This is a genomic window from Aeromonas sp. 1HA1, from assembly GCF_029237385.1.
GTDB classification, from domain to species: Bacteria; Pseudomonadota; Gammaproteobacteria; order Enterobacterales; family Aeromonadaceae; genus Aeromonas; species Aeromonas popoffii.
Genome location: NZ_JAACGC010000015.1, coordinates 1 through 57,671, shown reverse-complemented (window position 1 = coordinate 57,671; position 57,671 = coordinate 1). Strand labels below are relative to the sequence as shown.

Genomic DNA, 57,671 nt, shown 5'->3' with positions numbered 1-57,671 from the left:
GCTCAAGCGAGAAGGGGTCGAGGTGCCGGTGGAGCTGGCCATGACCTATGGCTCGCCCTCCATCAACGATGGCTGGCAGGCGCTCAAGGCCAAGGGAGTCAACCGGGTTATTCTGCTGCCGCTCTATCCGCAATATTCGGTCAGCACCACGGCCCCGGTGTTCGATGCCTGGGCCAACGCGATGAAGAAAGAGCGCAACCTGCCGGTGGTACGACTCATTCGTGATTACCATGCCCACCCCGAATACATTCAGGCGCTGGCCATGAGCGTGCGCCGCCATTGGGAGCTGCACGGGCAGGGCGATCACCTGCTGATGTCGTTCCACGGTATTCCGGAGCGTTACGAGAACGAAGGCGACCCCTATGGTCACCAGTGTCGCCACACTGCTTCTCTGCTGGCTGAGGCGCTCGGGCTCGAGGCTGGCCAGTGGACCGCCACTTTCCAGTCCCGCTTTGGCAAGGAGGAGTGGCTCAAGCCCTACACGGACCTGACCATCGCTGGCTTGCCAGCGACTGGTATCAAGCGGCTCGATGTGGTTTGCCCGGCCTTTTCCGCCGACTGCCTTGAAACCCTGGAAGAGATCGAGGTGCAGAACCGGGAGATCTTCATGGCCGCCGGTGGCGAGCAGTTTGAATATATCCCTGCGCTCAACAGCGATCAGGCCCACATTCGCATGATGGTGTCCCTCATCTGCCGCGAGCTGGCATGATGAGCATCTTGCCCGCAGCGCGAGCCGGCCTGGTTTTTTCCGCGTTCAAGATCCAAGGATAAGGAGTGCCATGATGATGCATATCACGCTGATTTACGCGGGCTTGCTGGGGCTGTTGTTCCTGCTGCTCTCCTTCTGGGTGGTCAAGCGCCGTGCCCAGTTCAAGGTGATGATAGGGGAAGGGGAGGCGCCCGAGATGCGCTCTGCGATCCGCGCCCACGGCAATTTCGCCGAGTACGTGCCGCTGACTCTGCTGCTGATGGCCCTGTGTGAACTGGCGGGGGTCGGTGCGCTCTGGTTGCATCTTGGCGGTCTCTGCCTGCTGGTAGGGCGCATACTGCACGCCATCGGTATCCAGATCCCGAGGGCCCCCAACATGCCACGGCTGTTTGGTACCCTGCTGTTCTGGCTGGCGCTGGGACTCTTCTCCGTGCTGGCTCTGGTGCAGGGGCTCTCGTTCGGCTGATCTCCTGGTCTTTGCTGACTGAAAAACCACTTCACGGTGAAGTGGTTTTTTGATGGGAATGGGATAAACGTTTTCCTCTGCAGCCCTTGTCTATACTGACGCCCTATTTTAATCAGGCGACTTTTCGGCGCGGCGGATTGTGTTAAAATCCCGCCCCTCTTTCCCCCAGAGCACAGAACATTGCCATGAAATTTCCCGGTCAGCGCAAGTCCAAACACTACTTCCCGGTCGACAGGCGTGATCCCCTGATCCCGCAAAATCCCCTGCTTACCGAACTTGGCAAAGCCTATGTGGTGGGAATCGATCAGACCCTGGTGGACATCGAAGCCCATGTGGATGAGGACTTCCTGAACCGTTATGGTCTGAGCAAGGGCCACTCTGTGGTGATCAGTGACGATGTGGCCGAACGGGTCTACGAAGAGCTCAAGACCAACAACATGGTGGTGAGCGAGTTTGCCGGTGGCACCATAGGCAACACCATGCACAACTACTCTGTGCTGGCGGATTCCCACTCCATCCTGCTTGGCGTCATGAGCCAGGATATCCGCATCGGCAGCTACGCATACCGCTATCTGTGCAACACCTCTTCCCGCGTCAACCTCGATTACCTGCAGCCGGTGGATGGCCCGGTCGGTCGCTGCTTCACCTTCATCACCGAGTGCGGTGAGCGCAGCTTTGGCATCAACGCTGGTAAGATGGATCACCTCGATGTGGCGCACATTCCCGAAGCCGTCATCAAGGAGTCCTCCGCCCTGGTGATCACCGCCTATCTGGTGCGCGGTGAAAATGGCACTCCCATGAAGGAGGCCGCCATGGCTGCCGTGCGCTACGCCCGCGAGGCTGGCGTGCCCGTGGTGCTGACGCTGGGCACCCGCTTCGTCATTGCCGAGAATCCCCAGTGGTGGCGCGATTTCATCGCCGAGAACGTGACTGTGCTGGCGATGAATGAAGATGAGGCCGAGGCCCTGACCGGCATCGCCGATCCCCTCGGCGCCGCTGACAAGGCGCTGGACTGGGCCGACATGGTGCTCTGCACTGCCGGTCCCATCGGCCTCTACATGGCGAGCTACACGGAGGAAGACTACAAGCGCGAGACCACTCATACCCTGCTGCCCGGTGTCATCCCCGAGTTCAACATGTATGAATTCAGTCGTCCCATGGCCCGTGCCAAGTGCCGCAAGCCTGCCCGCATCTACTCCCACATCTCCCCTTACATGGGGGGCCCGGAGAAGATCAAGAACACCAACGGGGCAGGGGATGGCGCGCTTTCTGCCGTGCTGCACGACATGGTGGCCAACGCCTATCACCGCATGAATGTGCCGAACTCCGCCAAGCACATGTCCGAGTTTCTGACCTACTCCTCCCTGGCCCAGGTGTGCAAGTACGCCAACCGGGTCAGCTATGAGGTGCTGGCCCAGAGCAGCCCGCGCCTCTCTCGTGGTCTGCCCGAGAAGGAAGACAGCCTGGAAGAGGTTTACTGGGAGCGTTGATCCCGGCCATGGCAAACGCCTCCTTCGGGAGGCGTTTTATCAGGTAAAACACGGCATCGGGCAGTTTTTTGTGCGAATAATCCCAAGATGCTTGAGTCCATGTCACTTTTGCGACACCATTTGGCCACCGCATTGCCACTCGGCACTGCCGTGGCCGCAGCACCCGATAAAGAGAGAGCCCCATGAGTAAGTTAACTGACAATCTTGACGCCAATTTCCAACTGTTCATCGAAGAAGTCCGCGAGTCGGGTCAGGTGTGGGGCTTGCGTTACGGTGAAGACTGGGTCGTCTGCCGCTCTGCCGAATTTGAAGATGCCGATGTGATGCCGCTCTGGTCGGCCGAGGTCGATGCCCGCCTGCATTGTGTGGACGAGTGGGCCGACTACGAGCCGGAAGTGATCGAACTGGAAGAGTTCCTCGACATCTGGATCAACGATCTGGACGAGGACGATGTGCTGATCGGCCCGAACTGGAATGCCGATCTGGAAGGCCAGGAGCTCGAACCCATAGAATTGGCCAAGGCACTGGTCGAACTGGACGCCTGAACCGTTCTGCATTGATGGCCACGGCCATCGGATGCCTGAAGAACCGATATCCGCGAGGATGTCGGTTTTTTTATGGCCCGCGTACAGAATGCTGAATGAAAAGGCGATTTGGCTTTGCACCTGTAGGGGGTATGGTCCATCATCAACCTTTTGCCGAGCGGGAGGAGCCATGTTTGTATTCGACGTAACCGGCATCGCAGGGGAGCGCGCCGAGATCCGGGTTCAGGCGCTGGACTGGGGGCAGAGCGGCCCCGTCACCTTCAGCTGTGATGACGATCAACTGGCCGTGCTGCTGTTAACCGGGTGCCGCTGCGATGCAGTGGGTTTCTTCAATCTGCTGGCGGGCTGCAAGCCGCTTTATCTCGAACAGTGGCTCTCCTATTTGCAAGAGACTGGCCGCATCGCCAAACAGGGCAGCCAGCTGGAGAGCCCTGCCCAGAGCGATTACCTCGCCAGAGCCGGCTTCGAGCACGAAGAGCTCAATGGCCTGCTGGGCCAGATCTATCAGGTGGCGGGGTTCAACCGCCTGCAGATCAACCGTTACCTCAAGAATCGCCACAATCCCACCACCCTGGCGACCCGTTACGATCAGAAGGAGCTGGAACGTTATCGCCAGCTCAATGACATCATTCTGACTCTGCTGAAGTTGAAGCGTCCTCAGTAAACAGGCCAAGCTGGCTGATATCCGGCCGCAATGGCTGGGGCTTGGCGATGAGATAACCTTGCAACCCGTCCACATACATGCTCTGTAGCAGTTGTTTCTGGCCAAGCTGCTCCACCCCTTCCGCTATCACCTGGCAGCCCATACGGTGTGATACGTCAACGATCATCCGCACGAACTGCTGATTGGTCAGGTCCTGCTCCAGCCCTGTGAGCAGGGCTGGATCCAGCTTGATGTAGTCGGGTTTAAGCTCGCGAAACAGAGTAAACGACCCAATCCCCTTGCCGAAGTTGCAGATGGCGGAACGACTGCCGTTGCGTCTGAGCAGCTCGAACACCCGCTTGGCCCCCGTCATGTTGCGCTCCAGATGCTCCTCATCCAGCTCGAATACCAGATTGGCGCTGGTGTTGGGATCCTTGAGCAATTGCCGGTCGAGCCAGATCAGGAAGGCGCTGTTTTGCAACAGGTTGCTGGAGAGGCTGATGCCCCAGCGGCTCTGGTTGGCACCGAATGCCCGGTACTGGCGCATGACGTGGATGATCAGCATCTGCTCCAGTCGCATCACCATGTCCAGCCGTTGAGCCATGGCAAACAGGGTGTCGGTCGGCAACACAGTGCCGTCGGCGCCGCTGAAGCGGGCATAGATCTCGTTGTAGGCCAGCATGCTGGGGTGCATGGGCTGGATGGGCTGATAGGTAAAACTGATGTGCTCCTGCTCCAGCAGATCATTGAGCACCAGCTTCCAGTGGTGCTGGCCCTGCAGTTCCACCACGTCATCGTCCTGTTGAATGGCCCAGCCGTTGACCGTTTCTGTTTGGGCGTGGGCCAGAGCCAGATCCGCCCGTGCCAGAATCGCCTCTATCTTCTGCCCGCTGCTCAGGCGTGTTAGCCCCGAGTAGGCGGCGCTCTCCAGTTCATGCTGCTGCTGATAGTGGTCGAAGGCGATTTTCAGATCCCGGCCGAGCAGGGGCGGCGGTATGTTGGCCACCGGCTGCACCAGCACGGCGAAGTCGGCTCCAGAGATGCGATAGACCTGATGACCCGGGAATCGGCCGACCACCCGGGTGATGAGATTGGCAATATCCTTGATATAGGCATCCCCCGACTGAAAGCCGCGCTGGGCATTGAGCTTGCCAAGTTCGGTGGCGCGGATCAGCACCAGGGTGGCGGTCTGGGTATCCTGATCCCGCTGCAGCAACGCCGTCATATCGCGCCGGAACGCGTGGCGGTTTTGCAATTGGGTCAGCTCATCCTGGGTCGCCTGATGGTGTAGCTCGCTGATCTGACGGTGGGCGTCGAGCTCGGCTTCACTGAACCGGGTCAGCAGTTGTTGCAAGGCCTCCCGGGCCGCCGGGCTCTCCAGACAGGCGGGATCGCGCAGTCGCAGTGCCGTGAGCCAGACTTGTTCCTGCTGATCACGCTCGGCGTTGCGGGCGCGATAGGCCAGCATGAATAGCAGGCCAAAGCCGAGCAGGGTCGTGCCGACGATGAGGATCAGGGTGAAGGGGGTTGCCTGTACGGCGAGCCAGATACCTTGTAACAACAGCAGAGCAACACAGGTGATGGCCGCGATCAGTAACAGGTTACTCCCGAGCTTGTTCAACATCTTGTCATCCTTGATGATTCGTGTGATGTTGAAATTCTAACCAAGCTCAGGGTGTAAAGCATGGGATCCCGCTCACCTCCTGGAAAAGGGCCAATTGAAATCGGTTAATTGTGAGTGAAACCACTTTCACAGGTGCCGAAACAGGCGAAGATGGGTTGAAAATAGATCAAACAAGGCAGAGGTAAATCATGTTGTTAGAGCCCGAAAATAGTGCCAAAGCACGACAATTATTGAACCAGAGTATGGCACTGGTGCTGGCGGGTGGACGTGGCAGTCGCCTGAAGCAGTTGACCGACAACCGCGCCAAGCCTGCCGTCCATTTCGGTGGCAAATTCCGGATCATTGATTTTGTGCTCTCCAACTGTATCAACTCGGGGATCCGCCGCGTTGGTGTGGTCACCCAATACAAGTCTCACAGCCTGCTGCGCCACCTGCAATCGGGCTGGTCCTTCCTGCGTTACCAGATGAACGAATTCATCGACCTGCTGCCTGCCCAGCAACGGGTAGATGAGGTGCACTGGTATCGCGGCACCGCCGATGCCATCTATCAGAACGTCGACATCATCCGTGACTACGGCCCCAAATACCTGGTGGTGCTGGCGGGGGATCACATCTACAAGATGGATTACGCCGCCATGCTGCTTGATCACGTGCGTCTCGGTGCCAAGGTGACAGTGGCTTGTATCGAGGTGCCACGGGCGGAGGCGTCTGCCTTCGGGGTCATGGATATTGACGAGCAGCGCAAAATCCGTGCCTTCGTCGAAAAACCGGCCAATCCACCGGCCATGCCGGGTTGCGAGGATCGCTCGCTGGCCTCTATGGGGATCTATATCTTCGAGGCGGAATACCTCTACCAACTGCTGGAGGAGGACATTCTCAATCAGGACTCCAAACACGACTTCGGGATGGATGTGATCCCCCGTATCGTGGAGGAGGGGATGGCGTTTGCTCACCCCTTCAACATGTCCTGTGTCGGGGCGCGTGAGGGTCAAAAACCCTACTGGCGTGACGTGGGTACTCTGGACTCGTTCTGGGAAGCGAACATGGATCTCGCCTCCGTTCTGCCCGAGCTCGATATCTACGATCAGAACTGGCCCATCTGGACCAGCCAGACCCTGACGCCACCGGCCAAGTTTGTGCAGGATCGTAATGGTCAGCACGGCATGACCATCAACTCCATGTTCTCGGGCGGCACCATCGTTAGCGGGTCGTTCGTGCTCAATTCGGTGCTCTTTACCAATGTGCGGGTGCACTCCTTCTGCACCCTGGATCAGGCCATCATCTTCCCCGGGGTCGAGATCGGCGCCGGTTGCCGTCTGCGCCGGGTGGTGGTGGATAAAGGGTGTGTCCTGCCCGATGGGCTGGTGGTGGGCGAGAATGCCGATGAAGATAGCCGCCGCTTCTACCGCTCCGAGCAGGGGATCGTGCTGGTGACCAAGGAGATGCTGGACAAGCTGGTTTAGCCGGGTTGTGAAAAAAGTACCTTGAAACTGTGTCAGACGCTGTCATGCAAAGGGAGCCATATTGGCTCCCTTTTTCATGCTGGTGAATGGCGATGATTACTCGCTTACCACCGCTTTGGCGGCCATCACCATGGCGGTGCCATGCTGGCCACCGGCGGCGGTCACTTGCGGAACACCATCTTCGTCGGTGTCACTGCCGGCACCTTCGATGATGTTCTCGCCGGAGTCACCGATCCACTCGGCCATCTGCATGCCGCCGTTGACGGTGCCACGGAACCAGCTGACGTACTGACCGGTCAGCTTGGCCAGCTCCAGCTCGGGCGCCTTCTCGGCCCCTTCGTTACGCAGGTTCAGCATGGCAGAGCGCAGGGCGCCGGAGATGGCAGCCTGGGTCCAGGGGGTGTATTCACCCTGTTTGCCCGCCAGCCAGGTGCCGGCCTTCTGATTGAAGTAGGCCTTGTCGGTCGCGATGAACAGCTCGCGGGCGGCCGTGCGGTACTTGGCATCGGAGGTGGCGAGGAAGGCGGCGGTCAGACCACGGATGGCCGCGAACTGCGCATCGATGGAGTGGCCAGCGTCGAGCTTGCCGCCCAGGGTGATGCCGTCATGCACCAGACCGTTTTTGCCCTTGAGATTGGCAAGGATGAAATCGGCCTGCTTGCGGATCAAATCGAGTGCCTGCTGACCCTGCTTGGTCTTGAGGTTCAGCTCGCCATTGTCACCGGCGGCGTAACCGACCGGCAGCGCATCCTGAGCGCGCTGGAAGATCTGCAGGGCGACCAGGGCGTAAGCGGCGTCAAAGGTGGTGACGTGCTTGCCCTGTTTGCCCGCCTGCCAGCTGTCGACCAGGGTGCCGGCCTTGGCATCAAAGTGCAGGGCCGCCAGGTTCTTGAAGGTGAGGTTGGAGAGATTGATCGCCAGCGAGAAGGCATCGCTGCCAGCGACTGCCTTGCCCAGATCATTGGCCTGGTTGGCAGCCGGGGCGGCGGCAAACGGCGCGCCATCAAACACGGCGTGGAAGGCCGGGTTCTGGTTGGTGTTGGCGCTGCGCTGATCGCTGAAGGCATAGAACTCGGAGAGCGGCCACAGCATCATCCAGGCATCGCGTAGCTGGGCGGAGTCATCCACCACTTCCAGCTTGCCGATGGCGCCCACGTCATGCTTGCTGGTTTCGGTCACTTTCACCTGATGGGGGAAGTAGACGACGCCCTTGGCCGGATCGTATTGCGGGGTGATCCTGGCGCCCAGTTGCTTGCCGTCGAAGCCGAGCTGGTTCTGCATGATGGTCAGCTTGTCGATGGATTGCTCGGTCAGCATCATGCCGTTGAAACCGTCAGCGGCGGAGACGCCCAGCTTGTGCTTGCCATCCTGATCCATGGTGGCGGAAGCCGCTTCCACCTCTTCATCGGTTTCCGCCACGTGCATACCGCCGAGGAAATCCTGAGACCACATCACCTCTTTGAGCAATATGCCGCCCACGGCTGCGGGCACCAGCAGGTTGTCACTGCCGCTCCAGCGCAGGGTGGTGTAGTCGCGGAAGTAGGCCGGTATCAGTGTCCTGACGCTCTTCTCGTTGCCCTTGGCGGTCTTGATGGTGATCTGATCGCCGTTGACCGGGGTGGTGTTCACCGCTTGCGCAAACTCCGGATTGGCGGAGGCATAGGGCAGGGAGAGGGGATACATGCCCTGTGGTACTTCATCGGCCGGGAAGCCAACGGCATCGGCCATGGCCAGTACCCGCTGCCCCAGAGAGGCCATGGTGCCGCCACGGGCCAGGTTTTGCGGCCCGTTCACCAGATGAGGGCCCATGCCGGATTGGTAGTTGAGGGCGTACATGGCCTCTTCGGAGTACTCGTAGGATTCGATGCCAGCGGCGAAGTCGAACGGAGTTGGCTCATTGGCGCGGTTGGCGTCCAGCACATCCAGATCCAGACCGAGGGCCTCGGCCAGCGGCTCGCCGGAGAGTTCGAATTCGGTGTAGGCCAGCATGTTGGCGGCGGTATTGAATGTTTTGTCTTCTACTTTGACGGCGGCGTGTGCGGCACCGCTCAGGAGGGCGCAGGCGATCGCCTGGACCAGTACGGTTTTTCTCATGTCCCTTCTCACCATATGTTTGATTTTATTATGACGCTTCTCATGAATCTAAATGAGAATGGTGCGCATTATGTACCAAGGTGGGGGGCTTGAGAAGAAAAAGCCGCGCCCGGGGGTTGAAGAGCAGAGGGGCGCGGCTTGGGGGTCACAGCAGTTTGAAGGGGATGACCAGTCGGCCGGGCTCCACCTTGAGTGCCCCGACTTTCTCCTTGATCCTGGCTTCGTTCTTGCGACTGTCATCCAGCCGGTAGACGGGCGTCTGGGAGAGGAACAGCGAGAGCGACTGGTTGAAGGTGGGCAGCAGTGGTGTGAGGGCGGCACCCACGTTGGCTGGCTCTGTCTGGATTGAGATGAGTTCGAGGTCACGCAGGTAGATGGCACCCTGCTCGGCCACATAGTCGGGGCGAGCGCTGAGGGAGATGCGGATCTTCACTTGCTGGCTGCCAAGGGGGCTGCTGACCTGCAGATCACCGGCAGCATCAAGTTCCACCCGATCGGCGCTGGCGCGGCCAATGCGGCTGTGCATCTCATCCAGGCGGATCTTGCTCGACATGATGCCGGGGATCCCCAGCAGTTTCTCGAAGGCGACCTTCTCTTTGAGGTATTGGTTGATTTCGCCTTCGCTGACGTTGTACTGGGTGAGCGAACAGGCTGCCAGCAGCAGGCTGAGAGGGAGCAGAAGCAGGTACTTTAACATCGACAGTTCCGTGAGTTGAGGGACGTGACCAAACAGAGGGCGCCATCTTAGGGGGAAATACCCCTGGCTGCCAGTCTGAGCACGCGGCTCCCGTGTTTGTTGCCGCCTCATATGGGGTATGGGATCTGTATTCATACGAGTAACCGCTTCGATGTCTGGCATGGCAGGCCGCCAGTGGCGCGGTTTGTCCAATATCCACAGATAAGTTCCAGTTTTATCGATATAAAAATCCCATTGACCGGGTGATTTCAAAGCGAGTATTTTACCGCCCCACAAATGCAAACTGATAATCATTATCATTTTGAATCATATTTGAGGGTGTAACGTGGATACTCTTGTGATGGAAAATAGCGCGCCTGCCCAGGCTGCGTCCCTGCCCGATTTCTTGTTTACCTCAGGTCAGGGCACGATCAGCGCCTACGACCTGGGTCAGCCTATCACCACGCCCGCCTGCGAATGGCCCTTGCTGGAGCGACAGATAGCGAGGGCGCTGGCGGCGGCCGAGGCCGCAGGGCAAGCTAATCCGCTGCTGATCGGCGCCTTCGCGTTCGACCCGGCCGACGCCTCCTGCCTCTATGTGCCCGGCCGTTATGAGCGGGGAGTGCGAACGCCCGCAGCGGAGCGTGCCGCCGAGACCAACCAGGTCATCTCAGTGCAGAGCACGCCGGCGGCGGCCGAATTCAAGGCCTCGGTCAGCTCGGCGCTAAATGCGTTTGCACAGGGTCACCTTGCCAAGGTTGTGTTGTCGCGCAAGCTGATCCTCACGCTGCACAAGCCCGCCGATCCCGAGCGGGTGCTGGCCCGCCTGATGAGCCAGAACCCCCATGCCTTTCACTTCTCCCTGCCGCTCGGGCAAGATCGCCGCTTGCTCGGCGCCAGCCCGGAGCTGCTGCTGCGGGTCAGCGGGGGCGAGGTCTTCACCCATCCACTGGCGGGCTCTGCCAAGCGCTACGGCGAGCCGGAGCAGGACCGGCAGGTGGCCCGCGATCTGCTGGCCTCCCGCAAGGATCAGCATGAACACAAGTTGGTGATCGACGAGATCCGCCGGGTGTTGACCCCGCACTGCCGCGAGCTGGCCATTCCCGCCAATCCCACCCTGATGAGCACGGATACCCTCTGGCATCTGGGCACGCCCATCGCCGGTCAGCTGCATCCGGGTCAGGCTTCTGTGCTCTCCCTGGCCTGCCAGCTGCATCCGACCCCGGCCTTGTGCGGTTATCCGACCGAGCTGGCGCGTCAGTTTATCCGCGAGCAGGAACCCTTCAGACGGGCCCTGTTCAGCGGTATCGTCGGTTGGTGTGACAGCCAGGGCAATGGGGAGTGGGCTGTGGTGATCCGCTGCGGTGTGCTCGATGGCCATCAGGTGGAGCTGTTTGCCGGCGCCGGCATAGTGGCAGGATCGGATCCCGCCATGGAGTGGGCCGAGACCGGCACCAAGCTGGGCACCATGTTAAACGCCCTGGGCCTTGGCAGTGAGGTGGCGCTATGACTCAGGCAAACCGCTTCCTGCCTTACACCCGCTGGCCCCGGGAACTGGCCGAGCAGTATCGTGCCAAGGGCTATTGGCGCGGTGAGCCCCTGACCACCATGCTGGATCGCCAGTGTGAAGTGGCGCCGGATGCCACTGCCATCCTCTGCGGCGAGCGCAGTGTCAGTTATCGCGAGCTGGATGAAGGCGCCAGTCGGCTGGCCGGGCGGCTCGTTCGTCATGGCTTCAAGGTGGGCGACACCGCTCTGGTGCAGCTGCCCAATGTGGCCGAGTTCTATCTGGTGTTTTTCGCCCTGCTCAAAGCCGGGATTGCGCCGGTCAACGCCCTCTTTAGCCACAACCGGCTGGAGCTGGCCTCTTACGCCGAGCAGATCCGACCCCGGCTCTTTATTGGCTCGCTCGCCCATTCGCTGTTTGCCAATGGGGATCGCAACAGTGACTTGCTGCGAGGCATAGGCGCCGAGCTGGCGCTGCTTGATGGCGAGAGCGGGGAACTGGGGCTGACTCATTGGCTGAGTGATCAGGCCAAGAGCGAGGGATTGGCCGTCCCCGCCTATGGCCCGAGTCCGGCGGACGAGGTGGCCTTCTTCCAGCTCTCCGGCGGCAGCACAGGCACCCCCAAGCTCATCCCCCGCACCCATGACGACTATTACTACAGCGTGCGCCGCAGCGTTGATCTCTGCGGGCTGGGCCCCCATACCCGCTATCTGTGCGCCCTGCCGGCTCCCCACAACTTCCCCTTGAGCTCCCCAGGTGCCCTCGGTGTGTTCGAGGCGGGCGGCACAGTGGTGCTGGCACCAGACCCCGGTCCCATGAGCTGTTTTCCGCTGGTAGCCCGCCACCGCATCAACCTCACCTCCCTGGTGCCGCCAGCCGTCGCCCTCTGGCTGCAAGCGGCCGAATCTGACCCGGCCGTGCGCAGCCAGCTTGCGAGCCTCGACGTGCTGCAGGTGGGGGGCGCCAAGCTGGCCGAAGCAGTGGCCAGAAAAATCACCCCGCTGCTCGGCTGCCGGTTGCAACAGGTGTTCGGTATGGCGGAGGGGCTGGTCAACTACACCCGGCTCTCTGACCCCGACGAGAAGATCATTCACACCCAGGGCCGCCCCATGAGCCCGGACGACGAGGTGCGCATTCTGGACGAGGCGGGCAACCCGGTCGCCCCCGGCCAGCCCGGCGCCCTGCACACCCGTGGTCCCTACACCTTCCGCGGTTACTACCAGAGCCCGGCCCACAACGCCCGGGTGTTTGATAGCGAGGGCTTCTACTGCTCCGGCGATCTGGTGGTGCAAGACCAGGACGGCTACCTGACGGTGGTGGGGCGGCAAAAGGATCAGATCAACCGGGGCGGCGAGAAGATAGCGGCGGAAGAGGTGGAAAACCAGCTGCTGCACCACCCGGCCATCACCCAGGCGGCCCTGGTCTCCATGCCCGATAGCGCCATGGGGGAGAAGAGCTGCGCCTTTATCGTCAGTGCGGATCCCGGGTTAAAGCCGCTGGCCTTGCGCAAGTTTCTGCGCGCGCGCGGGGTGGCGGACTTCAAGCTGCCCGACCGTTTTGAAACCCTGGATGCCCTGCCCATGACGGCGGTGGGCAAGATTGACAAACAGGGGCTGCGTGCACGTATCGCCGAGATCATCGCCGCAAGCCAGCCCCTGACAACAGCTTAAAACTAAAAAGGAATCATGACGTTATGGCTATCCCAACCCTGAACAACTACGCCATGCCCAACCAGTGGAAGGCCAACAAGGTCAACTGGACGCTGGAGCCCAAACGCGCTGCTTTGCTCATTCACGATATGCAGGAGTACTTCACCGCGTTTTATGGCGAGAACAGCCCGCTGATCGCCACGCTCACCGAGCGGCTGGCCGCGGTGCGCAAACAGTGCAAGGCCCTCGGCATCCCGGTCTACTACACGGCCCAGCCCAAGGATCAATCCCCCGACGATCGCGCCCTGCTCAACGACATGTGGGGCCCGGGTCTGAACACGCGCCCCGAGCTGCAGCAGGTGGTGGCAGGGCTGCGCCCGGAGCGTGACGACACAGTGCTGGTCAAGTGGCGCTACAGCGCTTTCCAGCGCTCCGAACTCGAACAGATGCTCAAAGACCTGGGGCGGGATCAGCTCATCATAGGCGGCATCTACGGCCATATCGGCTGCATGATGACCGCCTGCGACGCCTTCATGCGCGACATCCAGCCCTTCTTCCTGGCGGACGGGGTGGCGGACTTCTCCCAGGCCGATCACCAGATGGCGCTCGACTACGTGGCGACCCGCTGCGGCAAGGTGATCCCCTGCGAGGAGGTGCTGGTGCTCGCTCCGGTTTCCGCTTTCGCCGCCCAGACCAATCCATTACTGACCTACGAGGGACTCAAGACGCGGCTGCTGAGCCATATCGATGAGGACGAAGGGGAGTTTGACCCGGACGAGAACCTCATCGACTACGGCCTGGATTCGGTGCGCATCATGTCCCTGCTCACCGAGTGGCGCGCCGCCGGGGTGGAGCTGGGTTTCGTGGATCTCGCCAAGCTGCCGACCCTTAACGGCTGGTGGCGTGTGATCGAAACAAAGCTTGCCGAACAAAAGACCCTGGAGGTGACCCCATGAGTCGCTTCCCGCTGACCATACCCCAACAGGGGCTCTGGTCCGGTCATCTACTCAACGACGACAAGGCGATGTTCAACACCGCCGAGTGTATCGCCTTCGATGGCAAGGTCGACGCAGCCGTGCTGGTGGCGGCACTCACCCGGGCTGTGGGTGAGTGCGAGGCGCTCAAGGGCCATTTTGCAGACGATGGGGAGGCGGTCTGTTTCGTCTCCTCCAATGTGCCACTCGCCTATGACGAGGTGAACCTTGAAAGCGATGACGAGGCTGCCGCCCGCGACTGGGCCCGGGCCGATCTGCGCCGACCGTTCGCATTGACCGAGGCGGCTCCCTGCCGCTTCGCCCTGCTGCGCGGCCCCGGCCGGGATTACCTCTGCAGCTGCGTGCACCACATCGCGCTGGACGGCTTTGGCACCACCTTGCTGTTCCAGCGTATCGCCGAACTCTATGGCGAAGGGCTGGCCGGGGCTGCGCCGTCGCCATCGCCGTTTGGCCTACTGGATGAGGTACTGGCCGAAGAGCGGGCCCGCGAGGAGGGTGGCAAGAACGCCGCCGCTCGCGCTTTCTGGCAGGCGCAATTGCAGGCTTGGCCAGAGGTGACATCCTTTAGCGACACTCGCGCCCCCATCGCCGCCGAATTTATCCGCGAGAGCCGCCCGCTGCCGACGGCACTGTGGCAGGCGTTGACAGGCTTTGCCGACGAACACAAGCTGGGCTGGCCTGATCTGTTGCTGGCCGGGCTCTCGGCCCAGCTGTCGCTTGCCAGCGGCCAGCAACAGACCCTGCTCGGCCTGATGATGATGAACCGCATCGGGTCGGCGTCGCTGACCGTGCCCTGCATGCAGATGAACATCACCCCGTTGGCGCTGGCCCTCGACGAGGGGCTGGATCTGGCGGGGGCCGCTGGGGCCGTGGCCAAGGCCAAGCGCGGTGTACGCAAGCACCAGCACTACCGCTACGAGCTGCTGCGCCGAGACCTGGGCCTGGTGGGGGGAGACAAGCGATTGTTTGGCCCCCTGGTCAACATCATGCCGTTCGATCACGCCCGTCGCTTCGGGCCGCTCAGTGCCCATATCCTTAACATCAGCGCCGGGCCGGTGGAGGATCTCACCATAGAGGTGCAGGTGGGGGCCGATGGTCAACCCAGGCTGGATCTGGATGCCAATCCCGGTTGCTACCAGCAGGCCGATCTGGCGACTATCGCCGATACCCTGTTCGCTCTGCTGGGCCGCTGGCTCACCGAGCCCGCCCAGACCCTGGGGTCCCTCAAGGCCGATTGGCTGGCCGAGCAGTGTCAATCTCGGCTGATCACCGGCCCCGCCCACGAGGCTCTCCAGGTGCGCCCTGTGCTGGACGCGCTCAGCCACTTCGCTGCCCAGACGCCGAACAAGATTGCCCTGATACAGGGGGAGGCGAGCGTCAGCTATGAGGCGCTGTTGGCTCGTTGCGAGCAGATGGCGGCGGCCCTGCAGGCCGCCGGCGTTGCCCCCGGCGACAAGGTGGGCGTCATGCTGGCCCGCAGCCCCCAGGCCATCTTCGCCCAGCTGGCGGTGCTGCTGGCGGGCGCCGTCTATGTGCCCCTCGACCCCGAGCAGCCGCTGGAGCGCCAGGGCCATATCCTGCGCCTTGGCGAGGTCAAGACCCTGATCACCCAGGCGGAGTATCGTCACAAGCTGGCCAGCCTGTTCGAAGGACGGACCCTCTTGGCGGGGGATCTGCTGAGCGACAACCGCTTGAATCAGCCCGCCGCTGGTCGCGCCGTCGCTTACCTGATGTTCACCTCGGGCTCGACCGGTCTGCCTAAGGGGGTGGCGGTCAGTCACGGGGCGCTCGATCACTTCGCCGCCGCCGCCCGCTGCCGCTATCACCTGGATGAGGGGGCTCGGATGCTGCAATTTGCCCCCTTCAACTTTGATGCCAGCATAGAGGAGGTGTTCGCCACCTTAAGCGCTGGCGCTACCCTGGTGCTGCGCACCGACACCCTGCTCGAATCCATGCCCACCTTTGCAGCCGGGGTGGAGCAGATGGGGATCACCCACCTCGATCTGCCCACGGCGTTCTGGAACGAGTGGGTGGTGGCGCTGACGGCGGGCCAGGCCCACATTCCCTCGGGATTGGCCACCGTCATCATAGGCGGCGAGGCGGTCTACCCCGAGCAGTTGGCCCAGTGGCAGCGGCAGGGTCGCGCCGACGTGCGCCTGTTCAACACCTACGGCCCAACCGAGACCACTGTGGTAGTCACCACCCAGGAGCTGCAGCAGGAAGACCCGAACCAGATCCAGTTACCCATCGGCCTGCCGCTGCCCGGCATGCAGGCGCTCATTCTGGGGGCAGGGGATCAGCCTGCCAGCGAGGGGGAGCTGGTGCTGCTCGGCCCGCAGCTTGCCAACGGCTATGTGGGTGGCGAGCAGGGGAGCTTTGAGACCCTTCGGGTCGGTGAGCAGACCCTGCCCGTTTATCGCACTGGCGACAGGGTGCGGCTGGTGGCTGGCCGCCTGGTCTATCTGGGTCGGCGCGACAACGAGTTCAAGATCAGCGGCTATCGCATCCAGCCCGGCGAGGTGGAGGCCCAGTTGCTGGCCCTGCCCGGGGTGGACGAGGCCTGCGTGCAGGGCATTAGCCTTGGCAGCGTGCGCCGGCTGGTGGCTTTCGTGGCAGGGCCGGAGCGTGACAGCCGGGCCATCAAGGCGCAGCTCGCCAAGGTGCTGCCCGCCGCCATGATCCCCACCGATTATCGCCACTATGACCAGCTGCCTCGCACCGGCTCCAACAAGCTGGATCGCAAGGCCCTGCTGGCTCAGTACCAGGGGGGGGGCGAGGCGCTACTCCTTGGCAAAGAGTCCCTCGGCAGCGAGACCGAGAACCGGGTCGGCGCCATCTGGCAGCAGATCCTGGGGCTCGCCACCATGGCGCCAGCGGACAACTTCTTCGAGCTGGGGGGCCAGTCCCTGCAGACCATACAGATAGTGAATCGGCTCGGTGCCGAGTTCGGGGTGCAGGTCAAGGTCTCCGATGTGTTCGATCATCCCCGTCTCGATGACTTCTGCCGCTTCCTTGATGGCAAGCTGACCGAGGATGAAGAGAGCGTGGAGATGGTCTGGTGATGGGGTGCGTGAAGATGGAACAGCAAAAAATGGCCTTTGATTTCAGTGGCAAGCGGGTCTGGGTGACCGGGGCCGGTCGTGGCATAGGGCGCGAGGTGGCGGAGCAGTTCGTGGCCGCTGGCGCCGCCGTGGTGGGGCTGGATCTGGCGTTTCCCGAGGCTGGCTACCCCTATGCCACCCGGCTGCTCGACATCGGTGATGCCGCAGCGGTCAACACCTGCTGCACGCAGCTGCTGGCGGACGGCGTGCTGGATGTGCTGGTCAACGGAGCCGGGGTCTTGCGCCTCGGTCCCACCGAAGCCTTGAGTGATGACGACTGGCACGATTGCATGACAGTCAACGCCAGCGGCGTCTTCTATCTGCTGCGGGCCCTGGTGCCTCACTTCAAGGCGCAGCGGTGCGGCGCCATCGTCACCATCGGCTCCAACGCCGCCCATGTGCCGCGCATGCAGATGGCGGCTTACTGTGCCTCCAAGGCGGCGGTCACTAGTCTGACCCAGACGGTGGGGCTGGAGCTGGCCCCCTTTGGCGTGCGGGTCAACCTGGTGTCGCCGGGCTCGACGGATACCCCCATGTTGCGGGGTATGCTGCCGGACGAGGGAGCCATGGCCCGCACCATTGCCGGGCTGCCGGATCAGTTCAAGCTCGGCATTCCCCTGCGCAAAATCGCCACCCCGGCGGAGATCGCCAATACCGTGCTCTTCCTGGCATCCAGCCTGGCCAGCCATATCACGCTGCAGGATCTGGTCGTCGACGGCGGCGCCACCCTGAGCGCCTGAGGTAAGTAATGAACAATATGATAACGCTGCTAAAACAGCTGGAACGCCAGGGGGTCAGGTTAGCCCTCAACGACAAGGGGCAGCTGGTCTCCCAGTCGAGCAAGGAGGCGCTGACCCCCGCCATTGGCGCCACCATCAAGGCGCACAAGGATGAGTTGGTGCGCTGTCTGGCCGCCCGCGCCGCCTTCGAGGCGCCCATTCTTGCGCAAAGTGAAGCGCAAGGGGCTCTGCGCGGGCCGCTCTCCTCCTCCCAGAGCGGACTCTGGTTTATCGAGCAGTACGAGGAGGCCTCCCACCTCTACAATATGCCGGTCTATTTTCGCGTACACGGCGAGCTGGATACGGCGGCGTTGGCGTTCGCCTTCGATCACCTCTTTGCCCGCCACCCCAGCATGCGCACCCGTTTCGTCAAGGACGAGGCGGGCAGGGGGGCGCAGGAGATACTGCCGCATGTTCCCTTCACCTTGCCCGTTGAAGACGTCAGCCAGCAGCCGCAAGCCGAGCGTGAGGCCTATGTGGCCAGGCGAGTGCGCGAAGAGATAGGGCGTCCCTTCTCCCTGACCAAAGGGGACCTCAGCCGGGTGCACCTGATTCGCCTCGGCGAGCGCGAGCACGTGCTGCTTATCACCCAGCACCACATCATCTCGGACGGCTGGTCGGTCAAGAACATGTTTGCCGACTTGAAGCGCGCCTTCCTGGCCCATCAGAACCGGGAGCCCTTGAGCGTGCCCGAGTTGCCGCTCACCTATCTTGACTATGCCCACTGGTTCAATTCGCCGCGCTTTCTCGACTATCACGCCGAGTTCAAGCCGTTCTGGGTTGACCGCCTCGGTGGCAGCCCCGAGGTGCACGGCCTGCCGCTCGACAAGCCGAGGCCAGCCCATCAGGCCAGCGGCGGCGAGCTGGTCTTCTCCACCATCGACAACGCCCTGTGGGAGAGCTTCAAGCGGCTGTGCCAGCGCCACAACACCTCCAACTTCATCGGCCTGCACGCCCTGTTTGCCCTGTTGATGGTGCGCCAGAGCGGCGAGAAGGAAGTGGTCATCGGCACGCCGCTCGCCTATCGTGAGCGCCACGAAATCGAGTCACTGGTGGGCTTCTTCGTCAATACCCTGGTGCTGCGCACTCAACTCACCGGCAAGCCCAGCTTTGTCGACTACCTGCAGCAGTGCCGGGAAGAGGATCTGGCGGCCTTCGATCACCAGCTCTACCGCTTCGAGGCGCTGGCCGAGGCCATCGGCGCCGATCGTACCACCGCCATCAACCCCATCTTCCAGATCATGCTGGTCTATCAGGCCAAGGTAGATTTCAACGATCTCATCCCCGGCTGCCAGCTGGTGGAGGAGACCTCCCCCGTGCTGCCCGCCAAGACTGACATCTCGGTCAAGGTGACCGAGCTGATGGACTCGGTACGGGTGGACTGGTTGTTCGCCACCGCATTGTTCGAGCGTGACACTATTGAACGTTATGCGGACCGGCTGCTGCACCTGATGCGCGCCGTGGTGGCGGCCCCCGAGACCGATATCTGGCAATTGCCGCTGGAGGCAGGTAAAGACCAGGCGGCGCTGGCCGCTGAGCTCGCCAGCCTGCCGCTGGATTATCCCAGCCGCGACACCCTGCTCTGCCATATCGAGCGCCGCGCGGCGGAGTTTCCCGACGCGCTGGCGGTGAGTGACGGCGAGGGAGCCCTGAGTTACGGCGAGCTGGAAGAGCGCGCCAACCGGCTGGCCCACTGGCTGTTGGCCCGAGGCGTGACGCATGGGGCCGCCATCGGCATCCAGGCCAGACGGGATATCGCCTTCGTGGTCGCCCTGCTCGCCAGCTGGAAGGCGGGGGCGGCCTATGTGCCGCTCGATCCTGCCTATCCCGCCGAGCGGCTGGCCCATCTCCTGAGCGACGCCGCCATCAAGCTAGTGCTGGGAGGAGAGCCGGACGCCCGGCTCGCCGAGCCCCTTATGGGCACAGATGTCGGTTACCACAATCTGCATCTGCTGGCGCTGGATGGGCTATCAAGCAAGGCTCCCGCTACCCTTCGGGACGCCGCCATGCTGGCCCAGATCATCTACACCTCCGGCAGTACAGGCCTGCCCAAGGGGGTCATGGTGGAGCAGGGCAGCCTGGTCAACCTGATGGCAGATCACGGCGCGCGCATCGCCCTTGATCAGAACGGGGCCATGTTCAACAGCATGTCTCTGTCGTTCGATGCGGGCAACATGACCACCCTGCTGCCGCTCTACTGCGGCGCAGCCCTGCATTTTGGCGAGCCGGGCGAGGGGGCCATCACGGCCGCGATCAACTGTGGCGCCAGCCATATGATCCTGCCCACCGCCCTGCTGGCGAACCTGTTGCCACCGACCGATCTCGGTTCCCTCAAGGCCATCGGTTTCGGCGGCGAAGCCTGCCCGAGCAGCCTGGTGGAACGCTGGGGAGAGCGGGTTGCACTCTACAACATGTATGGCCCGACCGAGTGCACCGTCACGGCGCTCTGCGCGCGGCTGGTGCCGGGTCAGCCCATCACCATAGGCCAGCCTATCAGCAATTTAAAAGCGCTGATCCTGGACGAAGGGGGCAACCTCTGCCCCGTGGGGGTGCCCGGTGAGCTCTGCTTGGCGGGGCTGGGGCTTGCCCGCTGCTACCTCAATCTGCCTGAGCGAACCCAAGAGGCCTTTATCGAGCTGACGCTTGATGCAGACACGGATACCCGCACTTATCGCCTCTACCGCACCGGCGATCAGGCCCTGCTGCGCCGCGACGGCAATATCAGTTATCTCGGTCGGCTTGACGAACAGATCAAGCTGCGCGGCTATCGCATCGAGCCCGGCGAGATAGAGACGCAAGTCGCCGCGCTGTGTCCGGCCATCCGCCAGATCAAGGTAGTGGTGCAAGACGGCCGCCTGCTGGCGTACGCCTGTTTGAATGCGGGGGCGAGTGAGCCGGACGGCGAGGCCCTGCTGCAACAGGCGGGCGAATGCCTGCCCGAATACATGGTGCCGGTGCGGCTCTGTTGGCTCACCGAGATGCCGCTTACCCCCAATGGCAAGCTGGACCTGCGCTGCCTGCCCGCCATTGACTGGCAACAGAGCAAGCGCGAGCCACAAAGCGAGCTGGAGCAAACCGTGCTCGCCATCTGGCAGGGGGTGCTCAAGCAGCCGCTTGGGGTGGAGGATGACTTCTTTCGTCTGGGGGGGGATTCCATCCTCAGCATCCAGCTCACCACAAGGCTGCGGGATGCAGGGCTGCACTGCAGCGTCAAGGACGTGTTCGAGGCCAAAACCGTGCGCCGCCTCTGCCGTCAGCTCGGCCAGCAGCAGGCGGTCAATCACCAGACGGAGCAGGGCTGCCTGACAGGCGACTTCCCACTTCATCCCATCCAGCACTGGTTCTTCGAGCAGGGCTTCGCCAAGCCCGGCCACTGGAATCAGGGGGTGATACTGCGCCTGCCCGCCGGGGTGGACGATACCGCCCTGCATGGCTGGCTGACCACCCTGCGCCAGCACCACGACGCCCTGCGCCTGGCGGTGACCGCGACCGGCCAGCGCTATCTGGCCGAGCTGGCGCTGCCATCCTTGCCGACCCTGGATGCAGGGGCACTCGGCGCGGCTGAACTGCAGGCCCGGCTGACCGAACTGCAGGGGGATCTCGATCCCGCCAGCGGCCACACCCTGGCTTGGGCTCGCTTGCGCAACCTGACCATCGAGGGTGAGGCAGAGCCGGTGGAGGGGCTCTTCCTCGCCTTCCATCATCTGGTTATCGATGCCGTCTCCTGGCGCATTCTGGTCGAGGATCTCGCCCGGGTGAGCCGGGGCGAGCCCCTGCCCGCCAAGGGCAGCAGCTATCGCCAGTGGGGCGAAGGGCTGGCCGCCTATGCCCTGCGCGAAGAGGATCAGCTGGCGTTCTGGCTGGCCCAGGGGGAGGGCAGCCAGCGAGGCCTGCTGGAAGCGCAGCGCGCCGAAGATGGCCGCGCCGCCGCCAGCCTGCTGCAACTGGACAAGGAGACCACGGCCCGCTTGATTGACCCGGCCAATCAGGTCTTCTTCACCCGGGTGCCCGACTTGTTGCTGGCCGCCCTGACGCGCACCCTGAGCGATCTCGGTTACGGTAGCCGCCACTGCGTGATGCTGGAAGGGCATGGCCGCGAAGCGATAGACGCCGAGCTCGATGTGAGCCGCACGTTGGGCTGGTTCACCAGTACCTATCCGCTGGCGCTGGCCGATGAGCAAGAGTGGGATGCGCTGGTGTGCGCCACCAAGGAGCGGCTGCGGGCCGTGCCGGACAAGGGGGTAGGCTTCAATTCCCTGCGTCTGCACCATCCCCGTGGCTGGGCGTTGCCCGAGGCCCTCATTGTCTTCAACTACCTGGGGGTCAGCCATCAGGCATCACGAGCGAAAGGTGCCGCAGGTCAGCCCTGGCAGCCTCTGCCCATGGCGCCAGGGGCGCCCACGTCGCCGGACAACTTGCCGCGCGAGCTCATCAGTCTGCACGGGGGCATCTATGACGGCTGCCTCACTCTGCGCCAGGTCGGCGCCCTCAACCAGCAAGGGAGCGACGCCCTGATGGTGAGATTGGCGGCCAACCTGCGTGCCCTGGTGGATCACTGCTGTGGGGTGAGCGCCCCGCGCCACACCCCGAGCGACTTCCCGGGGCTTGGCCTCTCGCAAGCGGCGCTCGACCAGGTGCTGAGCGGGCGCGAGGTGGAGACACTGTTGCCCATGACGTCCTTGCAACAGAGCATGCTCTATCACAGGACGCTGGCGCCTCGTGATACGGCTTACCACTTGCAGACCGAGATAGGGTATCGCCAGCCGCTGGACCTGGCCGTCTACCGCCAGGCCTGGCAGGTGCAGATCGCCCGCTGGCCGGCCCTGCGTAGCGAACTGGTGCTGGCGGATGGGGTGGCACTACAACGTATCCTGTGCCATGCCGAGCTGCCATTTCACTATCAGGATCTTGTGGGGGATGAGCAGGCCGAGGCGCGCATCGCGGCCTATCGCCAGCAGGATCTGGCCCGCCCGATCCCGCTGGAACGGGCCCCCTTGTTGCGGGTCGCCTGCTTCAAATTGGCACCCGATCACCACAAGGTTATCTTCAGTGCCCACCATGGCGTGCTGGATGGCTGGAGTGGCCCCGTGCTGCTGGGCTCCCTGCATCGCTGCTACCAAGCCCTGATGAACGGCCTGCTGCCGCACGCCGAACCGGATGGGGCCTGGCTCGAATTTGGCCGCTATATTGCCAGCCAAACCCGCGCCAGCGAGGCCTACTGGCAGGGGCGCGCCGAGCTGCTGGCCCGGCCCAACGATCTCTCCTGCCTGTTCGGGGTGGCGCTGGAGCCGCAGCTGACACAGCATAAGCCTGCGGTGTGCAGCCAACCCCTGGCGCCACACGTGTCGGCTCAACTGGAAGCCCGTGCTCGCGAGCTGGGGGTGACCACAGGCTTGCTGGCCCAGTATGCCTGGCATCGCCTGCTGGCCCGCTGCTGTGGCGACGACATCACCCTGGTGGGCAACGTGACCCCGGGCCGGGATTTCCCCATCGAGGGGATCACCGAGAGTGTTGGCCTCTATATCAACAGCCTGCCGCTGGCCCTGGATTGGCGCAGCGAGGCGACCCTGGCCGAGCATATCGCCCGGCTGCAGTCGGATTTGATGGCACTCAATGAGCACGGTACCCAGTCGCTCGCAGCGCTGACGCAGGGCAGGGCCCGCCTGTTCCAGAGCTTGTTCGTGTTCGAAAACTACCCTGTGCCGGCGCAGCCGGAGCAGCCCGAGCCCCATCAACTGGTGCCGCACTTCGGCGCCGTGGTGGAGAAGGTAGAACTGCCGCTCTCCCTGGTGGTGAATGCCCGAGGGGGCCAGCTCAGCCTGCGCCTCGAGTTCGACGGAGATCTGATCCCCATGGTGCAGGCAGACGCTGTGCTGGCCGCCTGGCAGGCTGAACTCGGCTGGCTGGCGGGGGCGAACCTTGCGCTGCCGGCCAGACCTGATGAGATGAGCCTGCCTGCCCCTGTGGCAGGGCGCTCCGCCGCGCCAGTCGCCAAGCCTTGTCCGCCTGCGGCCCGTCCGCTGGTGGCCCTGTGGGAGCGGCAATGCGGCGTGCCCGGTGTCTGGCAGCAGACCCTGTGTGAACTTGGGGTGGATTCGGTGCAACAGCTCGCCCTGCTGGCGGCCCTCAATACCGCCTTCGCTGGCGAGCGTGCGCCACTCACTCTGCGAGATCTCAAGGCCCACCCGTCCCCCAGTCGGCTCTATCAGCACTGGCTGGTGCGGCTGCCCGAGGAGGTGCTATGAGTGCCCTGAACCAGGTTGACCAACCTTTCGTCAAACAGAAGGCCAATCGGGCGGTGAGCTCGCCGCAAGGCAGGCTGGCCGCCGAGCAGACACTGAGCTCGCGCCTGGCCAGTTGCCTCGCCGCCACCCCGCTGGCCCCCGCCATCGGTATGGGCGGGGTCGGTATGAGTGAGCTCGGCCCCGGTGCCTGGCTCAACTATGGCGAACTCAACCTGCGGGTCGGTCAGATCGCCGCCCGTCTGAAGGGGTTGGCGGTGGGAGAGCGGGTCGGCCTCTATCTGGAGAGAGGCCCAGATCTGGTGGCCAGCGTGCTGGCTTGCCTGCGGCTTGGCCTCACTTTTGTGCCGCTTGAGCCGGATTTTCCGGTGGAGCGGCTGCAGGGCATCGCCAGTCAGGCCCATCTCTCGGCGGTGATCTGCGATGGGCATAGGGCGGTGCCAGCCTGCGGCTGTCCGCTGCGCTCCCTCGCCGGTCTGGGTCACGCGGAGGTTGAGTGGCCCAGGGTGGACGATGCGCTGGCGGCTTACATGATGTTCACCTCGGGCTCCACCGGCGAGCCCAAAGGGGTGGTCATCAGCCGGCGGGCCCTGCTCTGCTTCCTCGACGGGATCCGCGAGCGGCTCGGGCTCTCGCCGGTCTGCCACTGGCTCTTTATTACCACGCCAGCCTTCGATATTTCGCTGTTGGAGATGCTGGGGCCGCTCTGGGGCGGTGGCCGGCTGACGGTGGCTGGCAGCCAGCACAACAAGGATCCTCTGGGAATGATGGCGTTGCTCGAGGCCGACCCTTCCATCAACTGGTTGCAGGCCACGCCAGCCTGCTGGCGCATGCTGCTCAAAGCAGGCTGGCAGGGAGACGAGCGCCTCACCGCCCTGTGTGGCGGCGAGGCGCTGGATTCGGGATTGGCCGAGCAGCTCTGCGGCTGCACCAAACGGCTGTGGAACTGCTATGGGCCGACCGAGGCCACCGTCTGGTCCCTGGTGAGCGAGGTGCGCTGGCCCCCACCCAATGGGCAGATCACCATCAGCCACAGCCTGCCCGGCTACCGCCACTGGGTGCTGGACGAGGCGGGGTTGCCAGTATCTGAGGGGGAGTGTGGGGAGCTTTGCATCGAGAGCCCGGCCCTGTGTGAAGGCTATTGGCGCAAGCCCGGCCTGACGGCGGCGGCTTTCCTGCGGGTCGATGCCCATCGCCTCTATCGCACCGGGGACCGGGTGCGCCGACTGGGGATGGATCGCTTCTTCTATCTGGGGCGGCGCGACGATCAGGTCAAGCTGCGCGGTTTTCGTATCGAGCTGGGGGAGGTGGAGGCGGGCCTTCGTCGTCAACCCGGGGTGCAGGAGGCGGCGGTGCGCCTCGTCGGCGAGGGGGACGAGGCCATGCTGGTGGGCTATGTGGAGGCCAACGCCGGGGTGATCCTCCATCGCCTTGCCCTGCGCAAGGGGCTGCAGGCCACGCTGCCGCACTATATGGTGCCAGCGCGCATTTTTTTGCTCGATTCCTTGCCCAAGACTGGCAGCGGTAAGCTCGATAGAAAGGCGCTGCCACTGCCTGAATAGGGCGACCGAAAAGCTCATCAACAAGAAGCCCGCAGGATGCGGGCTTCTTTATTTGCCACAGGAGCGCAGTTGGCGCAGGGGCTTATTGGGTGATGGGGGCCGCGTCCGGTTTGGCGAGCAGCTGCTCGACATCATCGATCACCTTGAGGGCAGCCTGGGGGCCGCCGGTGGAGGTCCACAGCGATCCGTCCACGGCGTCAAAGCGCTTGCCCTTGATGGCGTTCAGTTGCCGGAAGGCGGGGGTCTGCTCGGCCTGCTTCATGGCATCCACCGCATCGCCGCTGGCGCTCAGGGTGCCGATCACCAGCCAGTCACCGTCCAGCAGGTTGAGGGACTCCAGACTCAGGGCCGGGGAGTGGGGGGTCTTGTCGCCGATCTGGTGAGTGGGACGGGTCAGCCCCATCTCTTCCACCACGCTGCTGGCGAAGGTGCCGCTGTGCATGTAACTCGGGCCCTTCGGGTTCCAGCGCACTATGCTCAGGCGCTCGCCCTGATGCTTGGCAAGCTTGCTGCGTGCCTCCTTCAGGCGGGCGTCATACTGGGCGAGGAAGGCCTTGCCCTCGGTGTCCCGGTTCAGCACGTGGGCGCTGCGATTGAAGATCTCCTTCCAGGAGTCGCCCCAGTTGCCGGTGACGACGGTGGGGGCTATCTCTTGCAGCAGAGTCAGCAGCTCGGGTTTGGTCTGGCCGGTCAGGATGAGGTCCGGCTCCAGATCGATCAGCCGCTCCAGATTGGGGTTGTCCAGATCGCCGACCACGGCGATATGCTCGCCCGCCTTGTTCAGCAGGTAGCGGGGCAGTGTGCCCTGACCGCGCCCGTTGACGGTGCCGACCGGCTGCAGCCCCAGGGTCAGGGCTGTATCCAGATCGATTTCGCTCAGCACCACGACCCGCTTGGGTTGGGCGGGCACGATCTGGGTCTTGCCATTGGCATCGGTCACCTGACGGGTTTCGGTGTTGGCCTCGGCCTGAAAACCGACCAGGCTGGCGAGTATGAGCGCGGTGGCCAGGGGGGAGGAGATCTTCATCGTTACATCCTTCTTGGTGAAATCAGCGAAAAACCGGGTCCCAAACGGGCGGACTTATCTTATCACAAATTCAAATGATAAAAGTTGACATTTGCGTTTGTGGCGTTTGGGAGGGGCGATTTGCTATCATGGCCGCTCTCGAACCAAGGGCCTTTTCGATGTCAATCGCTTCCCTGGCTGCCACATCCCCAGGCCGCTTTATCCTGCATGCCGACAGCCTGCCGCTGCCCGGTGTTGCTGAACTTCCGCTGCAGCGAGTCTGCTTCGATCCTGCCGCCTTCACCCCGGCCTGCTATGAGCAGGCCGGGATCCTGCTGCCTGACAGTTTGCAGCGAGCGGTGCCCAAGCGGCTGGGGGAGTTTCTGGCTGGCCGGCTGGCGGCGCGCCAGGCCCTGCACAGCTTTGGGTTGGCTGATCATGTGGTCGCCATCGGGGCGGCCCGCGAGCCGCGCTGGCCTCTGGGGTTTGAGGGCAGCATCAGCCACAGCCTGCTGCAGGGGCGGGGTATGGCCTTGTGCGCAGTACGCCCCGGCCAGGCAGGGATGGGGCTGGATCTGGAGGCCTGGCTGGAAGACGAGCAGGCGTGCGAGCTCTGGCCCGGCATTGTGGATCACATGGAATGGGCGAGGCTGCAGCACTGTCCGCTCGGCCCGGCCCGAGGATTGACCCTGGTGTTCTCAGCCAAGGAGAGCCTGTTCAAGGCGCTCTACCCCAGGGTGGGGCGTTACTTCGACTTTCTCGATGCCCGCTGGCTGACCATGACGGAGCAGACCCTCACTTTCGAACTCAAAAGTGCGCTGACCCCGGAGCTGTCCGCCGGTTGGCACTGCACCCTGCACTGGCAGCGATTGCCGGGGGGCGTGCTCACGACCCTGCTGCTGTGAGCGGTGACAGGACTCATCATCCCGTTCACGGCGCCAGTCAAAAACCGCCATCAAGGCGGGTTTTTGGTCCTGCGCTCAGGCCTGCCGCTGCATGGCAAACGCCTGCGGGCGGCGGCGCGGCACTATGATGGGAGCGCCATCGCCGGGGGCATGCAGTATGTCCACGTCTGTCTGGTAGAGGCGGTCGATGAGCGGCTTGGTCACCACCTCGCGAGCCGGGCCCATGGCCTGGATCTTGCCCTCACCGATGGCAATCAGCTCGTCGCAGTAGCGGGCGGCGGTGGCGAGATCGTGAATGACGATGAGCACCGTCTTGCCCTCGGCGGTGATTTGGTGGATGGCCTCCATCACCTCCGTCTGGTGGCCTATGTCCAGCGCGCTGGTGGGCTCATCCAGCAAGATAATGTCCGCGTCCTGGGCCAGTACCATGGCGAGCCACACCCGCTGGGCCTGGCCGCCGGAGAGGGAGCTGGCGCTCTGCGCCAAGATGTCGCCAAGCTGCATCCGCTCACAGGCCCAGCGCACCATGCGAGCATCCTCTTCACTCCACTGATTGAACCAGCCCTGATGGGGATGGCGGCCGTACTGCACCAGCTGTTCGACCTGAATGCCGGCGGGCACCAGGGGGCGCTGGGGCAGGTAGGCGAGCTCCCGGGCCAGCGCCTTCATGCCGTAACTCTCCAGCGGTTTGCCCTTGAGCAGTATCTCACCGGATTGGGGCTGCTCCTGGCCTGCCAGCAGCTTGATCAGGGTGGATTTGCCACCGCCATTGGGGCCGACGATGCCAACCAGCTTGCCCTTGGGAATGGTGAAGGAGATGTCGTTGAAGACGGGTTTTTGCTGATAGCCGAAGTGGAGGCGATTTAGGGTGAGGGTCATCAGTCGGTTCTCTGTCTGTCTTTGATCAGAATAAACAGCAGCAGTATGCCGCCAAGAATACGGGTCATGATGCCGGTGGCGACCTCATGGGGGCTGGCCAGCACCCGCACCAGGGTATCGCTCGCCAGCAGCAGCAGGGCGCCGCACAGGGCGGCAATCCACAGCGGCACAATGCGATCCCGGCTCATCCAGGAGGCGAGTATGGGGGCGGCCATGGCGATGAATACCACGGGGCCGCCGATGGCGGTGCCAAGGGCCGCCACCACGATGGCTTGGGCCAGCACGCCGAGTTGCACCCGGTTGACGTTCACCCCCAGGCTCTGGGCGGTGACAGGGCCCAGACGCAGCACACCGAGGGCACGGGAGAGATAAATGATCCAGGGGCAGACCAGCAGGATCAGGATCCCCACTGGCACGACAGTGTTGTAGCCCTGGCCGACAAAGTTGCCCATGTTCCACAGGTAGAGGCTGGTGAGGTGCACCAGCGATTGGGTAGACATCACGAACTGGCCGATGGCGTTCATCAGCTCGGAGACGCCGATGCCGATCACCACGAACAGATAGCCCTGCTCTCCCGGTTTGTTGCACAGGGCGTAGAGCACGGCGGCGGCAAACAGGGCGCCGAGCGGCGCGGCCCACCAGGGCCAGCTGCCGAGGGTGAGGTAGAGGGAGAAAACGATGATGGTGAGCGATGCGCCCTCGTTCACCCCTATCATGTCCGGGGTGGCGAGACGATTGCGAATGAGGGTCTGCACCAGACAGCCGGAGAGGCCCATGGCGGCGCCTGCCACCAGCACGGCGACGATGCGTGGCAGCCGGATCTTGAAGACGGTCACCTCATCAAGCCGGCTCCCCTCGCCAAGCAGGGTCTTTACTACCCCCAGCATGGTGAGCTTGCTTGAGCCCAGGGTCAGCGCCAGCAGGGAGAGCAGCACCAGGACCACCAGCAGCCCCAGCGTGATAAGCCAGGCGCGGCGGTGCAGCAACAGGGTACGGCTGCCGAGGCGCAGGCAGAGGGTGCCAGAGGGAAGGGAAGCGTTCAGCGATGTGTTCATTGAATTGTTCATGAGGCAGAGTGACCTTATTTGACGGCCAGCAGGGAGCGGAAGCCGCCGCTGCGCACCACCATGATGAGCACAGGGGCGCCGATCAGCGCCAGGATCACCCCGTTGGGCAGCTCGAACGGCTGGATCAGCCAGCGGGCCAGGATGTCGGCGCCGAGCAGGAACAGCACGCCAAACAGGGCGGAAAAACGCACCTGGATGGCGAGGCGCACCGGCTCCACCAGGCGGGCGCAGTAGGCGGCCAGAAAGCCGACGAAGCCGATGGGGCCGGCAATGGCGATGGCGCAGGCGGTAAACAGGGTGGCGGCCAGCAGCACGCCGATCCGCACCCGGGTCGGTCGTATGCCGAGGGCCTGTGCCTGGTTGTCTCCCATCTGCATCAGGGTGAGCTGGCGGCAGAGCGCCAGGGTCAGCAGCAGACCGGCCAGGGCAAAGGGCACCACGGTCAGCACGGCGTCGAGATCCGAGGCCGCCAGTGATCCCAGGTTCCAGAAGCGGAACTGCTCCAGCACCACCTTGTTGGAGAGCAGCAGGAAGTTGGAGAGGCCGCCAAAGGTGGCGGAGAGGGCGACCCCCACCAGGATGAGTTTGAGCGGGTTGGAACGGCCCACCATCAGGCCGAGGCCCAGCACGATGAGGTTGCCAAGCAGGGCACCCATGCCGGACCAGAGCAGATAACCGTAGGCCGATTCGACCCCGAAATAGGTCAGCCCTATCACCAGGGCGAAGACGGCGCCGGCGTTGACGCCGAGCAGGCCGGGCTCGGCCAGCGGATTGCGGGTAGCACTTTGCAGCATGGAGGCCGCCAGCGCAAGACAGACGCCCACCACCAGTGCACACAGGGTGCGGGGCAGACGCAGGGTATGAATGATCATGGCGAGCTTTTGGTCGGCCATGAGGGCGGGATCGCCCAGCAAAAATCCGGCGACTTCGCGGCCACCATAGACACCGGCCCCCGTGGCCAGTGACAGACAGATCAGCATGAACAGGAGAACAACTCCCAGCCAGAACAGCTGTGTTTGGTGTCTGAGCACCCGGATACTCCTTATTGTCGAGGCGATAAAAACGGAAAAAGGGAGCCCTGTCGGCAGGGCTCCCGAACGGAGGATTACAGCTTGTAATTCACCCCTGCATAGACGGTGCGACCTTCCAGAATGAAGTCGGCGTCGGTGGCGACCTGGTCACGCTGGGTGCTGGTCAGATTGGTGATGCCGAGTTTGAAGTCGAGCGCTGGCGTGACTGTCCAGTTGGTGTTGAGATCCAGAGTCTGATAGTGCTTGGACTTTAACGCCTCGGAGTTGTGCATCGGCACCTTGATGAACTGACTGCCCACGTATTGCCAGGCTAGGTGCGTGCTGACGATCTCGGTGGCTTGCCAATCCAGGCTGAGGTTGCCGGTGTGATCCGGGGTTTTGGTCAGATCGTCACCCGTGCTCTTGTCTTCGGAATCCAGCAGGCTCCAGTTACCGGTCAGCTTGACGTCGTCTCGCACATCGACCCAGCCGGTCAGCTCCAGCCCTTTCACTCGCGCCTTCTTGACGTTGAGGTAGGTCATGACGCTCGGACGGTAGCCCGGGCCCCACTGATCGCTCTGGATCAAGTCCTCGATGTCGTTGTGGAAGCCAGTCACCCCTGCGCCGAAACGCTCGCTCTCGTAGGCGGTGCCCAGCTCATAGCTGACGGCGGTTTCCGGTTGCAGGTTCGGGTTGCCGACCACCTTGCAGGCGCCACGGCAGGCCGTGGTGGCGAAGCCTTCGCTGGACTGGGCCAGGGTCGGTGCCTTGAACGCCTTGCCGGCGCCCCCCTTGATCACCCACTCGTCGCTCAGCTTGTAGAGGGCATAGGCGCGCGGGCTGAACTCGTTGCCATAGGTTTCATGGTGGTCGAGGCGGCCGCTCAGGGTCAGCGCCAGATCCCCCAGGCTGAATTCGTCCTGCAGATAGAGGGCGCTCTGGCTCGCATCCACGCTGCCGTTGGTGATGCTGCGGCTGTGCTCCAGCTCGGTGTTGCGCAGTTCGGCGCCCGAGGTCAGCAGGTGATCCCCCAGATAGCCGCTCAGCTGACCATCGACCGTGTGGTTGGTCTGGGTGACATCGGCGGCGCCGCCATTGAGCTGGGAGTCATCCATCAGATCCGTCTGTTCGAAGTAGTAGCGGGCACGGCTATCAACGTGCTGCCAATGGCCGTTGTGGGTCACACCCAGGCTCAGGCGTTCGAGCTTTTGCACGTTATGCGGAGTCGCTGGCGCCGTCGGGGCACGGGGCACATTGTTGAAGTAGCTGTCCATGTCGTTCTGGTTGTAGCCCAGATCGAAATCGATATCCTGATTGTCACTGACCAGCCACTTCAGGCTGGAGAGCACGTTGACCACTTCCCGTTTTTCCAGCGCATCGGCATCCGGGTTGTTGGACTGATCACTGTGCCAGCGGTCACGCTGATAGCCTTCCACCACCACACTGCCGAGCAGCTTGTTGTCGATGAGGGCTCCGGAGACAAAGGCGCTGCCCTGGTTGGCATCGCCACCGTCGCCCTTGGTGGGCATGGTGTGGGTGTAGCCGAAGGCCGCTTCTGTCTTCTCCCTGGCCTGGCGCAGGATCACGTTGACCACGCCACCCAGCGCATCGGCACCGTACAGGGAGGAGACGGGGCCCCGGATCACCTCGATGCGCTCGATGGCGGCCATGGGGATGGAACTCAGGTCGAAGTCATTGCCGTAGGCGCTGCCCAGGGTTTCGCGGGCGTTGACCCGCTTGCCGTTGATCAGCAGCAGTGTGTAGTCCCCCCCCAAGCCGCGGATCTTGATCTCGTTGCGGCCAGTGGGGTTGGTGGCAATGATGTTGACGCCAGGTACGCGCCTGAGGGCATCGCCGATGTTGTTGACGTTCATCCTGTCCAGATCTGCACGGGTCACCACGAAGACGCTGGCTGGGGCGGACAGCTCGGTGTGCTGGGTCTGGGTGGCGGTGACCACCATGGTCTCGTTGGCTTTGACCGATTCTGCCTGGGCCAGGCCCGGCAAGGCAAACAGGCCGAGGGAGAGCAGAATCGGGTTCAAACGATATACGCCATGCTGCAACTGCATTGTCAAAACTCCATGAATAAACAGAGGTTATGGGGTCCGGCTCTGGGGCCGGTAGCTCACTGACTTCCCTGTCTGGCGGTACCAGACGCGGGGTTATTGTTATTCCTTGTCTGCGCCAGCCCCTTGAGCAAGCGCCAGACACCGCCGCAGGCCAGCAGGCCACAGCCAATATTGATCCAGGCGAGCCCAGCAAAGCCGTGCAGGGCACCCGTGCTGTCCGAGACGAGATACCTTGCCGAGAGCAGGCTGCCTAGCCCGGCCGCCACGTTGGTCACCGTGCCCTGGAAGGACATGAAGGCGGCGCGCTGATGGGGAGCCGGAATGGCCGCCGTGATGGCCAGGGTGGTGCTGGAGCGGGCCGAGCTCAGCGCCATGAAGAGGGTAAACAGCAGGTATATGGGCACGCCAACGGGGGCGGCGAAGCCGAGCAAGGTGATCAGGGCCAGCAACAGGCTGGTGATCAGAATGGCGGCCAGCGCCCGGCCTTGATCTATCCAGCTGCCGCACACACGCATAGTCGCCATGCTGGCAAGACCGCCAAACAGGTAGAGCGCGGCGATCTGCTCGCGGGGGAAGGCGAGGTTGAACTGGAAGTAGTTGGCAAAGTGCGGGATCAGCAGGAAGTGACCGAACATCTGTAAGCAGAGAATGAGTAGGGCGCCCTGGCATAGTGGCGATCCCAGCAGCTGGCGCAGCCCGCTGCCGTGGGGATAGCGGGTGACCGGCAGGGAGGGCAGCAGCAGGGCGCAGAGCAGGGCCAGCAGCAGGCCGCCAGCGCCAAACAGCAGGAAGGGGCTCTGCCAGCCGAGCCATTGGGACAGCACCAGGGCGATGGGCACTATCAGGATGGCAGCCAGCGAGAAGGCCATACCAACATAAGCGAGGCGGCGGCCCCGTTCGGCGGTTGGTACCAGATCCAGCACGGCGGCCATCAGGATGGCGGAGAGGGGCCCGGCCACGCAGCCCGACAGAATGAACAGTATCAACAGCTGCTGGCTGTGCTGGACCAAGGCACAGGCCATCAGCAGCAAGAAGCGCAGGGTCAGCAGCACCAGCAGGGCGGGTTTGCGGTTGACGCGATCGAGCCAGGGGGCAGCAATGAGCCCCATCAGGGCCGCGCCCAGGGTGGCACCGCCGCTGAAATAACCGGTCTGCTCCGGTTGCATGCCGAGGCTGATGACCAGATCCGGCCCAAGGGGCATCACCATCATCATGCTGCCCATGGAGAGCATATTGATCAGCATCGCCAGATGGATGATGGCAGGGGGGGGAGTGGCGGTAACAGGCTTCATCAGCAGGTGGCTCGAAAAAATGAGACCGAATTGTATCCGAGCGACTTTTTCGTGACAACAAATGGTAATCATTTTTATTTGTGTTATTCGATCTATCTCGGTCCTTTTGGCTCGCAGGCTGTCAAGGGGGGGGCTCTGGTCCATGTCGCCATCGCTTGTGGGGGCTACGTCATTGAAAAGTGAGGCAGATGGATCATGATGGTGATAGCCAGACTGGCAGAGACTGTGAGCCGGGTCCCCGGACAGGAGAGAGAGATGAAAAAGTGGCGTTGGAGCGGGATCTTGTTGCTGTGCGGGCTCTGGTGTCTGCCGCTGCGGGCCGAGGTCAAGGTGATCCCGGTATTCGAGGCCGAGGCCATGGTGCAGACCCTCAAGGAGATCTACCCGGATCTCGGGGTGAGTGCCATGGGCAACCAGCTGGTGCTGAGCGGCAGTGTGGCCCAGTTGCAAGAGGCCGAAGCGACCCTGGCCAAACTCAACCAGCCGCCCCAGAGCCTGCTTATCGAATGGCGGGTGGATGGCGCCGCAAGCGGCCAGCAGATGGAGGCGGGGATCGGTCGTGATGCGGCCAAACGGCAGTGGCTGCTGGAAGGCGATGCCCGCCAATACCAGCGTCGCCAGAACGACAGCTGGCAGGTGCGCGGCCTGTCGGGGCGGCCCGTGTTACTGCAGATGGGCTCCTACCAGCCGGTCACCTTCTATCAGTGGCGCGGCGGTCAGGTGGTGGTTCTGATGCCGCTCATCAACGGCCTCTATGCCACCGCCACCCTGATTGGCGAGCGGGTGCAGATTGCGCTGAGCAGCGAGCAGGCGAGGCTGGATCAGGGCACTGTCAGCACGGGGCAGAGTGCCACCGAGGTGAGCGGGGCCCCAGGCCAGTGGCTGACGGTGGGGGAACTATCCACCAGTTCAGCCCAGCAAGGAAGCCGCCTGGGCACTCAGTTGCAGGGGGGCCGCAGCAGCCAGAGCGATCGCCAGACCCTGCAGATCCGGGTCACTCGTCAATGAGTGACCCCAGCGTGATCAGTGGGGTTGATCGGCTGCGTATTCGCGGATCTGGCGGCTGCGCAGCAGGTACCAGAGTGCCCAGAGGCTGCCGATCAGCACCAGGGCGGTAGGCCAGCTGAACGACCATTTCTGCAGGTTGAGGCTGTGTAGTTGCATCACCAGGCCGCTGATGGTGGAGCAGAGCAAGAGGCCGCGGCTGTGGCGTCTGAGCCAGGCCCGTACGCTGTCAGTCTGCTGATAGGTGCCGCCAAAGGCGAGCAGCGCCAGCATGGCGGGTACGTCGGTCAGCAGGCTGATGTAGAGGCTGATCTTGTCCGGATAGAAGAGGGTCAGGATCTCGCTGCCGCTCTCGCGGGTGACGCCGGCCATCAGAAACAGCCAGACCGAGCGGGTTAGCAAGAGGGCGATGGGCCAAAACCAGAGGGGAGGGCGCAGCTGGCCGTGATCGTCATATCTGTGTTCGGGGTAGAGGGTCATGGTCGCCCGTTATCCGCTTGGGTTGTGCAAATGATGAAGAGGATATGGGGCAGGCTGGGGCCCTTTGCAAGGCGTGCCGGGGGGACAGGAATTAATCGGGGGCCAATGCCCCCCAATTCATCGTCTCTTGTTATCGCACTGTCTGGCGGTGTTTACAGCCAGCCTCGGCGCTTGAAGAAGAGGCCGGTACCGAGCGATGACATCACCATCAACACCAACGACATGGGATAGCCATACTCCCAGGCGAGCTCCGGCATGCGACCGAAGTTCATGCCGTAGATACTGGCGATCAGGGTCGGCGGCAGGAAGATCACGGCGGCAACCGAGAAGATCTTGATCACCTTGTTCTGCTCCAGATTGGTGACCCCCATGGAGGCCTCCAGCTGGAAGTTGATCTTGTCAAACAGGAACTGGGTGTGGGGCAAGAGGGACTCCACGTCGTGCAGCATCTCGTCGATCCACTTGTTCTGCTCAAGGCTCATGCGCTGGCGCAGGCTGCGCTTGAGAAACCGCAGGGCGCGGCGGGTATCGTGCAGAGAGAGACGGATCTGGCCGTTGGCCTCTTCCTGCGCCATCAACTCTTTCAGCATGGGGTTGATCTGATCCGGCTCGAAGATCTGATCGGCGGTGTTCTCCAGGGTTTTGTAACCGTCTTCGATGAGATCCGAGAGGTATTCCACCTTGAGGTTTTGCACCTCCAGCAGGATGTCGAGGGCATCCTCCACCTCCAGCCTCTCCTGGCGCATATAGTGACGCAGCAGGCGCACCAGCCCGATGTCATCCTCGCGGATGCTGATCAGCAGGTTGTTGCGCAGGGTAAAAGAGACGTGGACACCCTTGGTGTCACGGCCGATCCGCTGGGGGAACAGGGAGTGAATGTGCAGACCATCGGTATCCCAGTAGAAACGGGCGGATGCTTCGATGTCGTCCAGCTCTTCCTTGTCGGGGACCTCTTCCAGAAACAGGCCCGTCAACCATTCTCGCTCTGCCGTGTCCGGCTTATAGGCATCCAGCCAGACGGTGTTGTCAGGCACTATGTCGTCAGGCCCGAGCGTGATGATGTCCAGTACCTTGTTATTGAGAATGTAGGCGGTGATCATCTGTCCCCCCTTAAAAAGTCATGGGTAATCAGGGATGGTTGCACAGGTCATGCGGCCTAGATCGCATAGAAAGCGATCCCGTGGATAAGCAAAACGGGCCGATGGAAAACCTGAATGCGGCGAACTATACAGGGGCGGGGCGTGCTTGTCAGGGCCTATTCATCCGAGGTTCAGCCTGTTCGCTCAAAAAAACAGCGAGGTCGGATCAGCGGATCTGGCCGTGAAAGTGACAGCCTGTTGACTGTCGCATTGCGCCGAGTGCCCGTCTGGGGGGATAGACCTTAGTGGGATAGTTGGGTCCGGACCCTCCTTGCGGTGGCGTCCAGACGATGTTCTGGAATTGTGTATCCTTGATGTCGCCGCTGGTCTGTATGGGCAGCCCGTCACATATTGGGATAGTTGGGTCCGGACCCTCCTTGCGGTGGCGTCCAGATGATGTTCTGGCTGGGATCCTTGATGTCACAGGTCTTGCAGTGAATGCAGTTGGCTGCGTTGATCTGCAAGTAAGGCTGGCGTTCGCTTTCCACTATCTCGAACACCCCGGCCGGGCAGTAACGCTGGGCGGGCTCGGCCCAGGTGGGCAGGTTGACCGTCACCGGGATACTCGCGTCCTGCAACGTGAGGTGGCAGGGTTGATCCTCATCGTGACTGGTGTTGGCCAGATAGACGGAGGAGGGCTTGTCAAAGCTGAGTTTGCCATCGGGCTTGGGATAATCGATGGGATCGCAGCGGCTGGCCATGCGCAGTTGACGGTAGTCCGGCTCCCTGTCCAGCAGGGTAAAAGGGGATCCCCGCTGGGAGAGCAGAGACCGAGGCAGCCGTTGCTCCAGCCAGTTGAAGGCGCCGCCAAGCAAGGGGCCCCAGCGATGCAGGGCTGCGCCGAAGTTGCGGGCACTCTTCAGCTCCTGCCCCAGCCAGCTCTGTTGCAACGCATCGCTGTACTCGGCCAGATCCTGCCCCCCCTCATCGCCACCGCGCAGACTCATGGCGACGGTTTTCGCCGCCAGCATGCCCGATTTCATGGCGGTGTGAATGCCCTTGATGCGGGAAAAGTCCAGGGTGCCGGCATCGCAGCCGATCAGCAGCCCACCGGGAAAGTGCATGCGCGGCAGGGAGTGCCAGCCGCCCTTGGTAATGGCGCGGGCGCCGTAGCTGATGCGCTCGCCGCCCTGCAGGGTCTGCGCGATGAGTGGATGGTGCTTGAGGCGCTGGAACTCGTCGAACGGGCTGAGCCAGGGGTTGCTGTAGTTAAGATCGACAATGAGCCCGACCGTCACCTGATTGCCTTCCATGTGATAGAGGTAGAAGCCGCCCTGGCTCTTGCTGGCTCGGCGCTCGACCAGTGGCCAGCCGCTGCCATGGAGCACCAGACCCGGCTTGGCCTGCTCTGCGGGCACCTGCCAGAGCTCCTTGAAGCCGATAGCATAGTGCTGCGGCTGGGCGCTGTTTTCCAGATTGAACTCGGCGATCAACTGCTTGCCCAGATGGCCGCGGGCCCCTTCGGCAAACAGGGTGTAGCGGCCATAGAGCGCCATGCCGGGCACGTGATCCGCCTTGGGATTGCCAGCTCTGTCCAGCCCGAGATCGCCGGTGATCACACCTCTCACCCGTCCCGCTTCCATGATGAGCTTGCTTGCGGTAAAACCCGGGTATATTTCGACTCCCAGCTGCTCGGCCTGTTGACCGAGCCAGCGGCAGAGGTTGCCCAGGCTGAGGATATGGCTGCCATCGTTGTGCATGCGCGGCGGCACAGCCCAATGGGGCAGTTGCAGGGCGCGCCGCTCGTTTTGTAACAGATGCACCTGATCATCGTTAACGGGTATGCCAAGGGGCGCCTGCTGCCAGCTGTCCGGCAACAGCTCCTTGAGGGCGACGGGATCAAACAGGGCACCGGAGAGCAGATGGGCGCCGACTTCCGCTCCCTTTTCCAGCAGACAGACCGAGAGATCGGCATTGTGCTGCTTCAGGGCGATGGCGGCACTGAGGCCTGCCGGGCCGCCACCGACGATGACGACATCAAATTCCATTGCTTCGCGTTCCATCTTGCCTCTGCGCTTGACTTGGCCTAGGGTAGTGCTGGTAGTTTACGTAAACGTAAAGCAATTGTAAGCAAAAAAATGTGAGGGCTCGTCAATGGATTCACTCAACCGAAGCGAGGGATGCGCGTCATGAAGCTGCTGGTCGCGATCAAGCGGGTACTGGATTACAACGTCAAGATCCGGGTCAAGAGCGATGGCTCCGACGTGGAGCTCGCCAATGTGAAGATGGGGATCAACCCGTTTTGTGAAATTGCGGTGGAGGAGGGGGTGAGGCTACGTGAAGCCGGCATCGCGACCGAGCTGGTGGTGGTGACCTTCGGACCGGAGGCTGCGGTCGAGCAGTTGCGCCATGCCCTGGCGCTGGGGGCGGATCGGGCCCGCCATTATGTGATCGATGAGACCCTTACTCCGCTTACCGTGGCGCGCGCCCTGCAACAGGTGTGTGAGCAGGAGCGGCCGGATCTGGTGCTGCTTGGCAAGCAGTCCATCGATTCTGACAACAACCAGGTGGGCCAGATGCTCTCAGCCCTCACCGATTGGCCGCTGGCTACCTTCGCCTCCGCCATCAAGCTGGTGGAGGGGGAGTTGCAGGTGACCCGCGAGATCGACGGTGGCCTGGAGACCCTCGGTATGCCGTTGCCTGCCGTGGTGACGGTGGATCTGCGCCTGAACGAACCTCGCTTTGCATCGCTCCCCAACATCATGAAGGCCAAGCGCAAGCCGCTCGAGAGTGCCCCCTTCACGACCCTCGGCGTCGAACCGGCCGGCCATACCCGGCTGCTTGGTGTGATGGCACCGCCGGGGCGTCGTGCCGGCATCCGGGTCGGCTCGGTGGACGAGCTGCTGGACAAACTCAAGCACGAAGCCAAGGTACTGCCATGAGCGCATTGATGATGGTGAAACATAGTGCGTGCCTGCCCCAGGTTGGTATGAGGGCTGGCGCGATGGAAAGCGTTACTAACGATAGGGTGCTGCCATGAGCGTACTGGTTATTGCGGAACATCATCAGGGCAGGCTTGCCGACAACGTGGCCCAGCTGGTCACGGCGGCAGGCCAGCTTGGCGGCGAGGTGCATCTGTTGCTGCTGGGTCAGGGGCTGACCGAGGCGGGCGAACAGGCCGCTTGTCTGCAAGGGGTGAACAGGGTGCTGCTGGCCGAGCATCCCATACTGGCGGAACGGCTGAACGACGGGGTTGATCCGCTGCTCGCCCACATTGCACGTGACTATCAGCACTGTCTGATGGCGGCCAGCACCCAGGGCAAGGATCTGCTGCCACGGGTCGCGGCCAGGCTCGGGGTGGAGATGCTCTCCGAGGTGACTGGTATAGAGAGCGGCGATACCTTCCTGCGTCCCATCTACGCGGGCAATGCCGTTGCCCGGGTGGCGAGCAGTGCTCCCATCAAGGTGCTCACCATCCGGCCGACCGCCTTTGCCAAGGCCGAGGTCGGGGCTGGGCAGGCTGCTGTCGAGCGGCTGCCGGTGGCCGATGTGGCCTGCCGGATCCGGCTGGTCGAGCGGTGCGCCGTGCGATCCGCCCGGCCCGAGCTTGCGGCGGCGCGGGTGGTGGTCTCCGGCGGACGGGCGCTTGGCTCCAAGGCGCAGTTTGCCCTTATCGAGGCGCTGGCCGACAAGCTGGGCGGCGCGGTCGGGGCGTCGCGGGCGGCGGTGGATGCGGGTTATGTGGCCAACGATCTGCAGGTGGGTCAGACCGGCAAGGTGGTCGCGCCTGAACTCTATATCGCGGTTGGCATTTCGGGGGCCATTCAGCATCTGGCGGGCATGAAAGAGTCGAAGGTGATAGTGGCCATCAACAAGGACAGCGAGGCCCCCATCTTTCAGGTGGCTGACTACGGTCTGGTGGGGGATCTGTTCACCCTGCTGCCCGAGCTCACCGCCAAGCTGTGAATTTGTTGAAAAGAGGCCTTACCTGCCATTGATGCGGTCTGCCCCCCATTTCCATGCATGTTCCCTGCAAGCCCTGACCTGTTCAGGGCTTTTTCGATGGCAGCCCGACTTGACCCGGGCGATAAAAGCTTGAGCCAGCGCCCAAAAAGCCTTTGATCCTGGGGCGGCTCTTGTGTAAAACCAGACACGTCATCGATTACTCTCATCCACTCACGGAAAGCGTCATGAGCAAACAGATTTACAACTTCTGCGCCGGCCCCGCCATGTTGCCGGTTGAAGTCATGGAGCGCGCCCAGCGCGAATTTTGTAATTTTCAGGGGCTGGGAGCCTCGGTCATGGAGCTCTCCCATCGCGGCAAGCCCTATATGGCGGTCGCCGAGAAGGCCGAAGCTGACCTGCGCGACTTGCTGGCGGTGCCGGACAACTACAAGGTGCTCTTCATGCACGGTGGTGGTCGCGGCCAGTTTTCCGCCGTGCCCATGAACCTGCTGGGTGGCGCCAACAAAAAGGCCGATTATCTGCTGACCGGTGTCTGGGCCCAGAGCGCCGTGGATGAAGCCCACAAGTACGGTGACATCCAGACCTTCCCGGGGGTTGCCAAGAATGCGCAGGGGATCTCCCATCTGCTGCCGACCCCGGCGTTTCGCGCCGATGCGGCCTTTGTGCACTACTGCCCGAACGAAACCATCGATGGCATAGAGATGTTTGACATCCCGGCCACCGGCGATGTGCCATTGGTGGCGGATCTCTCCTCCACCATTCTCTCCCGTCCCATGGATGTGAGCCGTTTTGGTGTTATCTACGCCGGTGCCCAGAAGAACATAGGCCCGTCAGGGCTGGCTATCGCCATCGTACGTGACGACCTGCTGAACCAGGCGAGAGCCGACGTGCCCTCGATTTTTGACTACCAGCTCACCGCCAAGCACGACTCCATGTTCAATACGCCGCCCACCTACGCCTGGTATCTGGCCGGTCTGGTGTTCGAGTGGCTGAAAGAACAGGGCGGGCTCGAGGCGATGGAGGCGCGCAACAAGGAAAAAGCCGATTTCCTCTACGGCTATCTCGACCAGTCCAGCTTCTATGGCAACAAGGTGGATGCCAGCTGCCGCTCCCGCATGAATATCCCGTTCCAGCTCAAGAAAGATGCCCTGGACAAGCAGTTCCTGGCCGAGTCGGAAGCGGCCGGTCTGTTGGCACTGAAAGGGCACCGTATCGTCGGTGGCATGCGAGCCAGCCTCTACAACGCCATGCCGCTGGAAGGGGTCAAGGCCCTGGTGAGCTTTATGGATGGCTTTGCCAAACGTCACGGCTGAGGCGTTTTTCCCCCATGACAGACGCCGGGGACTCCCCGGCGTCTGTTTTTTCAGTGGATCCTGATCGACCGCGAGTCTGGCCCACTTTTGTGCAGTGAGCGGTCTTGCCGAGCAAGGCGCGGGCTGCTAACGTCCGGTCAGGTGAATTATTTGAGACAGTACAGGAAGTCTATGAATTCGTTGCGTTTGGAACCCATTTCTCGTGTGGCCGGTGAGGTCAATCTGCCCGGCTCCAAGAGCGTGTCCAACCGGGCCCTGCTGCTGGCGGCCCTGGCCCGCGGCACTACCCGGCTGACCAACCTGCTCGACAGCGATGACATACGTCACATGCTGGCGGCACTGACCCAGCTCGGGGTCAAGTACAAGCTCTCCGCCGACAAGACAGCGTGCACTGTGCACGGTCTGGGCCGCAGCTTCGCGGTGAAGGAACCAGTCAATCTGTTCCTCGGCAACGCCGGCACCGCGATGCGTCCGCTCTGCGCTGCGCTGTGTCTCGGCTCCGGCGAATACACCCTGGGCGGCGAGCCGCGCATGGAAGAGCGCCCCATCGGCCATCTGGTGGATGCCCTGCGCGAAGCGGGTGCCCATATCCAGTACCTGAAAAAAGACGGCTACCCACCGCTGGTGGTGGACGCCAAGGGCTTGTGGGGCGGTGACGTGCACGTCGATGGCTCCGTCTCCAGCCAGTTTTTGACGGCGTTTTTGATGGCGGCGCCCATGGCGGCCGGTGACACCCGCATCCACATCAAGGGGGAGCTGGTCTCCAAGCCCTACATCGACATCACCCTGCACATCATGAAGCAGTTCGGGGTGGTGATTGAGCACGACAACTACAAGCTGTTCTACATCAAGGGCAACCAGACCTACATCAGCCCGGGTGATTTTCTGGTGGAAGGGGATGCCTCCAGCGCTTCCTACTTCCTTGCAGCCGGCGCCATCAAGGGCAAGGTGCGCGTGACGGGCATCGGCAAGCACAGCATTCAGGGCGACATTCACTTCGCCGATGTGCTGGAGAAGATGGGCGCGCGCATCACCTGGGGCGACGACTTCATTGAGGCGGAGCAGGCACCGCTGCACGGGGTGGATATGGACATGAACCATATTCCCGATGCGGCCATGACCATTGCCGTTGCCGCGCTGTTTGCCGAGGGGCCCACCTCCATTCGCAATATCTACAACTGGCGGGTGAAGGAGACCGATCGTCTGCACGCCATGGCGACCGAGCTGCGCAAGCTGGGTGTGGAGGTGGAGGAGGGACATGACTTCATCACCGTGACCCCGCCGACCCAGCTCAAGCACGCCGAGATCGATACCTACAACGATCACCGTATCGCCATGTGCTTCTCGCTGGTGGCGCTGTCAGATACCGCCGTCACCATCAATGATCCGGGCTGTACTTCCAAGACCTTCCCGGACTACTTCGACAAATTGGCCAGCGTCAGTCAGGCCATGTGACCCTGTTGGGCCCGCCTTGGTGCGGGCCTTTTCATCTCTGCCCCGCTTGTGACTGCCCCATTGTTGCTCTGCTCAGCACACTTGCCCCTGAGCGCTAGCAGTAATATGCAAACTTGCAAGACACGATCTGAAAATTCCTGATGAGATAATGTAATTTTCTATTTACACCGTCCCGACTGCGGGCTAGATTGAGGTTTCTTTATCGCAGTAATCTAGCAGGAAGTCTTGTCATGCAGCATCAAACCGACGACGTTCGTATCAGTGAAATCAAAGAGTTATTACCCCCGGTTGCGGTGCTTGAGAAGTTTCCGGCCACCGAGACCGCCTCATCTACCGTGTTCGAATCCCGCCAGGCTATTCACCGGATCCTGGCCGGTGACGATCAGCGTCTGCTGGTGGTGATCGGTCCCTGCTCCATCCACGACCCCGTAGCTGCGCTGGAATATGGCAAGCGCCTCAAGACCTTGCGTGACGAGCTCAAGGGTCAGCTGGAAATCGTGATGCGGGTCTACTTCGAGAAGCCACGCACCACGGTCGGCTGGAAGGGGCTGATCAATGACCCCTACCTCAACAACAGCTGCCAGATCAACGACGGTCTGCGCATCGGTCGCAAGCTGCTGCTGGATCTCAATGACATGGGGCTGCCGACCGCCTCCGAGTTCCTCGACATGATCACCCCGCAATATGTGGCGGATCTGATGAGCTGGGGGGCCATCGGTGCCCGTACCACCGAATCCCAGGTGCACCGTGAGCTGGCCTCCGGTCTTTCTTGCCCGGTGGGCTTCAAGAACGGCACGGATGGCACCATCAAGGTAGCCATCGATGCCATCGGCGCCGCCAGCGCGCCACACCATTTCCTGTCGGTCACCAAGTATGGCCACTCCGCCATTGTCGCGACCCGGGGCAACCCGGACTGCCACATTATTCTGCGTGGCGGCCGCGAGCCGAACTACAGCTCCGCCCATGTTGATGAGGTGGTGAAGGGATTGGACAAGGCCGGTCTGCCGCAGAAGGTGATGATCGACTTTAGCCACGCCAACAGCAGCAAGCAGTTCAAGAACCAGATGGTGGTGGCCGAGGACGTGGCCGGTCAGTTGCGTGCCGGCAGTAAGGCGGTATTTGGCGTCATGGTGGAAAGTCACCTGGTGGAAGGGCGCCAGGATCTGGTGGATGGGTGCGAGCTCACCGTCGGTCAGAGCATCACGGATGCCTGCATTGGCTGGGCCGATACCGACGTGCTGCTGCGTACGCTGGCCGATGCGGTGGCGACTCGCAACGCAGGCTGAGCCTGCTCTGTCCCGGCTGACTGCCTGCGGCAGCAGCCAGACAATACACAAAGCGCGACCCGGGTCGTAATGTGGATCAGTTCAGGGGCCAGTGACCGCTTCTTCTGATGTGTGAAAATCCGAAACCTGTTGATTGGTTTCGGATTTTTTATGCCTATTACACAGGCTCTCGGTTTTCTTCACGCCAGTCATGCTGCCAGGTGCAGCCCCGTTGTCGCCCCCCAGCGCCTTCCTGCAAGCGCGCCAAATGGTTGGGGACAAAAGCATCAAGCGCCTGGTGGGATGTGTTGCTGGTGCACAACCCGCTACGTAGCCAGATGACGAAGATGGCGGCGGGATACACGGCAAATCAGCTGAGTTTTCACATGGCGTCGGTCTACCTTGTCCATGAGTTGAGCTGTATGGCCTATGTGTTACCGGGGTATATCCCGGGGTGAGGGGCAGATCTGGAGAAACAAGCGGTACAGTTCGTATGACCACAGAGAAGAGAGCGCAGTTATCCCCGCAGCGTGAAGCCGAGACCACAGCCGTACAGTGTGAAAAAAGCCAATAAAAATAATGCCAGTCAGGCTTAACTGACTGGCATTAGAGCCAGTAGACCTTTTTTATGTGATACCGTCAGCTGCAGCAGCGCCCCTTGACCAGGTTGCCGATGGCGACCACTACGAAGACCAGCAGGTAGGCGGCGAAGATGGCCACCAGCCACTGGGGCATGGAAAAGCCCAGGAACTGCCAGCTGATCTCGCTGCAATCCCCATCCGGGAAGAACAGCCAGGGGATCCACTGATCGAGGGGGGCCCAGCTCGGGAAATCAGCAAAGGGACTGCAGACGTTGAACGGGGAGGGGTTCATCTGGTAATTCACATGCTGCAGTGCCAGCTGGAGGCCGCGGAAGGCACTGTAGCCCCACAGCAGCAGGGCACTCCAGCGCACATACCACTTCTGCGGCGCTACCATGCCGAGCAAGCCTGCCAGTATGACCCCCAGAGTGGCGATACGCTCATAGATGCACATGACGCAAGGATGCAGACCCAGCACGTGCTGGAAGAAGAGGGCGCTCAACTCGAGGAAGAGGGCGGAGGCGGCAAGCAGGCCCCATGCCAGTCGATGGGCGGCAATACGTCGCAGAAACTCAATCATCTGGTTGATCTCACAGAAAAAACAGTGGCTGAATTAGAGCAGAGCAGTGGCTAAAAAGAAAGGGCCCTGGCGGGCCCTTATGGGGTCAATGCAGCGCAGGCAGAACCGCAGGCGTGACGTTGTCGAGTACCAGCCAGCCGGCCTGATAGAACCACTCGGTCATCGGGCTGAGCAGCATCTCCACCGAGAGGAAACCCACCACTCCCAGCACCAGGGTGTAGGGCAGAGCCATCCATACCATGCGGCCATAGGAGAGGCGCAACAAGGGGGCCAGTGCCGAGGTCAGCATGAACAGGAAGGCCGCTTGGCCGTTGGGGGTGGCGACGGATGGCAGGTTGGTGCCGGTGTTGATGGCGACAGCCAGCAGATCGAACTGCTCACGGCTGATGGCGTTGTTGAGCAGGGCCGTCTTTACCTCATTGATGTAGACGGTGCCGACGAAGACGTTGTCACTGACCATGGAGAGCAGGCCGTTGGCCAGATAGAAGAGGGCGAGCTGATCGTCCGGCTCGGCGGCCAATACCCACTGGATCACGGGTTTGAACAACTGCTGATCGATGATGACGGCCACTATGCTGAAGAAGACGGCGAGCAGGGCGGTGAAGGGCAGGGCCTCTTGGAACGCCTTGCCGAGCGAATGCTCATCTGTGATGCCAGTCAGTGAGGTAGCCAGCACTATGACAGATAGCCCGATCAGCCCCACCGCCGCCAGGTGCATGGCCAGCCCTGTGATCAGCCAGAGGGCGATCAGCGCCTGTACTATCAGCTTGGCCTTGTCTTGCGGGGAGCGCTCGGCCTCTTCGTAGCGGTTGTAATCTTCCATGATGCGACGCACCGCATCCGGCAACTGGGTGCCATAGCCAAACCAGCGGCACTTCTCGACCAGGATGCAGGTGAGCAGGCCGCAGAAAAACACGGGAACTGTGACCGGTGACATACGGATGGCAAACTCACCAAAATGCCAGCCAGCTTGCTCACCTATGATCAGGTTTTGCGGCTCTCCCACCAGGGTGCAGACGCCACCGATGGCTGTCCCTATGGCTGCGTGCATCATCAGGCTGCGCAGGAAGGCACGGAAGTCGTCCAGATGCTGGCGATTGAGCTCGTTGACGGAATTGTCATTGGTGTGGTCGTGCGGATTGCCGAACTCCTTGCCAGAGGAGACCTTGTGGTAGATGGCGTAGAAGCCTGTCGCGACGCTGATCACCACGGCGATCACTGTCAGGGCGTCAAGGAAGGCAGACAGGAAGGCCGATACCAGACAAAACGCCAAGGAGAGCAGGGTCTTGGAGTGGATCCGGATCAGCAGTTTGGTAAACACGTAGAGCAGCAACTGCTTCATGAAGTAGATGCCGGCCACCATGAACACCAGTAGCAGCAGCACCTCTATGTTGGCCACCAGCTCATGCTTGACCTGTTCTGCCGAGGTCATGCCGATCAGCACAGCCTCGATAGCCAGCAAGCCACCGGGTTGCAGTGGATAGCACTTGAGCGCCATGGCCAGGGTGAAGATGAATTGAACCACCAGCAGCCAGCCGGCGGCGAAAGGATCAAGATGGAAGGCGATCGGGTTGATTAGCAGAAATAGCAAAATGGCGGCCTTGTACCACCGGGGTGCATTGCCCAGGAAGTTCTTGGCAAAGGCTTGCCCTAAGCTGATTGGCATAATATGGGTCTCTGTTTTGTTGTTGGTATCTGCGTCTATGCAGTCAAGACAGGCTCGACCAGAACATCCGGATGTTGTCCCTTATCAGATTGATTCCTCATGATTTTAATCAAAAAGAGGCGTAACTATAAATAACATAGTGCCCCTTGCCCAAGAGAATGTCGGTTTTATCGCCAGACGGCGGGGTTGGCTGGCACCTATCGCGTGGTTTCATACATTTTTTTAACAAAACGGCCTGCTTATGTGAGCAGAGGACTGACCTTCTGCTTGCCAGCCCTCTCTGCTTTGCTATTATTCGGGGGCCTTTTTACGTACTACAACAGAGTCACTACATGGTCATAAAAGCGCAGAGCCCTGCAGGGTTTGCCGAGGAATACATCATCGAGTCCATCTGGAACAATCGCTTTCCTCCAGGATCCATATTGCCGGCCGAGCGTGAGCTGTCCGAGCTGATCGGGGTGACTCGTACTACCTTGCGCGAAGTGTTGCAGCGTTTGGCCCGCGATGGCTGGCTCACCATCCAGCATGGCAAACCGACCAAGGTGAACAATTTCTGGGAGACCTCGGGTCTCAACATCTTGGAAACTCTGGCCCGTCTGGATCAGGACAAGGTGCCGGATCTGGTGGCTCAGCTGTTGTCGGCGCGTACCAATATCTGCACCATTTTCATCCGTGGTGCGATTCGCAATAATCCTGAGCAAGCTGCCGAGATACTGCGTGGTGCCAAGGCTGTGGATAGCACTCCGGAAGCGTATGCGGAGTTTGATTATCGTCTGCACCATCAGCTCTCCTTTGCTTCCGGCAACCCCATCTACGCCTTGATCCTCAATGGCTTCAAGGGACTCTATAGTCGGGTTGGACGTTACTACTTCTCTGACAAGCAGGCCCGTGAAACGGCGGATGCCTATTACAAGACCTTGTTGGATCTGGCCGAGACCAAGAATCATGAAGCCGTGTTCATGACGGTACGCCAGTACGGGATAGAGTCCGGCAAGCTGTGGACCCGCTTGCGCCAGGATATGCCGAGCAATCTGTGCGATAACTGATTGTTGATGCAAAGAGAAACGCGCCTTCTGGCGCGTTTTTTTATGGCTGAAAGTGGCCTTAGACCGGTTTTTTCTCCGGACAGCGGCCTATGATGTCAGCGGGCAAGTCGCCGTTATCCTGCTCCAGTACCACATCGAATCCCCAGAGCTGATGCAGATGCCTGAGTACCTCGTGGCGGGAATCCCCCAGCGGGATCCGATTGTGTGGCACATAGCGCAGAGTCAGCGACCGATCTCCTTTTACTGCAACGTTGTAGACCTGAATGTTGGGCTCCAGATTGCTCAAGTTGTACTGGGCTGACAGGGTATTGCGCACCAGTCTATAACCCTCCTCGTTGTGGATGGCGGAGACCTTGAGGTAGTTCTTCAGATCGTCATCGTCGATGGCGAACAGCTTCATCTCCCGCATCACCTTGGGGCTCAGGAACTGACTGATGAAACTCTCGTCCTTGAAGTTCTGCATGGCAAAATGCAGTGTATCCACCCAATTGGTGCCGGCGTAATCGGGGAACCAGTATCTGTCCTCCTCCGTCGGGTTCTCGCAGATGCGGCGCAGATCGGTAAACATGGCAAAACCGAGGGCGTAGGGGTTGATCCCCGAGTAGTAGCGACTGTTGTAGGGGGGCTGGTACACCACGTTGGTGTGGCTGTGCAACACCTCTATCATGAATCGATCACTGATCTTGCCCTCGTCATACAGGTGGTTGAGGATGGTGTAGTGCCAGAAGGTGGCCCACCCTTCATTCATGACCTGAGTCTGTTTTTGCGGGTAGAAGTACTGACTGATCTTGCGCACTATGCGCACTATCTCGCGCTGCCAGGGCTCAAGCAGGGGGGCATTTTTCTCGATGAAGTAGAGGATATTCTCCTGTGGTTCGGCCGGGTAGCGTCTGTCTTCGACACCCAGGGCCTTATGCTGCTTGGGCAGGGTGCGCCACAGTTCGTTGACCTGGGTTTGCAGATAGTCTTCCCGCGCTTTCTGGCGACGCTTCTCCTCTGCCAGCGAGATCTTTTGCGGTCGCTTGTAACGGTCAACGCCGAAGTTCATCAGCGCATGGCAGGAGTCGAGCAGTTTCTCCACCGCATCGATACCGTGTTTCTCTTCGCATTCGGTGATGTAGTTCTTGGCGAACAACAGGTAGTCGATGATGGAAGAGGCATCGGTCCAAGTCTTGAACAGATAGTTGTTTTTGAAGAAGGAGTTGTGGCCATAGCAGGCGTGCGCCATCACCAGCGCCTGCATCGGCATTGTGTTCTCCTCCATCAGGTAGGCGATACAGGGATCCGAGTTGATGACGATCTCATAGGCCAGCCCCATCTGGCCGCGTTTGTAGTTGCGATCGGTGTGGATGAAGCGCTTGCCAAATGACCAGTGCTGGTAGCCAATGGGCATGCCGACGCTGGAGTAGGCGTCCATCATCTGCTCTGCCGTGATCACCTCGATCTGGTTGGGGTAGGTATCCAGTCGATAGAACTTGGCGACCCGGGCGATCTCCTGATGATAGGTTTCCAGCAGATCGAAGTTCCAGTCAGGGCCATCGTCCAATGGCGCTATTTTTCTTGCGGTTTCTACCATATGACCTCCCTCACGCCGCTTGCTTCTTGAACAGCTCCCGGAATACCGGATAAATATCCTCGACCTTGCGAATGTGCTCCATCGCGAAATGGGGGAACTGGCTGGCCACCGACTCATATTCGTGCCACAGAGTCTGGTGGGCGCGGGTGGTGATCTCGATATAGGAGTAGTACCGCACCTGCGGCATTATGTCCCGCATCAGGATCTCCCGGCATTGCGGTGAATCATCGGCCCAGTTGTCACCATCGGACGCTTGCGCGGCATAGATGTTCCATTGATGGGCGGGGTAACGCTCGTTGATGATGTCGTTCATCATCTTGAGCGCGCTGGAGACAATGGTGCCGCCAGTCTCCTGGGAGTAGAAAAACTCGTGCTCATCCACCTCCTTGGCCTGGGTATGGTGGCGTATATAGACCACTTCCACGTTCTTGTAGGTCCGGCTCAGGAACAGATAGAGCAGGATATAGAAGCGCTTGGCCATCTCCTTGGTAGCCTGATCCATGGAACCCGACACGTCCATCAGGCAGAACATCACCGCCTGGCTGGAAGGCACGGGCCGTTTGACGAAGTTGTTGAATTTGAGATCGAAGGTGTCGATAAAAGGCACCGCTGCGATCCGCCGTTTCAGCTCCCTGATCTCCTTCTCAAGCAGGGTGATTTCGGCGAAATGTTCGTTGGGATCGGCCGCCAACAGTACCAGCCGTTCTTCCAGTTCATGCAGCTGGCGTTTTTTGCCCGCTTGCAACGCCATACGCCGAGCAAGCGAGTTTTGCAGGGAACGCACCACGTTGATGTTGGCGGGCACCCCGTTGGAGGTGTAGCCCGCCCGGTAGGTTTTCACTTCCATGAGCTGGTTGAGCTGGTTTTTCTGCAGCCGCGGCAGCTCCAAATCTTCAAACAGCAGATCGAGATACTCATCCTTGGAGATCTGGAATACAAAATCGTCAGCGCCTTCCCCCTGATTGGATGCCTGGCCTTCTCCCGCTCCTTGACCTGCGCCACCTCCCTTGGGGCGGTCAATCTTGTCACCGGAGACAAACTGGTCATTGCCGGGATGCACCATCTCCCGTTTACCGCCGTGCCCCTGATGAAAATGGGGCTCGCCGATATCCTTGGTCGGGATGCTGATACTTTCGCCCTTGTCTACGTCCTGAATGCTGCGCTTGGAGACAGCATCCGAGACCGCTTGTTTTATCTGCTTCTTGTAGCGGCGGATGAAGCGCTGCCGATTGACAGCGCTTTTGTTTTTGCCGTTGAGCCTGCGGTCGATAAAATGCGCCATAACTCCCCCTTGAACCACGGCAGGGTCAGGATGACTTGCGTACCCTGAGATACCATTCGGAGAGCAGTCGCACCTGTTTGCGGGTGTAGCCTTTCTCCATCATCCGTTCGACAAAGTTATCGTGCTTCTTCTGCTCCTCGGCCGAGGTTTTGCTGTTGAAGGAGATAACCGGCAGCAGCTCTTCCGTGTTGGAGAACATCTTCTTCTCGATTACGGTGCGCAGCTTCTCGTAACTGGTCCAGTTGGGGTTACGGCCTGCATTGTTGGCCCGGGCACGCAGCACGAAGTTGACGATTTCGTTACGGAAATCCTTCGGATTGCTGATCCCGGCGGGTTTCTCAATCTTCTCCAGCTCGCTGTTGAGCGACGAGCGATCAAACAGCTGACCGGTTTCCGGGTCACGGTACTCCTGATCCTGGATCCAGAAGTCGGCGTAGGTGACGTAGCGATCGAAGATGTTCTGGCCGTACTCGGAGTAGGACTCGAGATAGGCGGTCTGGATCTCCTTGCCAATGAACTCCACATAGCGCGGCGTCAGATAGCCCTTGATGAATTCGAGGTAGCGATCGTGCAGCTCCTGTGGGAACTGCTCACGCTCTATCTGTTGTTCCAGCACGTAGAAGAGATGCACCGGGTTGGCTGCCACTTCCGCGTGGTCGAAGTTGAAGACGCGGGAGAGGATCTTGAACGCAAAGCGGGTTGACAAGCCATTCATACCCTCGTCCACACCGGCGTAGTCACGGTACTCCTGATAGCTCTTCGCCTTGGGATCCGTGTCTTTCAGGCTCTCGCCATCATAGACCCGCATCTTGGAGTAGAGGCTGGAGTTTTCCGGCTCTTTCAGTCGGGAGAGGACGGAGAACTGACCCAACAGTTCCAAGGTGCCAGGTGCGCACTTGGCGTCAGTCAACTCGCTGTTTATAAGCAGTTTCTCGTATATTTTCACCTCTTCCGAAACACGCAGGCAGTAGGGCACCTTGACGATGTAGACACGGTCGAGGAAGGCCTCGTTGTTCTTGTTGTTGCGGAACTGCTGCCACTCGGATTCGTTGGAGTGAGCCAGCAGAATACCGTCGAAGGGGAGGGCGGAAAGTCCCTCTGTGCCGTTGTAGTTCCCCTCTTGGGTGGCGGTCAGGAGTGGATGCAGTACCTTTATCGGTGCCTTGAACATCTCCACGAACTCCATGATCCCCTGGTTCGCCTTGCACAGCGCCCCTGAGTAGGAGTAAGCATCGGCATCATCCTGGGCAAAATGCTCCAGCATGCGGATGTCGACCTTGCCGACCAGAGAGGAGATATCCTGGTTGTTGTCATCACCCGGTTCCGTCTTGGCGATGGCAATCTGATCGAGGATGGAAGGGTTGACCTTCTCTACCTTGAACTTGGAGATGTCGCCACCGAACTCGTGCAGTCGCTTGGCCACCCAGGGCGACATGATGGGGCGCAGGTATCGGCGTGGAATGCCATACTCTTTTTCCAGCAGCTCGCCATCCTCTTCGATGTCGAACAGACAGAAGGGGTGATCGTTGACCGGTGAGCCCTTGATACGATAGACAGGCACTTTCTGCATCAGAGACTTGAGCTTTTCAGCCAGAGAGGATTTGCCGCCGCCAACCGGCCCCAGCAGATAGAGTATCTGCTTCTTCTCTTCCAGCCCTTGAGCCGAGTGCTTGAGGTAGGAGACGATCTGTTCGATGGCCTCTTCCATACCGTAGAAATCTTTGAAGGCGGGATAGCGTGCGACGACGCGGTTGGAAAAAAGACGACTGAGTCTGGGATTGACCGAGGTGTCGATCATTTCCGGCTCGCCGATGGCGACCAGCAAGCGCTCGGCAGCGGAGGCATAGCAGGCTTTGTCCTGCTTACACATGTCCAGAAACTCCTGGATGCTGTACTCCTCTTCCCTGGCTTTCTCGTATCGCTGTTGATAATGCTCGAAGATGCCCATAACTTTGCCCTCGTTATAGTCGCTTACCCTGAAAAGAGTGGATCACTACTTTTGTTCTGTTTACCTCATTAAGCCTAGTCAACAGCCCTCAGTAATCCATCACCATCTATTGGTTTAAATTTGCAAGGGTACTTCCCGATCCTGATGCGGGAAGGCGCAATCAGTGACACACCTATGTTACTGACTGTTAAATTATTTTTGCCACGATAGTGAGGTAAATGTCAAAGACATAAAAATAAATTTTTGCCAGAAAATGGAAAGAAGATCGAATTTATCGGGTCATCTGGCTGCAGCCTAGACGGGGCAAGGGGGAGGGAAAATAGCAAGAAGGAAATTTATTACGTTTACGTCAGCGTAATGCTAATGGCTTGGTGTCTCCGCTCTAATTTTTACATTGACGCTACATTAGGGCTGCTCTAGATTGGCCCTGTGTCAGGCAGTCAGCGCTTTAGCAAGAGAGTGTTGGCTGCGGATACAAAGCTCTGTTTAAGCACGTTTCCGTTGGCTTGACCCTCGCAACAGCGAGGGTCTTATTTTTTCAACGCAGTGCGCACGAGCACAGAGATGCTCAGTCGTGATGGGCGGGGTAGATCCGTGACACCGCCGCCAGCACGTCGGCAAACGGATGAGCGGCCAGCTGGCCAAAGCCCGCCAGGCTTTTTGCCTTTACCCGGGTGGTCAGTGGCGTGGCTATGCCGCACAGAAAACGGGTCAGAATGCGAGGATGGCGAGTGTGGCACAAGGCTATCAGGGGATCGCACCAGGCGAGCAACCCGTTTTCGTTGGGCAGGGTGAGGGGGGGTAGTGGTGGCAGGATGGCGACCTCGCCACGGCAGACGGAGCAGTGCCCGCATTGGCTTGGCGCCTGATCATCGGCAAAGTAGCGGGCCAGTTCATGGCTCAGGCAGCGAGTCGATGTAAAGAATGAGAGCAAGGCCTGCAACCGGGCCAGTTCACTCAACTCCTTCTTCTCGAACAGGGCATACAGCTCATTGGCCAGAACGTCGGTGTCCACTGCCTGGGGCAGGATCCGATAGACATCTGTCATCTGCTTGCTTTCCAGCTCTATCCAGCCCTGCTGTTGCAGATAATCCAGTGCCGCAGCGGCTCGCTGCCGTTCTCCCTGGTAACCTTGCCAGAGTGCATCGAAGTCCATGGTACACCAGCTGCGCGCCTGCGGGGCGCAGGCAAACAGCTGCTCCAGAAACTGGCGGCGATCCGGATTGAAACGGGCCAGGATCTCGGCCTTATCCAGCACGAACTTGAAGCGATACTCGGCGAAATAGCTGTAGGCTGGCGCTATGATGCCTGCCATCTCCAGATAGACCAGCAGTGTCTTGAGCGGCAACTGACGGATGTTGGTGTCGTTGGAGAGGCGCAGCAGACCAAACTCCCACTCGCTGCCGCTTTGTTGCAAGATCTCGAGCAGAGTTACTATGGCGGCACGATCGGGCGTATCCCCGTACACGAAATTCTCCAGCACGGGAAGTTGGGCGCGATTGGCCAGCACTATGCAGCGGGAAGGGAGCCCATCCCGCCCGGCACGGCCGATCTCCTGACTGTAGTTCTCGATGGATTTGGGCAGATCGTAGTGAATGACCCGGCGAATATCCGCCTTGTCTATACCCATGCCAAAGGCGATGGTGGCCACGATGCAATCCACTTTGCCTGCCATGAAGTCATGCTGGATCTGGCTGCGCAGGGCCGAGTCGAGCCCGGCATGATAGGCACACGCCCTGATCCCCGCCCGTTGCAGCAGCGCGGCACATTGCTGCGCCGTGTGCTGCAAGGTGACGTAGACGATGGTGGGGGCGCCGGGTTCGCGCCGCACTTCCGCTTGCAGCCAGCCATCGCGTGCCTCGGCGGGCAGGGGGACGACGGCCAGATCCAGGTTGGCGCGATAGAAACCGGTGACGATGAGCCCTTCATCCTTGATATCGAACTTGGCCTGCATGTCTGCCATGACCGCCGGCGTTGCCGTTGCGGTCAGCAGCAACACCAGGGGGATCTTCAGCTCGCGGCGGTAAGTCGGCAGCTTGAGGTAGTCGGGTCGAAAGTTGTGACCCCACTCCGAGATGCAGTGCGCCTCATCTACCACCAGCATCGACAGCGGCACCTGCTGGATGAAGCGGCGAAAGCGCTCGTTCTTGAGCCGCTCTACCGAGATCATCAGGATCTTGAGCTGACCGTCGCTGGCCTGTTGCATCACATGGCGGCTCTCCTCCGGCGTCTGGCTCGAATCCAGGGTCGCGGCGGCTATCCCCTTGCTGCGCAAGAAGGCGAGCTGGTCGTGCATCAGCGCGATCAACGGGGAGATCACCAGGGTCAGGTGGGGCAAGGCAAGGGCGGGTAGCTGGTAACAGAGAGACTTGCCGGAGCCGGTGGGAAAGATGGCGGCTGCGCTCTGGCCTGCCAGCAACCGGCTGATCACCGCTTCCTGACCGGGCCTTAACTGGTCGAAGCCGAAGTGGCGGGTCAACAGGGACGAGATCATGGCAGGACTCCAGTGTAAAACTTCCATGATACCACCGCCGGGGAGTATCTGGACGGCTAACCAGGGGAAAACGGCACCCAATTGGGTGCTGTTGATATTGTGTTGTCGTATTGTTGTCGGTTTTTTGTGAGGTTGACCGGATATTTTTCAGTGATTATGTGGAAAAAAACGATTGCAGATGGGATATTCCTTGTCCGCAATCCCGTGTGTTTCCGGACATGCTCAAGAGAAGGTTTGCCGGGGCAGATGACGCCAGCCTGTGACATGGGTGTCGCCTGGCGTAGCGATTGCCAACAGGACTAATGATTCACGCACTTCGGTGCTCAGGGACTATTTGATGACACAACCCCCCCCCCCTCATGCGACTGGTCAACAGCACCAGTCTGGTTAGCCAGATCCTGGTCGGTCTGGTACTCGGTATCCTCCTTGCCATGTTCATGCCGGAATGGGCCAAGGCAGCGGGTCTGCTTGGCAGCCTGTTTGTTGGCGCGTTGAAGGCGGTTGCTCCACTGCTGGTCTTTGTATTGGTAATGGCAGCGATCATCGGTCACAAGCAAGGTCAGAAGACCCGCATTCGCCCGCTGCTCGCACTCTACCTGTTTGGCACCTTTGCTGCCGCCATGGTGGCGGTGATCGCCAGCTTCCTGTTCCCCACCAACCTGCATCTGGTGGCCAATACTGCCGAGATCACCCCGCCGGGTGGCATCACAGAGGTGTTGCAGACGCTGCTGTTCAATGTGGTGACCAACCCGGTCAAGGCGCTGATGGATGCTAACTATATCGGGATCCTGGCGTGGGCCATCGGCCTGGGCATTGCGATGCGCCATGCCAACGAGAGCACCAAGGCGTTGATCACCGATCTTTCCCAGGGTGTCTCCACCATAGTGAAAGCGGTGATCCGCTGTGCGCCGCTGGGTATTCTGGGTCTGGTTGCCTCGACCCTGGCCGAAACCGGCTTCGATGCGCTGTTTGGTTATGCCCAACTGCTGATGGTACTGATTGGCTGCATGCTGTTTATCGCTTTCGTGGTCAACCCGCTGATCGTGTTCTGGAAGATCAAGCGCAACCCCTATCCGCTGGTGCTGACCTGCCTTAAAGAGAGTGGCATGACCGCCTTCTTCACCCGCAGCTCTGCCGCAAATATCCCGGTCAACATGGCGCTGTGTGCAAAACTGCGCCTGCCGGAAGATACCTACGCGGTCTCTATCCCGCTGGGCGCCACCATCAACATGGCTGGTGCCGCTATCACCATTACCGTGCTCTCCATGGCGGCGGTACACACCTTAGGCATGGAAGTGGATCTGGCCACTGCCGTGCTGCTCTCCGTGGTCGCGACGGTCAGTGCCTGCGGCGCTTCCGGCGTGGCCGGTGGCTCACTGCTGCTGATCCCGCTGGCGTGCAGCCTGTTTGGCATCGGCAACGACATCGCCATGCAGGTAGTGGCCGTGGGCTTTATCATCGGCGTGCTGCAGGATTCTGCCGAGACAGCGCTTAACAGCTCCACCGACGTGCTGTTCACCGCGGCTGCCTGTATGGCCGAGGATGAATCGCTGCTGGAACCCGCAGCACTGCCCAGCGGCGAGGCGTGATCCGATAGATTAAGTGTTTGATTCAGCCCCTCTTTTCGAGGGGTTTTTTACATCCACTCGCCGAGATTGATTGGGGGGAGGTGTTAACAAGAAAAGTGTCAGGTGCAGTGGGAAGCAGTCAGTCACTCTGGGTTCTGGATTATCGACCCGTCAAAGCCAACATCGATTCAGCGCTCACTATTCAGAATTGGGGCGGTCAGATTGCATTGCAGCCGATGGTCACTGCGCCTATCAACGCAGACTCCTGGTACAACCTTGGGGAGAGTGCTAAAACCGAGCGCAGCAACAAGGGGTCGGGGATCAAGCTGACCATCTTGTTTAAAGAGTGGTGTTCTGTCAGCGGTGAGACAGAGGCCAACACTCAAGGTCTGAACAAGCTGACATTGACTGGTTGGAGTAACCGGTCGTGCAGCTTCAATACCCTAACAGGGTCTGCTGATATCAAGGAGAGTTATGGTGATTTCTGGTGTATGGGGGAGATAGAGAAGGTGGCGTATCCTGCTGATTGATTCCCGCGAAGAATCTCAATTAACAGAGGTGATACGCCATGACCAATTCTACCCTCAGAGTCCT

General features: G+C 61.1%; 41 protein-coding genes and 1 pseudogene (1 of these 42 running past the window's edge). 24 read left to right on the top strand and 18 right to left on the bottom strand.

Going from position 1 to position 57,671, the window contains the following annotated elements; genetic code table 11:
• From hemH to GWQ22_RS07330, 5 genes are all read left to right on the top strand, one after another.
• Window positions 1-709, top strand: the 3' portion of a protein-coding gene (gene hemH / locus GWQ22_RS07350) for a ferrochelatase (RefSeq protein ID WP_275929895.1). Its footprint begins 266 nt before the window's first position; 709 of the gene's 975 nt are visible here — the last part of the coding sequence; the start codon falls outside the window, past its left edge; the stop codon is at window positions 707-709.
• A gap of 73 nt (window positions 710-782) precedes the next feature.
• On the top strand, window positions 783-1,175 hold the full coding sequence (locus GWQ22_RS07345) for an MAPEG family protein (RefSeq protein WP_042034254.1): 393 nt from the start codon (window positions 783-785) through the stop codon (window positions 1,173-1,175).
• A gap of 185 nt (window positions 1,176-1,360) precedes the next feature.
• Window positions 1,361-2,665 (top strand): inosine/guanosine kinase, encoded by a 1,305-nt coding sequence (locus GWQ22_RS07340; RefSeq protein ID WP_108535581.1) that lies wholly within the window; start codon window positions 1,361-1,363, stop codon window positions 2,663-2,665.
• A gap of 182 nt (window positions 2,666-2,847) precedes the next feature.
• The gene (locus GWQ22_RS07335; protein WP_042034251.1) at window positions 2,848-3,210 is read left to right on the top strand and encodes a DUF2750 domain-containing protein; all 363 of its coding nucleotides are present in this window, start codon (window positions 2,848-2,850) and stop codon (window positions 3,208-3,210) included.
• 169 nt (window positions 3,211-3,379) lie between these two features.
• Window positions 3,380-3,874, top strand: coding sequence for a hypothetical protein (locus GWQ22_RS07330; RefSeq protein WP_042034250.1), 495 nt, complete (start codon window positions 3,380-3,382; stop codon window positions 3,872-3,874).
• Here GWQ22_RS07330 and GWQ22_RS07325 read toward each other — a convergent pair.
• Window positions 3,837-5,477 carry an EAL domain-containing protein gene (locus tag GWQ22_RS07325; protein WP_275929894.1) on the bottom strand — a complete coding sequence of 547 codons (1,641 nt, stop codon included), beginning with the start codon at window positions 5,475-5,477 and terminating at the stop codon, window positions 3,837-3,839. The two genes, GWQ22_RS07330 and GWQ22_RS07325, sit on opposite strands and share 38 nt — an antisense overlap.
• A gap of 188 nt (window positions 5,478-5,665) precedes the next feature.
• Between GWQ22_RS07325 and glgC the strand changes: the two genes are divergently transcribed.
• Complete coding sequence (glgC, locus tag GWQ22_RS07320) at window positions 5,666-6,940, top strand: glucose-1-phosphate adenylyltransferase (RefSeq protein WP_042034247.1); 1,275 nt, start codon at window positions 5,666-5,668, stop codon at window positions 6,938-6,940.
• Window positions 6,941-7,036: 96 nt separating this feature from the next.
• Here the strand turns inward: glgC and GWQ22_RS07315 are convergent, their stop codons facing one another.
• Window positions 7,037-9,034, bottom strand: coding sequence for a hypothetical protein (locus GWQ22_RS07315; protein WP_275929893.1), 1,998 nt, complete (start codon window positions 9,032-9,034; stop codon window positions 7,037-7,039).
• Between the two features lie 145 nt (window positions 9,035-9,179).
• Window positions 9,180-9,731, bottom strand: a complete 552-nt coding sequence (locus tag GWQ22_RS07310) for a lipoprotein (protein WP_275929892.1) — start codon at window positions 9,729-9,731, stop codon at window positions 9,180-9,182.
• A gap of 325 nt (window positions 9,732-10,056) precedes the next feature.
• Between GWQ22_RS07310 and GWQ22_RS07305 the strand changes: the two genes are divergently transcribed.
• From GWQ22_RS07305 to GWQ22_RS07275, 7 genes are read left to right on the top strand one after another with little or no spacing between them, the layout of a single operon-like run.
• A complete protein-coding gene (locus GWQ22_RS07305; RefSeq protein ID WP_275929891.1) occupies window positions 10,057-11,220 on the top strand; it encodes an isochorismate synthase in 1,164 nt (387 codons plus the stop codon).
• Window positions 11,217-12,887: a (2,3-dihydroxybenzoyl)adenylate synthase gene (locus tag GWQ22_RS07300; protein ID WP_275929890.1), complete on the top strand. Its 1,671-nt coding sequence runs from the start codon at window positions 11,217-11,219 to the stop codon at window positions 12,885-12,887. The genes GWQ22_RS07305 and GWQ22_RS07300 overlap by 4 nt, the downstream gene beginning before the upstream one ends.
• 23 nt (window positions 12,888-12,910) lie before the next feature.
• Window positions 12,911-13,822 carry an isochorismatase family protein gene (locus GWQ22_RS07295; protein ID WP_275929889.1) on the top strand — a complete coding sequence of 304 codons (912 nt, stop codon included), beginning with the start codon at window positions 12,911-12,913 and terminating at the stop codon, window positions 13,820-13,822.
• Window positions 13,819-16,923 carry an amonabactin biosynthesis non-ribosomal peptide synthetase AmoF gene (gene amoF, locus GWQ22_RS07290; RefSeq protein WP_275929888.1) on the top strand — a complete coding sequence of 1,035 codons (3,105 nt, stop codon included), beginning with the start codon at window positions 13,819-13,821 and terminating at the stop codon, window positions 16,921-16,923. The genes GWQ22_RS07295 and amoF overlap by 4 nt, the downstream gene beginning before the upstream one ends.
• Window positions 16,924-16,952: 29 nt before the next feature.
• A complete protein-coding gene (gene dhbA / locus GWQ22_RS07285) occupies window positions 16,953-17,702 on the top strand; it encodes a 2,3-dihydro-2,3-dihydroxybenzoate dehydrogenase (RefSeq protein WP_275929901.1) in 750 nt (249 codons plus the stop codon).
• Between the two features lie 8 nt (window positions 17,703-17,710).
• Window positions 17,711-23,986: an amonabactin biosynthesis non-ribosomal peptide synthetase AmoG gene (gene amoG / locus GWQ22_RS07280; protein ID WP_275929887.1), complete on the top strand. Its 6,276-nt coding sequence runs from the start codon at window positions 17,711-17,713 to the stop codon at window positions 23,984-23,986.
• Entirely contained in the window at window positions 23,983-25,545 is a 1,563-nt protein-coding gene (locus tag GWQ22_RS07275; protein WP_275929886.1) for an amino acid adenylation domain-containing protein, read from the top strand. The genes amoG and GWQ22_RS07275 overlap by 4 nt, the downstream gene beginning before the upstream one ends.
• An 82-nt stretch (window positions 25,546-25,627) precedes the next feature.
• Here the strand turns inward: GWQ22_RS07275 and GWQ22_RS07270 are convergent, their stop codons facing one another.
• Window positions 25,628-26,572, bottom strand: a complete 945-nt coding sequence (locus tag GWQ22_RS07270) for an amonabactin ABC transporter substrate-binding protein (RefSeq protein ID WP_275929885.1) — start codon at window positions 26,570-26,572, stop codon at window positions 25,628-25,630.
• Window positions 26,573-26,730: 158 nt separating this feature from the next.
• Here GWQ22_RS07270 and amoD point away from each other — a divergent pair, with 158 nt between their 5' ends.
• Window positions 26,731-27,456 carry an amonabactin biosynthesis phosphopantetheinyl transferase AmoD gene (gene amoD, locus GWQ22_RS07265; protein ID WP_275929884.1) on the top strand — a complete coding sequence of 242 codons (726 nt, stop codon included), beginning with the start codon at window positions 26,731-26,733 and terminating at the stop codon, window positions 27,454-27,456.
• A gap of 75 nt (window positions 27,457-27,531) precedes the next feature.
• On the opposite strand, the gene GWQ22_RS07260 is transcribed toward amoD, so the two are convergent.
• From GWQ22_RS07260 to GWQ22_RS07240, 5 genes are all read right to left on the bottom strand, one after another.
• Complete coding sequence (locus GWQ22_RS07260) at window positions 27,532-28,335, bottom strand: amonabactin ABC transporter ATP-binding protein (RefSeq protein ID WP_275929883.1); 804 nt, start codon at window positions 28,333-28,335, stop codon at window positions 27,532-27,534.
• A complete protein-coding gene (locus GWQ22_RS07255) occupies window positions 28,335-29,402 on the bottom strand; it encodes an amonabactin ABC transporter permease subunit 1 (RefSeq protein WP_275929882.1) in 1,068 nt (355 codons plus the stop codon). Before GWQ22_RS07255 ends, GWQ22_RS07260 begins: the two co-directional genes overlap by 1 nt.
• A gap of 14 nt (window positions 29,403-29,416) precedes the next feature.
• Complete coding sequence (locus tag GWQ22_RS07250) at window positions 29,417-30,433, bottom strand: amonabactin ABC transporter permease subunit 2 (RefSeq protein ID WP_042034899.1); 1,017 nt, start codon at window positions 30,431-30,433, stop codon at window positions 29,417-29,419.
• Window positions 30,434-30,507: 74 nt separating this feature from the next.
• Entirely contained in the window at window positions 30,508-32,481 is a 1,974-nt protein-coding gene (locus GWQ22_RS07245; RefSeq protein ID WP_275929881.1) for a siderophore amonabactin TonB-dependent receptor, read from the bottom strand.
• A gap of 56 nt (window positions 32,482-32,537) precedes the next feature.
• Window positions 32,538-33,773, bottom strand: coding sequence for a siderophore amonabactin export MFS transporter (locus tag GWQ22_RS07240; RefSeq protein ID WP_275929880.1), 1,236 nt, complete (start codon window positions 33,771-33,773; stop codon window positions 32,538-32,540).
• 255 nt (window positions 33,774-34,028) lie between these two features.
• Between GWQ22_RS07240 and GWQ22_RS07235 the strand changes: the two genes are divergently transcribed.
• A complete protein-coding gene (locus GWQ22_RS07235) occupies window positions 34,029-34,781 on the top strand; it encodes a hypothetical protein (protein ID WP_275929879.1) in 753 nt (250 codons plus the stop codon).
• A 15-nt stretch (window positions 34,782-34,796) separates the two neighbouring features.
• On the opposite strand, the gene GWQ22_RS07230 is transcribed toward GWQ22_RS07235, so the two are convergent.
• From GWQ22_RS07230 to GWQ22_RS07220, 3 genes are all read right to left on the bottom strand, one after another.
• Window positions 34,797-35,258: a DUF2919 domain-containing protein gene (locus tag GWQ22_RS07230; RefSeq protein ID WP_021139146.1), complete on the bottom strand. Its 462-nt coding sequence runs from the start codon at window positions 35,256-35,258 to the stop codon at window positions 34,797-34,799.
• Between the two features lie 152 nt (window positions 35,259-35,410).
• The gene (gene corA / locus GWQ22_RS07225; protein ID WP_275929878.1) at window positions 35,411-36,358 is read right to left on the bottom strand and encodes a magnesium/cobalt transporter CorA; all 948 of its coding nucleotides are present in this window, start codon (window positions 36,356-36,358) and stop codon (window positions 35,411-35,413) included.
• A gap of 383 nt (window positions 36,359-36,741) precedes the next feature.
• Window positions 36,742-38,400 carry an electron transfer flavoprotein-ubiquinone oxidoreductase gene (locus GWQ22_RS07220; RefSeq protein WP_275929877.1) on the bottom strand — a complete coding sequence of 553 codons (1,659 nt, stop codon included), beginning with the start codon at window positions 38,398-38,400 and terminating at the stop codon, window positions 36,742-36,744.
• Between the two features lie 126 nt (window positions 38,401-38,526).
• Here GWQ22_RS07220 and GWQ22_RS07215 point away from each other — a divergent pair, with 126 nt between their 5' ends.
• The 6 genes and pseudogenes from GWQ22_RS07215 to GWQ22_RS07190 all read left to right on the top strand — a co-directional run.
• On the top strand, window positions 38,527-39,279 hold the full coding sequence (locus GWQ22_RS07215) for an electron transfer flavoprotein subunit beta/FixA family protein (RefSeq protein ID WP_275929876.1): 753 nt from the start codon (window positions 38,527-38,529) through the stop codon (window positions 39,277-39,279).
• Between the two features lie 94 nt (window positions 39,280-39,373).
• The gene (locus GWQ22_RS07210) at window positions 39,374-40,303 is read left to right on the top strand and encodes an FAD-binding protein (protein WP_042034889.1); all 930 of its coding nucleotides are present in this window, start codon (window positions 39,374-39,376) and stop codon (window positions 40,301-40,303) included.
• Window positions 40,304-40,527: 224 nt separating this feature from the next.
• Window positions 40,528-41,616 carry a 3-phosphoserine/phosphohydroxythreonine transaminase gene (serC, locus tag GWQ22_RS07205; protein WP_275929875.1) on the top strand — a complete coding sequence of 363 codons (1,089 nt, stop codon included), beginning with the start codon at window positions 40,528-40,530 and terminating at the stop codon, window positions 41,614-41,616.
• A gap of 171 nt (window positions 41,617-41,787) precedes the next feature.
• A complete protein-coding gene (gene aroA, locus GWQ22_RS07200; protein ID WP_042034886.1) occupies window positions 41,788-43,071 on the top strand; it encodes a 3-phosphoshikimate 1-carboxyvinyltransferase in 1,284 nt (427 codons plus the stop codon).
• Between the two features lie 230 nt (window positions 43,072-43,301).
• Entirely contained in the window at window positions 43,302-44,357 is a 1,056-nt protein-coding gene (gene aroG / locus GWQ22_RS07195) for a 3-deoxy-7-phosphoheptulonate synthase AroG (RefSeq protein WP_275929874.1), read from the top strand.
• Window positions 44,358-44,635: 278 nt separating this feature from the next.
• A pseudogene (locus GWQ22_RS07190) lies at window positions 44,636-44,932 on the top strand (IS4 family transposase); the annotation flags it as partial.
• Window positions 44,933-44,975: 43 nt separating this feature from the next.
• Here GWQ22_RS07190 and dsbB read toward each other — a convergent pair.
• Together dsbB and nhaB are read right to left on the bottom strand one after the other, a co-directional pair.
• The gene (dsbB, locus tag GWQ22_RS07185; protein ID WP_108537662.1) at window positions 44,976-45,497 is read right to left on the bottom strand and encodes a disulfide bond formation protein DsbB; all 522 of its coding nucleotides are present in this window, start codon (window positions 45,495-45,497) and stop codon (window positions 44,976-44,978) included.
• 85 nt (window positions 45,498-45,582) lie between these two features.
• The gene (nhaB, locus tag GWQ22_RS07180) at window positions 45,583-47,163 is read right to left on the bottom strand and encodes a sodium/proton antiporter NhaB (RefSeq protein WP_275929873.1); all 1,581 of its coding nucleotides are present in this window, start codon (window positions 47,161-47,163) and stop codon (window positions 45,583-45,585) included.
• Window positions 47,164-47,495: 332 nt separating this feature from the next.
• Here nhaB and fadR point away from each other — a divergent pair, with 332 nt between their 5' ends.
• Window positions 47,496-48,209: a fatty acid metabolism transcriptional regulator FadR gene (gene fadR, locus GWQ22_RS07175; protein ID WP_042034882.1), complete on the top strand. Its 714-nt coding sequence runs from the start codon at window positions 47,496-47,498 to the stop codon at window positions 48,207-48,209.
• 58 nt (window positions 48,210-48,267) lie between these two features.
• On the opposite strand, the gene GWQ22_RS07170 is transcribed toward fadR, so the two are convergent.
• The 4 genes from GWQ22_RS07170 to GWQ22_RS07155 form a co-directional block, all read right to left on the bottom strand.
• Window positions 48,268-49,785 (bottom strand): SpoVR family protein, encoded by a 1,518-nt coding sequence (locus GWQ22_RS07170; RefSeq protein ID WP_042034881.1) that lies wholly within the window; start codon window positions 49,783-49,785, stop codon window positions 48,268-48,270.
• A 10-nt stretch (window positions 49,786-49,795) separates the two neighbouring features.
• Window positions 49,796-51,067 (bottom strand): YeaH/YhbH family protein, encoded by a 1,272-nt coding sequence (locus GWQ22_RS07165; protein ID WP_275929872.1) that lies wholly within the window; start codon window positions 51,065-51,067, stop codon window positions 49,796-49,798.
• 25 nt (window positions 51,068-51,092) lie between these two features.
• On the bottom strand, window positions 51,093-53,015 hold the full coding sequence (locus tag GWQ22_RS07160) for a PrkA family serine protein kinase (protein WP_042034879.1): 1,923 nt from the start codon (window positions 53,013-53,015) through the stop codon (window positions 51,093-51,095).
• A 568-nt stretch (window positions 53,016-53,583) separates the two neighbouring features.
• Complete coding sequence (locus tag GWQ22_RS07155; protein ID WP_275929900.1) at window positions 53,584-55,509, bottom strand: RecQ family ATP-dependent DNA helicase; 1,926 nt, start codon at window positions 55,507-55,509, stop codon at window positions 53,584-53,586.
• Between the two features lie 359 nt (window positions 55,510-55,868).
• On the opposite strand from GWQ22_RS07155, the gene sstT reads away from it, so the two are divergent.
• Window positions 55,869-57,098: a serine/threonine transporter SstT gene (gene sstT / locus GWQ22_RS07150; protein ID WP_275929871.1), complete on the top strand. Its 1,230-nt coding sequence runs from the start codon at window positions 55,869-55,871 to the stop codon at window positions 57,096-57,098.
• A 17-nt stretch (window positions 57,099-57,115) separates the two neighbouring features.
• Window positions 57,116-57,607 carry a hypothetical protein gene (locus GWQ22_RS07145; protein WP_275929870.1) on the top strand — a complete coding sequence of 164 codons (492 nt, stop codon included), beginning with the start codon at window positions 57,116-57,118 and terminating at the stop codon, window positions 57,605-57,607.
• Window positions 57,608-57,671: the final 64 nt, after the last annotated feature.

Coding starts and splice junctions, on each gene's coding strand:
- GWQ22_RS07345 (WP_042034254.1), top strand. CDS start 783: ATGATGCATATCACGCTGATTTACGCGGGCTTGCTGGGGCTGTTGTTC.
- GWQ22_RS07340 (WP_108535581.1), top strand. CDS start 1,361: ATGAAATTTCCCGGTCAGCGCAAGTCCAAACACTACTTCCCGGTCGAC.
- GWQ22_RS07335 (WP_042034251.1), top strand. CDS start 2,848: ATGAGTAAGTTAACTGACAATCTTGACGCCAATTTCCAACTGTTCATC.
- GWQ22_RS07330 (WP_042034250.1), top strand. CDS start 3,380: ATGTTTGTATTCGACGTAACCGGCATCGCAGGGGAGCGCGCCGAGATC.
- GWQ22_RS07325 (WP_275929894.1), bottom strand. CDS start 5,477: ATGTTGAACAAGCTCGGGAGTAACCTGTTACTGATCGCGGCCATCACC.
- glgC (WP_042034247.1), top strand. CDS start 5,666: ATGTTGTTAGAGCCCGAAAATAGTGCCAAAGCACGACAATTATTGAAC.
- GWQ22_RS07315 (WP_275929893.1), bottom strand. CDS start 9,034: ATGAGAAAAACCGTACTGGTCCAGGCGATCGCCTGCGCCCTCCTGAGC.
- GWQ22_RS07310 (WP_275929892.1), bottom strand. CDS start 9,731: ATGTTAAAGTACCTGCTTCTGCTCCCTCTCAGCCTGCTGCTGGCAGCC.
- GWQ22_RS07300 (WP_275929890.1), top strand. CDS start 11,217: ATGACTCAGGCAAACCGCTTCCTGCCTTACACCCGCTGGCCCCGGGAA.
- GWQ22_RS07295 (WP_275929889.1), top strand. CDS start 12,911: ATGGCTATCCCAACCCTGAACAACTACGCCATGCCCAACCAGTGGAAG.
- amoF (WP_275929888.1), top strand. CDS start 13,819: ATGAGTCGCTTCCCGCTGACCATACCCCAACAGGGGCTCTGGTCCGGT.
- dhbA (WP_275929901.1), top strand. CDS start 16,953: ATGGCCTTTGATTTCAGTGGCAAGCGGGTCTGGGTGACCGGGGCCGGT.
- amoG (WP_275929887.1), top strand. CDS start 17,711: ATGAACAATATGATAACGCTGCTAAAACAGCTGGAACGCCAGGGGGTC.
- GWQ22_RS07275 (WP_275929886.1), top strand. CDS start 23,983: ATGAGTGCCCTGAACCAGGTTGACCAACCTTTCGTCAAACAGAAGGCC.
- GWQ22_RS07270 (WP_275929885.1), bottom strand. CDS start 26,572: ATGAAGATCTCCTCCCCCCTGGCCACCGCGCTCATACTCGCCAGCCTG.
- amoD (WP_275929884.1), top strand. CDS start 26,731: ATGTCAATCGCTTCCCTGGCTGCCACATCCCCAGGCCGCTTTATCCTG.
- GWQ22_RS07260 (WP_275929883.1), bottom strand. CDS start 28,335: ATGACCCTCACCCTAAATCGCCTCCACTTCGGCTATCAGCAAAAACCC.
- GWQ22_RS07255 (WP_275929882.1), bottom strand. CDS start 29,402: ATGAACAATTCAATGAACACATCGCTGAACGCTTCCCTTCCCTCTGGC.
- GWQ22_RS07245 (WP_275929881.1), bottom strand. CDS start 32,481: ATGCAGTTGCAGCATGGCGTATATCGTTTGAACCCGATTCTGCTCTCC.
- GWQ22_RS07240 (WP_275929880.1), bottom strand. CDS start 33,773: ATGAAGCCTGTTACCGCCACTCCCCCCCCTGCCATCATCCATCTGGCG.
- GWQ22_RS07235 (WP_275929879.1), top strand. CDS start 34,029: ATGAAAAAGTGGCGTTGGAGCGGGATCTTGTTGCTGTGCGGGCTCTGG.
- GWQ22_RS07230 (WP_021139146.1), bottom strand. CDS start 35,258: ATGACCCTCTACCCCGAACACAGATATGACGATCACGGCCAGCTGCGC.
- corA (WP_275929878.1), bottom strand. CDS start 36,358: ATGATCACCGCCTACATTCTCAATAACAAGGTACTGGACATCATCACG.
- GWQ22_RS07220 (WP_275929877.1), bottom strand. CDS start 38,400: ATGGAACGCGAAGCAATGGAATTTGATGTCGTCATCGTCGGTGGCGGC.
- GWQ22_RS07215 (WP_275929876.1), top strand. CDS start 38,527: ATGAAGCTGCTGGTCGCGATCAAGCGGGTACTGGATTACAACGTCAAG.
- GWQ22_RS07210 (WP_042034889.1), top strand. CDS start 39,374: ATGAGCGTACTGGTTATTGCGGAACATCATCAGGGCAGGCTTGCCGAC.
- serC (WP_275929875.1), top strand. CDS start 40,528: ATGAGCAAACAGATTTACAACTTCTGCGCCGGCCCCGCCATGTTGCCG.
- aroA (WP_042034886.1), top strand. CDS start 41,788: ATGAATTCGTTGCGTTTGGAACCCATTTCTCGTGTGGCCGGTGAGGTC.
- aroG (WP_275929874.1), top strand. CDS start 43,302: ATGCAGCATCAAACCGACGACGTTCGTATCAGTGAAATCAAAGAGTTA.
- dsbB (WP_108537662.1), bottom strand. CDS start 45,497: ATGATTGAGTTTCTGCGACGTATTGCCGCCCATCGACTGGCATGGGGC.
- nhaB (WP_275929873.1), bottom strand. CDS start 47,163: ATGCCAATCAGCTTAGGGCAAGCCTTTGCCAAGAACTTCCTGGGCAAT.
- fadR (WP_042034882.1), top strand. CDS start 47,496: ATGGTCATAAAAGCGCAGAGCCCTGCAGGGTTTGCCGAGGAATACATC.
- GWQ22_RS07170 (WP_042034881.1), bottom strand. CDS start 49,785: ATGGTAGAAACCGCAAGAAAAATAGCGCCATTGGACGATGGCCCTGAC.
- GWQ22_RS07165 (WP_275929872.1), bottom strand. CDS start 51,067: ATGGCGCATTTTATCGACCGCAGGCTCAACGGCAAAAACAAAAGCGCT.
- GWQ22_RS07160 (WP_042034879.1), bottom strand. CDS start 53,015: ATGGGCATCTTCGAGCATTATCAACAGCGATACGAGAAAGCCAGGGAA.
- GWQ22_RS07155 (WP_275929900.1), bottom strand. CDS start 55,509: ATGATCTCGTCCCTGTTGACCCGCCACTTCGGCTTCGACCAGTTAAGG.
- sstT (WP_275929871.1), top strand. CDS start 55,869: ATGCGACTGGTCAACAGCACCAGTCTGGTTAGCCAGATCCTGGTCGGT.